At 74.5% G+C, this 56,591-nt stretch carries 54 protein-coding genes and 1 pseudogene (2 of these 55 running past the window's edge); 10 read left to right on the top strand and 45 right to left on the bottom strand.

Features of this window, described 5'->3' with window-relative positions; all coding sequences use genetic code 11:
- Nucleotides 1-585, top strand: the 3' portion of a protein-coding gene (locus tag ACGFIR_RS23395) for an ABC transporter permease (RefSeq protein WP_393147101.1). Its footprint begins 171 nt before the window's first position; the window shows 585 of its 756 coding nt (coding positions 172-756); the start codon falls outside the window, past its left edge; it ends in the stop codon at nucleotides 583-585.
- Nucleotides 586-615: 30 nt separating this feature from the next.
- Nucleotides 616-1,224 (top strand): TetR family transcriptional regulator, encoded by a 609-nt coding sequence (locus tag ACGFIR_RS23390; RefSeq protein ID WP_393002296.1) that lies wholly within the window; start codon nucleotides 616-618, stop codon nucleotides 1,222-1,224.
- Nucleotides 1,225-1,233: 9 nt separating this feature from the next.
- Here ACGFIR_RS23390 and ACGFIR_RS23385 read toward each other — a convergent pair whose 3' ends face one another.
- Nucleotides 1,234-1,983 carry a DUF2470 domain-containing protein gene (locus ACGFIR_RS23385; protein ID WP_393147099.1) on the bottom strand — a complete coding sequence of 250 codons (750 nt, stop codon included), beginning with the start codon at nucleotides 1,981-1,983 and terminating at the stop codon, nucleotides 1,234-1,236.
- Nucleotides 1,984-2,051: 68 nt separating this feature from the next.
- Between ACGFIR_RS23385 and rpsD the strand changes: the two genes are divergently transcribed.
- Complete coding sequence (gene rpsD, locus ACGFIR_RS23380) at nucleotides 2,052-2,663, top strand: 30S ribosomal protein S4 (protein WP_393147097.1); 612 nt, start codon at nucleotides 2,052-2,054, stop codon at nucleotides 2,661-2,663.
- A 138-nt stretch (nucleotides 2,664-2,801) separates the two neighbouring features.
- On the opposite strand, the gene ACGFIR_RS23375 is transcribed toward rpsD, so the two are convergent.
- Together ACGFIR_RS23375 and ACGFIR_RS23370 are read right to left on the bottom strand one after the other, a co-directional pair.
- The gene (locus tag ACGFIR_RS23375) at nucleotides 2,802-4,529 is read right to left on the bottom strand and encodes an ABC transporter ATP-binding protein (RefSeq protein ID WP_393002915.1); all 1,728 of its coding nucleotides are present in this window, start codon (nucleotides 4,527-4,529) and stop codon (nucleotides 2,802-2,804) included.
- Nucleotides 4,530-4,727: 198 nt separating this feature from the next.
- Complete coding sequence (locus ACGFIR_RS23370; RefSeq protein ID WP_393147095.1) at nucleotides 4,728-6,608, bottom strand: ABC transporter ATP-binding protein; 1,881 nt, start codon at nucleotides 6,606-6,608, stop codon at nucleotides 4,728-4,730.
- 180 nt (nucleotides 6,609-6,788) lie between these two features.
- Between ACGFIR_RS23370 and ACGFIR_RS23365 the strand changes: the two genes are divergently transcribed.
- The 3 genes from ACGFIR_RS23365 to ACGFIR_RS23355 all read left to right on the top strand — a co-directional run bounded on the left by ACGFIR_RS23365 (nucleotide 6,789) and on the right by ACGFIR_RS23355 (nucleotide 10,464).
- Complete coding sequence (locus tag ACGFIR_RS23365) at nucleotides 6,789-7,418, top strand: TIGR03085 family metal-binding protein (RefSeq protein WP_393147093.1); 630 nt, start codon at nucleotides 6,789-6,791, stop codon at nucleotides 7,416-7,418.
- A 125-nt stretch (nucleotides 7,419-7,543) separates the two neighbouring features.
- Nucleotides 7,544-8,497 carry a terpene synthase gene (locus ACGFIR_RS23360; protein ID WP_393147091.1) on the top strand — a complete coding sequence of 318 codons (954 nt, stop codon included), beginning with the start codon at nucleotides 7,544-7,546 and terminating at the stop codon, nucleotides 8,495-8,497.
- Between the two features lie 140 nt (nucleotides 8,498-8,637).
- On the top strand, nucleotides 8,638-10,464 hold the full coding sequence (locus tag ACGFIR_RS23355; protein WP_393147089.1) for an AMP-dependent synthetase/ligase: 1,827 nt from the start codon (nucleotides 8,638-8,640) through the stop codon (nucleotides 10,462-10,464).
- A gap of 169 nt (nucleotides 10,465-10,633) precedes the next feature.
- Here the strand turns inward: ACGFIR_RS23355 and ACGFIR_RS23350 are convergent, their stop codons facing one another.
- Both ACGFIR_RS23350 and ACGFIR_RS23345 read right to left on the bottom strand, forming a co-directional pair.
- Nucleotides 10,634-11,944 carry a low temperature requirement protein A gene (locus ACGFIR_RS23350; protein WP_393147087.1) on the bottom strand — a complete coding sequence of 437 codons (1,311 nt, stop codon included), beginning with the start codon at nucleotides 11,942-11,944 and terminating at the stop codon, nucleotides 10,634-10,636.
- Nucleotides 11,945-12,029: 85 nt separating this feature from the next.
- On the bottom strand, nucleotides 12,030-13,487 hold the full coding sequence (locus ACGFIR_RS23345) for a PLP-dependent aminotransferase family protein (RefSeq protein WP_393147085.1): 1,458 nt from the start codon (nucleotides 13,485-13,487) through the stop codon (nucleotides 12,030-12,032).
- Nucleotides 13,488-13,545: 58 nt separating this feature from the next.
- On the opposite strand from ACGFIR_RS23345, the gene ACGFIR_RS23340 reads away from it, so the two are divergent.
- Nucleotides 13,546-14,199, top strand: a complete 654-nt coding sequence (locus ACGFIR_RS23340) for a YitT family protein (protein ID WP_393147083.1) — start codon at nucleotides 13,546-13,548, stop codon at nucleotides 14,197-14,199.
- Nucleotides 14,200-14,372: 173 nt separating this feature from the next.
- A complete protein-coding gene (locus tag ACGFIR_RS23335) occupies nucleotides 14,373-14,834 on the top strand; it encodes a hypothetical protein (protein WP_393002279.1) in 462 nt (153 codons plus the stop codon).
- Between the two features lie 13 nt (nucleotides 14,835-14,847).
- Here ACGFIR_RS23335 and hisF read toward each other — a convergent pair whose 3' ends face one another.
- The 16 genes from hisF to hisD form a co-directional block, all read right to left on the bottom strand.
- A complete protein-coding gene (hisF, locus tag ACGFIR_RS23330; RefSeq protein WP_393002277.1) occupies nucleotides 14,848-15,615 on the bottom strand; it encodes an imidazole glycerol phosphate synthase subunit HisF in 768 nt (255 codons plus the stop codon).
- Nucleotides 15,616-15,724: 109 nt separating this feature from the next.
- On the bottom strand, nucleotides 15,725-16,726 hold the full coding sequence (locus tag ACGFIR_RS23325; RefSeq protein WP_393147081.1) for an NADP-dependent oxidoreductase: 1,002 nt from the start codon (nucleotides 16,724-16,726) through the stop codon (nucleotides 15,725-15,727).
- A complete protein-coding gene (locus tag ACGFIR_RS23320) occupies nucleotides 16,723-17,148 on the bottom strand; it encodes an organic hydroperoxide resistance protein (protein ID WP_393147291.1) in 426 nt (141 codons plus the stop codon). Before ACGFIR_RS23320 ends, ACGFIR_RS23325 begins: the two co-directional genes overlap by 4 nt.
- Nucleotides 17,149-17,153: 5 nt before the next feature.
- Entirely contained in the window at nucleotides 17,154-17,597 is a 444-nt protein-coding gene (locus tag ACGFIR_RS23315) for a MarR family winged helix-turn-helix transcriptional regulator (protein ID WP_393147079.1), read from the bottom strand.
- 39 nt (nucleotides 17,598-17,636) lie between these two features.
- Nucleotides 17,637-19,154 carry a hypothetical protein gene (locus ACGFIR_RS23310; RefSeq protein WP_393147077.1) on the bottom strand — a complete coding sequence of 506 codons (1,518 nt, stop codon included), beginning with the start codon at nucleotides 19,152-19,154 and terminating at the stop codon, nucleotides 17,637-17,639.
- Nucleotides 19,155-19,164: 10 nt separating this feature from the next.
- Complete coding sequence (locus ACGFIR_RS23305) at nucleotides 19,165-19,716, bottom strand: hypothetical protein (RefSeq protein ID WP_393147075.1); 552 nt, start codon at nucleotides 19,714-19,716, stop codon at nucleotides 19,165-19,167.
- A gap of 59 nt (nucleotides 19,717-19,775) precedes the next feature.
- Entirely contained in the window at nucleotides 19,776-20,054 is a 279-nt protein-coding gene (locus ACGFIR_RS23300) for a hypothetical protein (RefSeq protein WP_393147073.1), read from the bottom strand.
- A gap of 46 nt (nucleotides 20,055-20,100) precedes the next feature.
- Nucleotides 20,101-22,986 carry a LuxR C-terminal-related transcriptional regulator gene (locus tag ACGFIR_RS23295; RefSeq protein ID WP_393147071.1) on the bottom strand — a complete coding sequence of 962 codons (2,886 nt, stop codon included), beginning with the start codon at nucleotides 22,984-22,986 and terminating at the stop codon, nucleotides 20,101-20,103.
- Nucleotides 22,987-23,075: 89 nt separating this feature from the next.
- The gene (locus tag ACGFIR_RS23290; protein ID WP_393002263.1) at nucleotides 23,076-23,465 is read right to left on the bottom strand and encodes a RidA family protein; all 390 of its coding nucleotides are present in this window, start codon (nucleotides 23,463-23,465) and stop codon (nucleotides 23,076-23,078) included.
- Nucleotides 23,462-24,187, bottom strand: coding sequence for a bifunctional 1-(5-phosphoribosyl)-5-((5-phosphoribosylamino)methylideneamino)imidazole-4-carboxamide isomerase/phosphoribosylanthranilate isomerase PriA (gene priA / locus ACGFIR_RS23285; protein WP_393002261.1), 726 nt, complete (start codon nucleotides 24,185-24,187; stop codon nucleotides 23,462-23,464). The genes ACGFIR_RS23290 and priA overlap by 4 nt, the downstream gene beginning before the upstream one ends.
- Nucleotides 24,188-24,204: 17 nt before the next feature.
- Nucleotides 24,205-24,528 (bottom strand): hypothetical protein, encoded by a 324-nt coding sequence (locus ACGFIR_RS23280; RefSeq protein ID WP_393002259.1) that lies wholly within the window; start codon nucleotides 24,526-24,528, stop codon nucleotides 24,205-24,207.
- Between the two features lie 60 nt (nucleotides 24,529-24,588).
- Entirely contained in the window at nucleotides 24,589-25,221 is a 633-nt protein-coding gene (gene hisH, locus ACGFIR_RS23275) for an imidazole glycerol phosphate synthase subunit HisH (protein ID WP_393002257.1), read from the bottom strand.
- A 55-nt stretch (nucleotides 25,222-25,276) separates the two neighbouring features.
- Nucleotides 25,277-25,450, bottom strand: coding sequence for a hypothetical protein (locus ACGFIR_RS23270; RefSeq protein ID WP_393002255.1), 174 nt, complete (start codon nucleotides 25,448-25,450; stop codon nucleotides 25,277-25,279).
- Entirely contained in the window at nucleotides 25,451-26,062 is a 612-nt protein-coding gene (gene hisB / locus ACGFIR_RS23265; RefSeq protein ID WP_393002253.1) for an imidazoleglycerol-phosphate dehydratase HisB, read from the bottom strand.
- A gap of 112 nt (nucleotides 26,063-26,174) precedes the next feature.
- Nucleotides 26,175-27,245, bottom strand: a complete 1,071-nt coding sequence (locus ACGFIR_RS23260; RefSeq protein ID WP_393002251.1) for a histidinol-phosphate transaminase — start codon at nucleotides 27,243-27,245, stop codon at nucleotides 26,175-26,177.
- A gap of 55 nt (nucleotides 27,246-27,300) precedes the next feature.
- Nucleotides 27,301-28,623 (bottom strand): histidinol dehydrogenase, encoded by a 1,323-nt coding sequence (gene hisD / locus ACGFIR_RS23255; protein WP_393002249.1) that lies wholly within the window; start codon nucleotides 28,621-28,623, stop codon nucleotides 27,301-27,303.
- A gap of 107 nt (nucleotides 28,624-28,730) precedes the next feature.
- On the opposite strand from hisD, the gene ACGFIR_RS23250 reads away from it, so the two are divergent.
- Nucleotides 28,731-29,432, top strand: coding sequence for an LON peptidase substrate-binding domain-containing protein (locus ACGFIR_RS23250; protein ID WP_393002247.1), 702 nt, complete (start codon nucleotides 28,731-28,733; stop codon nucleotides 29,430-29,432).
- Here the strand turns inward: ACGFIR_RS23250 and ACGFIR_RS23245 are convergent.
- The 24 genes and pseudogenes from ACGFIR_RS23245 to mraZ all read right to left on the bottom strand — a co-directional run bounded on the left by ACGFIR_RS23245 (nucleotide 29,347) and on the right by mraZ (nucleotide 55,550).
- On the bottom strand, nucleotides 29,347-30,339 hold the full coding sequence (locus tag ACGFIR_RS23245; protein WP_393147069.1) for a DUF2567 domain-containing protein: 993 nt from the start codon (nucleotides 30,337-30,339) through the stop codon (nucleotides 29,347-29,349). The genes ACGFIR_RS23250 and ACGFIR_RS23245 overlap by 86 nt on opposite strands.
- A gap of 56 nt (nucleotides 30,340-30,395) precedes the next feature.
- Nucleotides 30,396-32,099 (bottom strand): AAA family ATPase, encoded by a 1,704-nt coding sequence (locus ACGFIR_RS23240; RefSeq protein WP_393147067.1) that lies wholly within the window; start codon nucleotides 32,097-32,099, stop codon nucleotides 30,396-30,398.
- Nucleotides 32,100-32,410: 311 nt separating this feature from the next.
- Nucleotides 32,411-33,355: an RluA family pseudouridine synthase gene (locus tag ACGFIR_RS23235; RefSeq protein ID WP_393147065.1), complete on the bottom strand. Its 945-nt coding sequence runs from the start codon at nucleotides 33,353-33,355 to the stop codon at nucleotides 32,411-32,413.
- A complete protein-coding gene (lspA, locus tag ACGFIR_RS23230; RefSeq protein WP_393147063.1) occupies nucleotides 33,352-33,984 on the bottom strand; it encodes a signal peptidase II in 633 nt (210 codons plus the stop codon). Before lspA ends, ACGFIR_RS23235 begins: the two co-directional genes overlap by 4 nt.
- A gap of 66 nt (nucleotides 33,985-34,050) precedes the next feature.
- Complete coding sequence (locus ACGFIR_RS23225; RefSeq protein WP_121400566.1) at nucleotides 34,051-34,470, bottom strand: TraR/DksA C4-type zinc finger protein; 420 nt, start codon at nucleotides 34,468-34,470, stop codon at nucleotides 34,051-34,053.
- Between the two features lie 221 nt (nucleotides 34,471-34,691).
- Nucleotides 34,692-36,191 carry a potassium/proton antiporter gene (locus ACGFIR_RS23220; RefSeq protein WP_393002237.1) on the bottom strand — a complete coding sequence of 500 codons (1,500 nt, stop codon included), beginning with the start codon at nucleotides 36,189-36,191 and terminating at the stop codon, nucleotides 34,692-34,694.
- 22 nt (nucleotides 36,192-36,213) lie between these two features.
- Complete coding sequence (locus tag ACGFIR_RS23215; RefSeq protein ID WP_393002235.1) at nucleotides 36,214-36,513, bottom strand: DUF167 domain-containing protein; 300 nt, start codon at nucleotides 36,511-36,513, stop codon at nucleotides 36,214-36,216.
- A gap of 17 nt (nucleotides 36,514-36,530) precedes the next feature.
- Nucleotides 36,531-37,280, bottom strand: a complete 750-nt coding sequence (locus tag ACGFIR_RS23210) for a hypothetical protein (RefSeq protein WP_393147060.1) — start codon at nucleotides 37,278-37,280, stop codon at nucleotides 36,531-36,533.
- A gap of 76 nt (nucleotides 37,281-37,356) precedes the next feature.
- A complete protein-coding gene (locus tag ACGFIR_RS23205) occupies nucleotides 37,357-38,160 on the bottom strand; it encodes a DivIVA domain-containing protein (protein ID WP_393002231.1) in 804 nt (267 codons plus the stop codon).
- A 44-nt stretch (nucleotides 38,161-38,204) separates the two neighbouring features.
- Nucleotides 38,205-38,510 carry a YggT family protein gene (locus tag ACGFIR_RS23200; protein ID WP_088999245.1) on the bottom strand — a complete coding sequence of 102 codons (306 nt, stop codon included), beginning with the start codon at nucleotides 38,508-38,510 and terminating at the stop codon, nucleotides 38,205-38,207.
- A gap of 30 nt (nucleotides 38,511-38,540) precedes the next feature.
- On the bottom strand, nucleotides 38,541-39,236 hold the full coding sequence (locus ACGFIR_RS23195; RefSeq protein ID WP_393002229.1) for a cell division protein SepF: 696 nt from the start codon (nucleotides 39,234-39,236) through the stop codon (nucleotides 38,541-38,543).
- Between the two features lie 194 nt (nucleotides 39,237-39,430).
- Nucleotides 39,431-40,177 carry a YggS family pyridoxal phosphate-dependent enzyme gene (locus ACGFIR_RS23190; RefSeq protein ID WP_393002227.1) on the bottom strand — a complete coding sequence of 249 codons (747 nt, stop codon included), beginning with the start codon at nucleotides 40,175-40,177 and terminating at the stop codon, nucleotides 39,431-39,433.
- An 8-nt stretch (nucleotides 40,178-40,185) separates the two neighbouring features.
- Nucleotides 40,186-41,301: a cell division protein FtsZ gene (gene ftsZ, locus ACGFIR_RS23185; RefSeq protein ID WP_393002225.1), complete on the bottom strand. Its 1,116-nt coding sequence runs from the start codon at nucleotides 41,299-41,301 to the stop codon at nucleotides 40,186-40,188.
- Nucleotides 41,302-41,546: 245 nt separating this feature from the next.
- Nucleotides 41,547-42,362, bottom strand: a complete 816-nt coding sequence (locus ACGFIR_RS23180; RefSeq protein WP_393147058.1) for a cell division protein FtsQ/DivIB — start codon at nucleotides 42,360-42,362, stop codon at nucleotides 41,547-41,549.
- Nucleotides 42,359-43,912, bottom strand: a complete 1,554-nt coding sequence (gene murC, locus ACGFIR_RS23175) for a UDP-N-acetylmuramate--L-alanine ligase (RefSeq protein WP_393147056.1) — start codon at nucleotides 43,910-43,912, stop codon at nucleotides 42,359-42,361. The genes ACGFIR_RS23180 and murC overlap by 4 nt, the downstream gene beginning before the upstream one ends.
- Nucleotides 43,913-44,003: 91 nt before the next feature.
- The gene (gene murG, locus ACGFIR_RS23170) at nucleotides 44,004-45,110 is read right to left on the bottom strand and encodes an undecaprenyldiphospho-muramoylpentapeptide beta-N-acetylglucosaminyltransferase (RefSeq protein ID WP_393002219.1); all 1,107 of its coding nucleotides are present in this window, start codon (nucleotides 45,108-45,110) and stop codon (nucleotides 44,004-44,006) included.
- Nucleotides 45,110-46,519: an FtsW/RodA/SpoVE family cell cycle protein gene (locus ACGFIR_RS23165; protein WP_393002911.1), complete on the bottom strand. Its 1,410-nt coding sequence runs from the start codon at nucleotides 46,517-46,519 to the stop codon at nucleotides 45,110-45,112. Before ACGFIR_RS23165 ends, murG begins: the two co-directional genes overlap by 1 nt.
- A gap of 306 nt (nucleotides 46,520-46,825) precedes the next feature.
- Complete coding sequence (mraY, locus tag ACGFIR_RS23160; protein ID WP_393002217.1) at nucleotides 46,826-47,953, bottom strand: phospho-N-acetylmuramoyl-pentapeptide-transferase; 1,128 nt, start codon at nucleotides 47,951-47,953, stop codon at nucleotides 46,826-46,828.
- On the bottom strand, nucleotides 47,950-49,374 hold the full coding sequence (gene murF / locus ACGFIR_RS23155) for a UDP-N-acetylmuramoyl-tripeptide--D-alanyl-D-alanine ligase (RefSeq protein ID WP_393002215.1): 1,425 nt from the start codon (nucleotides 49,372-49,374) through the stop codon (nucleotides 47,950-47,952). Before murF ends, mraY begins: the two co-directional genes overlap by 4 nt.
- Nucleotides 49,371-50,933: a UDP-N-acetylmuramoyl-L-alanyl-D-glutamate--2,6-diaminopimelate ligase gene (locus tag ACGFIR_RS23150; RefSeq protein ID WP_393147054.1), complete on the bottom strand. Its 1,563-nt coding sequence runs from the start codon at nucleotides 50,931-50,933 to the stop codon at nucleotides 49,371-49,373. The genes murF and ACGFIR_RS23150 overlap by 4 nt, the downstream gene beginning before the upstream one ends.
- Nucleotides 50,934-50,985: 52 nt before the next feature.
- Entirely contained in the window at nucleotides 50,986-53,199 is a 2,214-nt protein-coding gene (locus ACGFIR_RS23145; protein WP_393002211.1) for a peptidoglycan D,D-transpeptidase FtsI family protein, read from the bottom strand.
- 5 nt (nucleotides 53,200-53,204) lie between these two features.
- Entirely contained in the window at nucleotides 53,205-53,810 is a 606-nt protein-coding gene (locus ACGFIR_RS23140; protein ID WP_393002209.1) for a septum formation initiator family protein, read from the bottom strand.
- Nucleotides 53,800-54,913 (bottom strand): annotated as a pseudogene (gene rsmH / locus ACGFIR_RS23135) (16S rRNA (cytosine(1402)-N(4))-methyltransferase RsmH). Before rsmH ends, ACGFIR_RS23140 begins: the two are co-directional and overlap by 11 nt.
- 205 nt (nucleotides 54,914-55,118) lie before the next feature.
- Nucleotides 55,119-55,550 (bottom strand): division/cell wall cluster transcriptional repressor MraZ, encoded by a 432-nt coding sequence (mraZ, locus tag ACGFIR_RS23130; protein WP_088999233.1) that lies wholly within the window; start codon nucleotides 55,548-55,550, stop codon nucleotides 55,119-55,121.
- Between the two features lie 354 nt (nucleotides 55,551-55,904).
- Between mraZ and ACGFIR_RS23125 the strand changes: the two genes are divergently transcribed.
- Nucleotides 55,905-56,591: the 5' portion of a MurT ligase domain-containing protein gene (locus ACGFIR_RS23125; protein WP_393002909.1), read on the top strand. The gene runs 561 nt beyond the window's last position; the window shows 687 of its 1,248 coding nt (coding positions 1-687); its start codon is at nucleotides 55,905-55,907; its stop codon lies off the right edge, out of view.

Genomic DNA, 56,591 nt, shown 5'->3' with positions numbered 1-56,591 from the left:
GTCGCCCTGGTGATGCTCGGCTTCTTCCCCTTCGTGGTCATGTTCCTGGTCACCAGCATCGCCATGCTGCGCGAGCGCACCACGGGCACGCTGGAGCGGCTGCTCACCACCCCGCTGGGCAAGCTCGACCTGCTCTTCGGCTACGGCATCGCGTTCGGGCTCGCCGGAGTGCTCCAGGCGGCCGTCGCGTCCGTGGTCGCGTACGGGGTCTTCGGGCTGGACACCGCCGGTCACAGCGAACTGGTGGTCATGATCGCCGCGCTGAACGCCGTACTCGCCGTCGCGCTCGGGCTGTTCTGCAGCGCCTTCGCCCGCACCGAGTTCCAGGCCGTGCAGTTCATGCCGGTCGTGGTGGTGCCGCAGTTGCTGCTCTGCGGGCTCTTCGTGCCCCGGGGCGAGATGGCCGGCTGGTTGCAGGCGGTCAGCGACGCGCTGCCCCTGTCGTACGCCGTCGAGGCCCTCCAGGAGGTCGGCGCGCACGCCGAACCGACCGGCACGATGTGGCGGGACGTGGCGGTGGTCGCCGGCGCGGCGGCGCTGGCGCTGGTGCTCGCGGCGGCCACCCTGCGGCGGCGCAGCGGCTGAGCGGCTCCCTGGACGCGGCGAGGAGCGGCGATGGCACGGCGGACCGGACGGCGACCCGGCAACCCGGACACCCGGCGGGCCATCCTCGACGCGGCCCGCGCCGCCTTCGCCGAGCGGGGCTTCGACGGGGCCTCGATGCGGGCCGTCGCCGCCGCCGCAGGGGTGGACCCGGCGCTGGTGCACCACTACTTCGGCGGCAAGGACCAGCTCTTCCTGGCCGCGATGCACGTGCCGGTCGACCCGGCCGAGCTGCTGCCGGGGGTGCTCGCGGGAGACCGCGCGGGTCTCGGGGAGCGGCTGGTGCGCGCCTTTCTCGGCGTCTGGGACTCCCCGGCCGGCACCGCCGGCGTGGCCCTGCTGCGCTCGGCGGTGAGCAACGAGTGGACCGCCCGGCTGCTGCGGGAGTTCCTGGTCACCCAGGTGCTGCGCAGGATCCTCGACCAGCTCGACGTCGATCCGGTCGAGCTGCCGCTGCGCGGCTCGCTGGTGGCCAGCCAGCTGATCGGGGCGGCCATGATGCGGCACGTGGTCCGGTTGGAGCCGTTCGCCTCGGCCGCCCCGGAGACGCTCGTGGCGGCGATCGGCCCCACCGTGCAGCGCTACCTGACGGGGGACCTCACCGAGGGCCTCGCCGGCTGACCGTACGGCTCAGGACTGGTCGGCGTGCCGGGGTGCGGCGTGGCGGCAGACCATCGGGTGCAGGATCCGGGTCAGCTCCGCCTGGCAGTCGAGCGGACGCGGGAACGCCAGGCGGACGCGGCGGCGGGCACCCGGTCGGCCGTGGCTGACCAGCAGGCCGTACCGGTCGATCCGGACCACCCGGGGCGCGACGTCGTCGGTGAGGCCCAGCTGGCGGCGCAGATAGCCGGACACCTCGGCGGAGTGGTGGTCGGCGAGGTCGGCCAGCAGGTCCGCCTCGACGGCGTGCAGCGGGTCGGGCTCCGCCTCGGCGTACGCCTCGGGGTCGACGCGGTGGACGCTGTCGCCGTGCTCCCAGCGGGCCTCGACCACCTCGAAGCGGTGCAGCCGGAACCGGGTGCCGACGTCGAGCAGGTCACCGGCCGGCTCGACGGCCGCGAAGTCGAGCGCGGCGCGGCGTTCCTCGTCGCCGTCCAGCCGTGCCGCCCAGCCGGAGACCCAGGCCCGGCCGAGGCTGGGCGCACCGGCGGCGGGCGGCAGGTCGAGCACGTCCAGCACCAGCGCGATCTCGGTCTCGCCGTCGACGGGGCGCAGCGCGGCGGCGAGGTCACTGACCACCGGCACCAGCAGCAGCACCCGGCCGTCCGGGTCGGTCACGTGCCGGACCTGGTGCGGGCCGGGCCGGTGCGCGACGTGGGCGAGGCCGGGCAGCCGGCCCGCGACGAGGGTGCGGACGATCTCCGCCGGGCTGGGCCGCATTGACGCCTCCTTAGTAGGTTAGCCTTACCTAACTTGGAGACTAGAGCAACGGATCGGAGACGTCCAGCGTGAACCACCCCAGGCCCAAGGCCCGCCTCTCCCGCGCCCTCGGCATCCCACTGACCCGCAAGTGCGTGCGGTACGTCGAGCGGCGCCCCTACCCGCCCGGAGTGCACGGCCGGCAGCGCCGCAAGACCTCGGACTACCAGGTGCGGCTGCTGGAGAAGCAGCGCCTGCGCCACCAGTACAACGTCAGCGAGACCCAGCTGCGGCGCGTCTTCGACGAGGCCGCCCGGGGCGCGGGCAAGACCGGCGACAGCCTGGTCACCCTCCTCGAACGACGGCTCGACGCGGTGGTGCACCGGGCCGGCCTGGCCCGCAGCATCTACCAGGCCCGGCAGCTGGTCGCGCACGGCCACTTCACCGTCGACGGGCGCAAGGTCGACCGGCCGTCGTACCGGCTGCGGCCGGGACAGGTGGTGGCCGTCCGCGAACGCAGCCGCGCGTCCGTGCCGTTCCAGCTCGCCGCCGCGGGCGCCAACGCCACCGAGGGCCCCGGCCAGCCCTACCTGTCGGTGGAGCTGGCCGAGCTGCGCACCACGTTGCTGCGCGAGCCCGCCCGGCACGAGGTGCCGGTGATCTGCGACGAGCAGTTGGTGGTGGAGTTCTACTCCCGCTGAGCGCCGCACGTCCCGCTGAGCGCCGCACGCGGCCCGGCGCACGGCCGGGCCGCGCCGGGCCGGGTCCGCTCAGCGCGGGCCCGGCCAACGGGCCGACTCAGCGGGCCGGCTCAGCGGGGCCGCTCAGCCGGGTCCCGCTCAGCGGGTCTGCTCCAGCCAGGAGGCGTAGAGCAGGCCGTAGACGGACTCCGGGTCGCGGACCAGCTCGTCGTGCGGACCGCGCTGCACGATCCGGCCCCGGTCCACCACGATCACCTCGTCGGCGGCCTGCGCGGTGGAGAGCCGGTGCGCGATCGCGAGGGTGGTACGCCCCCGGGTCACCGCGTCCAAGGTGCGTTGCAGCCGCACCTCCGTGGCCGGGTCGACGGCGCTGGTCGCCTCGTCCAGCACCAGCAGGTCCGGATCGGCCACGTACGCGCGCGCCAACGCGACAAGCTGCCGCTCGCCCACGCTCAACGCCTCGCCGCGCTCCCCCACCGGGGTGTGCAGGCCCGACGGGAGCCCGTCCAGCCAGTCCGCCAGCCCCAGCTCGGTGAAGGCCACCGCGAGCTGCTCGTCGGTCAGCTCCGGACGCGCGAAGCGGACGTTCTCCGCCACGGTGGCGTCGAAGAGGAAGCCGTCCTGCGGCACCATCACCACCCGCGAGCGCAGCGAGGCGAACCGGACCTGCTCCAACGGCACACCCGAGAGCAGCACCTGGCCGGCGGTCGGATCCATCAGGCGGGTGAGCAGCTTGGCGAAGGTGGTCTTTCCGCTGCCGGTCTCCCCGACGACCGCCACCCGGCTCTTCGCCGGGATCTCCAGGCTGACATCGTGCAGCACGGGCGGGCCCCCCGGATACGCGAACCGCACCCCCGCGAAGCGGATGTCCAGCGGACCGGACGGCAGCTCACGCCCCTGCTCCCCCGGGTCGGCGACATCGGGCTCGACGTCCAGCACGTCCAGCACCCGGCGCCAGCCCGCGATGGCGTTCTGCGCCTCGTTGAGCACCTCGGTGGCGATCTGCACCGGCTGGATGAAGAGCGTGACCAGGAAGAGGAAGGCGGTCACCTCACCGATGCTCAGGGTGCGGTCGGCGCCGAGAGTCACTCCGAGCACCACCACGCCGGCCAGCGCCAGCCCGGCCGCCAGCTCGCCGACCGAGCTGCCCATGATGCTGATCCTGATCGCCCGCTGCTGGGCCCGCCGCTGGCCGTCGATCGCCGCGTCCAGCCGGCGGGCCGTCCGGCCGGCGATCCCGTACGCCCGGATGACCGGCGCCCCGACCACGCTCTCCCCGATCGCGCCCAGCAGCGTGCCGGTGCGCTGCCGGACCACCCCGTACGCCCCGGCGAGGCGGCGCTGGAGCAACCGGATCACGAACACGGCGGGCAGGAAGGCGGCGAAGACCACCAGCGTCAGCTGCCAGGAGTACACGAACATGACCAGTGTGGTGATCACCAGCTGACCGAGGTTGATCACCAGGATCACGCCGCCCCACTGGAGGAACTGCGTGATCTGGTCGACGTCGCTCGTCACCCGGGAGACCAGTGAACCGCGCCGCTCCGACTGCTGGTGCAGCATCGACAGGTCGTGCACGTGCCGGAAGGCCCGGATCCGCACGTTGGCCAGGGCGGTCTCGCTGACCGTGAAGAGCCGCCGCATCATCAGGTAGCCGCAGAGCGTGGTCACCACCAGCACCGCGGCGGTCGCGGCGACCACCGTCCAGACCACGCCCAGGTCCAGCCCGCCGACGATGCCGTTGTCGATGCCCTGCTGCACCGCCACCGGGACCGCCGCCCGGCCGACCATGTAGACCAGGGCCAGCCCGAGCGTGCCGGCGAGGCCCACCCGCAGCTCAGGGGAGAGCGCCAGGCCGCGACGCAGCGTCTGCCAGGTCGTCTCGGACGTCTCCGGGACGTCGGCGGTCTCGGCCTCACGTGCCGCGTCCGTGGTGGTAGTAACGCTCACCGGGCTGGCCTTTCGTTCGCGACTGCGGGGCTCCGCTGCGCTGCACTCCTCGCGCTCACCGGGCTGGCCTTTCGTTCGCGACTGCGGGGCTCCGCTGCGCTGCACTCCTCGCGCTCACCGGTCCACCTCGATTTCCAGGCCCGACGTCAGCGGGGCGACCTCGTCGTACGTCTCGGCCTTGCTGTGGTCGACCTCGGCCTGCTCGTAGGCGGTGACCAGGTCGGCGTAGCCCGGCACGGTGGCCAGCAGCTCGGTGTGCGGGCCACGGGCGAGCACCCGGCCCTGTTCCAGGTAGACCACCTCGTCGGCCAGCGCGATCGTGGCCCGCCGGTAGGCGACCACCAGGATCGACGCGGCCGGCGCACCGGCCTCCCCCGCCGAGGCGCGCAGCCCCGCCAGGATGGCCGCCTCCACGCGGGGGTCGACGGCGCTGGTCGCGTCGTCGAGGACCAGCAGGCGCGGCCGGCCGGCGAGCGCGCGGGCCAGGGTGAGCCGCTGCCGCTGGCCGCCGGAGAGCGAGGTGCCCCGCTCGCCGACCTTCGTGTCGAGCCCCTCGGGCAGGGCCGCGACGAAGCCGTCCGCCTCCGCCAACCGCAGCGCGGCCCAGACGTCGTCGTCGCCGATGCCCGGCCGGTCCAGGGTCACGTTCGCCCGCACCGTGTCGTCGAAGACGAACGGCACCTGGGCGACCAGCGCGGCGGTGCCCGCCAGCGACGCGGCGCTGAGCCGGCGCAGGTCCACCCCGTCCAGGCACACCGTGCCGGCCAGGGGGTCGACCAGTCGTACGGCCAGCGAGGCGATCGTCGACTTGCCGGAGCCGGTCGGCCCGACCAGGGCGACGGTCCTGCCGGCGGGCACGGTGAAGGTGACGTCGCCGAGCACCTCCGTGCCGGGCAGGTGCGCCTCGGCCGGCTCGTAGCCGAACCGCACGTCGGCGAACGTGAGGGTGGCCGGGCGGGGCTCCGTCACGTCGAGCGTCGTGTCGCCGTACGTCATCTCGCCGGTGGCGTCGAGGACCCGCCGGACCCGGTCCCAGCCGGCGACGCTGCGCGGCAGCTCGGCCAGCACCCAGCCGATGGCCCGGACGGGGAACGCCAGCACCGTGAAGAGGAAGGCGATGCTGACCAGCTCGGCGACGCTGATCGCGCCCTGCCGCAGCCGGATCGACCCGACCACCAGCACCGCGAGGGTGCCCAGACTGGGCAGGGCCTCCAGCAGCGGGTCGAAGACGCCGCGCAGCCGCCCGACCGCCACCAGCGAGTCGCGCAGCTCGCCCGCGCGGGCGGCGAACCGGTCGGTCTCCTGCGCCTCGCGGCCCATCGTCTTGACGACCAGGGCGCCGTCGAAGCTCTCGTGCGCGATGCCGCTGACCTCGGCGCGCAGCCGCTGCGCGCGGGCCTGACGGGGTGCCATCCGGCGGGAGTAGGCGACGTTCAGCGCGAAGAGCGCCGGGAAGACCGCGAGGCCGACCAGGGCCAGCGCCCAGTCGGTGGCGAAGAGCGACGCCACCGCGCCGACCAGCATCACCAGGGTGCCGACCGCGAACGGCAGCGGGGCGATCGGGTACCAGGCCGCCTCGACGTCGGAGTTGGCGTTGGACAGCAACGTGCCGGTGGCGTTGCGGTGGTGCCAGGACAGCGGCAGCTCCAGGTAGCGGCGGGTGACCCGGCGCCGGTAGGCGGCCTGGAGGCGGTACTGCATGTAGCCCGCGCCGAGGCGGCGGCCGAAGATGCCGGCCACCCGGAGCACGCTGATGCCGAACAGCGCGACGGCCGCCAGGGCCAGCCCGCCGACCCCGACCGCGCCGCGCTCGATCGCGGGCACCACCACGTCGCCGACCACGGCACCCACCACGAAGGCGCTGGCCACCGTCATGGCGCCGAAGAGAACGCTGCCGCTGACCGCGACCGCGAAGATGCGCGGCTCTTCCCGGATCGCCCGCCCCAGGACGGCCAGCCCCCGAACCAGCACGTCCCGACTTGTCCTGCTCGCCACGCTCTCCCCCGCCGTAAGCCACAATTATCTTCCTCATCCTTACCGGTCGGGGCCAGCTCCGCCGCCCCGGCGCGCTATGTCCGCCGTCACGGCGGCGGCGTCCGCGTCGACGGCGAGTTCCACCGGCGGCCGGCCCCACTCGACGCGCCGAACAAGCCGTACGCGCCTACGATCGGAGCCATGCCGCGGTACGCCCGATCGGAGCGCGAGGCGCTCGTCGACCTGATGCAGACGCTGGGACCGGACGCGCCGACGGTCAACGAGGGCTGGTCCACCCGCGACCTCGCCGCCCACCTGGTGCTGCGCGAACGGCGGCCCGACGCCGCGGGTGGCATCCTGCTCCCGCCGCTGCGCGGCTACGGGGAGCGGGTGCGCCTGCGCATCGCGGCCCGCCCCTGGCCGCTCCTGCTCGACCAGGTGCGCCGGCCACCGGCGTGGAGCCCGGTCAGCAACCCGCTCACCGACGAGCTGGCCAACACGCTGGAGTTCTTCATCCACCACGAGGACGTACGCCGGGCCCGCCCCGGTTGGCTCCCCCGCGACCTGGCGGCGGGGCTGAACAAAGCCCTCTGGAAGCGTTGCGGCGGGCTCGCCCGGCTGGCGCTGCGCCGGTTCCCGGCGGACGTCTTCGTCCAGGCGCCCGGCTACGGGGAGCTCTCCGTCGGCCGGGGCGGCGAACCCGTGCGGGTGGTCGGGGCGCCCGGCGAGCTGGCCCTGTTCCTCAGTGGCCGGCAGCGGGTGTCCCGGGTGCAGATCGACGGGCCGCCGGCACAGGCGGAGCGGCTCCGGGGCAGCGACCTGGGCATGTGACCCAGTGTGCGGAAGCGGTCACAGAGGAGCAGGAGGCGGGGCCTCCCCAGTGACCGCAGCCGATCCCTGCTCACGTACGCTGTCCCCGCGCAGTCCCGTGGGGGGACAGCGCGACAGGGGGCACCATGCGGACCTTTGCGGTCTCGGCGCTACGGGAACCCCCCTTTCCCGCGCGCCAGCACGACGCCACCGACCGGGTGGCGCGGGAGAGCACCGAATGGGCGCTCGACCACGGGCTGATCAGTAACGGGCACCGGCTGCACCGACTGCGCCGGGCCGACGCCGCCGGGCTGGCCGGGCGGGCCTGCCCGGACGGCGGGTTCGACGGGCTGCGGCTGCTCGCCGACCTGATCTCCTGGCTGTTCGTCATGGACGACGCCTGCGACGAGGACGGCCTCGGCGACTCCCCCACCCGGCTGGCGCCCACCGTCGCCGCGCTGCTGGACGTGCTGGACGGCCCGGAGGGGCGGCCCGACGCACCGGCCACCACGGCCGGGCCGCTCGGCGAGGCGCTGGGCGACCTGTGCCGGCGGGCCCACGCCACCGGCGGACCCGCGGCACTGCTGCGCTTCCGCGGCGAGGTACGCGAGTACCTGCTGGCGCTGCTCTGGGAGGCGGCGAACCGGGAGCACGGGCGCGTGCCGGGGCTGGCCGAGTACGCCCAGATGCGCCGGCACACCGGCGCGGTCCACCCCAGCTTCACCCTCACCGAACTGGCCGCCGGGGCGCTGCCGGGTGCGGCGCAGCGCACCGAGCCGTCCCTGGTCACCCTCGACCTGCTCGCCGCCGACCTGGTCTGCTGGTGCAACGACGTCTTCTCGTACGGCAAGGAGCACCTCGCCCAGCCGGACGTGCACAACCTGGTCGTGGTGATCGCCGCGGGGCGCGCGGACGGCGACGAGCCGGCGGCCCTGCGGGCGGCGGCCGACCGGTTCAACGCGACCCTGTCGGCGTACCTGGGGACGGAGGCCGCGCTGCTGGCCGCCGGGGACGACGACCTGCGGCCGGCCCTCACGGCGCGGCGCAACTGGATCCGGGCCACCTACGACTGGTCGCTGCGGGCGGCCCGGTACGCCTGAGCCGGGCCGCCATCTTCCGAGACGTGGCCCAGCCGTGATCCACAGGGCTAGCCGATGTCCGGGGGCAGGCAATACTCTTCGGTAACGAACGCCGACGTGACCATGGTCACGTCATCCCACCCCCGAAGGCGGCTACAGCGATGGCTCTCGATGTACCGTACCGTTCCATCCCCGACATGTTCCTCAAGCGCGTGGCGGCGTCCCCCGACCGCGACGCCTTCGCCCACCCGGCTTCCGACGACTCCGGGCCGGTCTGGCTGAACTGGGAGCAGGTGGCCCGTCGCGCCAAGGCGGTCGCCGCCGGGCTGCACGGCCTCGGTGTCGGCCTGGAGGATCCGGTCGCGATCCTGGCGAACACCCGGCTCGACTGGGTGATCGCCGACCTCGGCATCATGTGCGCCGGCGGCGCCACCACCACCGTCTACCCGACCACCGAGCCGGAGGACGCGACCTACATCATCGCCGACTCCGGCTCCCGCGTGCTCTTCGCCGAGAACCCGGCGCAGGCCGCCAAGATCGCCGGCGCGGACCTGCCGGCGCTGACCCACGTCGTGCTCTTCGACGGTGCCGCCGACCCGGCCGCCGCCGTCCCCCAGCTCACCCTCGCCGAGCTGGAGGAGCAGGGCGCGAGCGCGCTGGCCGCCGAGCCGGACCTGGTCGACAGGCTGGTCGCCGGGATCGGCCCCGACCACCTGGCCACCCTGATCTACACCTCCGGCACCACCGGGCGCCCGAAGGGCGTCGAGCTGCTGCACGGCGGCTGGTGCTGGGAGGGCGTGGCCCAGGCCGACCTGGGGCTGCTGCGCGAGAACGACCTCCAGTACCTCTGGCTTCCCCTGTCGCACTCGTTCGGCAAGACCCTGCTCTGCGGGGCGATCCACGTGGGCCTGCCGACGTACGTCGACGGCCGGGTGGACAAGCTGGTCGACCTGCTCTCGGTGATCCGGCCGACGCTGATGTGCGGCGCGCCCCGGGTGTTCGAGAAGGTCTACAACAAGGCGGTCACCACCGCGCAGGCCGGTGGCGGCGCGAAGGCGAAGATCTTCGCCTGGGGCGTCCGGGTCGGCAAGGAGAAGGTCGCCCTGGAGCAGGCCGGCCGCCCCCTGCCGGGCGGGCTCAAGTTCAAGTACGCGCTGGCCGAGAAGCTGGTGTTCAGCAAGCTCCAGGCCCGCCTCGGCGGCCGGATCCGGGTGCTCGTCTCCGGCGCCGCCCCGCTCAGCCCGGAGATCGCCACCTTCTTCGCCGCGGCGAACCTGCCGATCTCCGAGGGCTACGGCCTCACCGAGACCAGCGCCGGCAACTTCGTCAACCCGCCGGACGGGCTGCGCATCGGCACCGTCGGCAAGGCGATGGGCGACCTGGAGTGCCGCATCGACACCGACGGCGAGATCCTGGTGCGCGGCCGGCCGGTGATGCGCGGCTACCACAACCTGCCCGAGGAGACGGCCGCCGCGTTCACCGAGGACGGCTTCTTCCGCACCGGCGACATCGGCACCCTCGACGCCGACGGCTACCTGAAGATCACCGACCGGAAGAAGGACCTGGTCAAGACCTCGGGCGGCAAGTACATCGCGCCGTCGCACATCGAGGGGATGTTCAAGGCCACCTGCCCGTACACCTCCCAGGCGGTGGTGATCGGCCAGGCCCGCAACTACTGCACGATGCTGGTCACGCTGGACCCGGACGCGATCAAGGGCTGGGCCGCCGGCACGCCGCTGGAGGGCCGCGACTACGCCGAGATCGTCTCCTCGCCCGAGGCGAAGGCGATGGTCGAGGGGTACGTGGCCGAGCTCAACGCCAAGCTCAACCGCTGGGAGACGATCAAGAAGGTCGCCATCCTGCCACGCGACCTGACCATCGAGGACGGCGAGATCACCCCGTCGCTCAAGATCAAGCGCCGCGGCGTGGAGAGCAACTTCGCCGGCGAGATCGAGAAGATGTACGCGGGCACGCTGGCCGAACTCTGAGCACGCGACGTCGGCGGCCCCGTGTTCCGGCGCGGGCCCGCCGACGTCGGGGCCGGCCGTCGGCGTCGGGCCCGGGTCCGTTGTCGGGGCCGGGCCGTCAGGGCCGGGCCGTCGGCGTCGGGGCGGGGCGGTCGGGCTCCGGGCCGGGCCCGGGGCGGGTGCGCCGGGCTCAGAGGTAGTCGCCCCGCCAGCGCGTCTGCTCGGCCTCGGCGGCGCGCTGTTCCTCCAGTGCCACCTGCCGCACGTGCCGCCGCCACGGGGCGTCGACGGTCGTCTGCAGCGTGACCACCAGGACGGTGGCCACCGCCAACACGCCCAGGGCGGCCAGTTCCGGCACCCGCGCCGCCGCCGGGACCAACGCGACGAGCAGCACCACCCCGCCGATCGACGGCCAGCGCGTCGCCCCCAGCATCCGCTTCGCCAGCAGGACCAACGTGAGCAGGTAGAGCGCGACGCCGCCGTGGAGGACCAGCAGGTCGAAGCCGGGCAGCGGCACCCCCCACTGCGGGGTCCCCGGGGCGGCGCCCTCGTGGATCAGCCCCTTGAGCCCCAGCGCGAACAGGATCACGCCCGTGATCAGCGGCAGGTGCAGGAAGGTGTACACGTCCCGGGCCAGCCCCGCGCGGGTACGCGGATCCCGGGTGCGGTGCATCACCTGTTCCATGGCCAGTGCGAGGGTGTCGAAGTACGCCCACCACAGCGCCGCGACCACGCCGATGCCGAGGATCGCCGCGACGATCACCGGCCAGGTCAGCGGCACGGCGGCGGGGCCGGGCCCGAGCCCCAACGCGATGATCGACTCGCCGAGCGCCACCATGATGATCAGCGCGTGCCGTTCCGCCCAGTGCCCGGCCGAGAGCACCGTCCAGCCGGCGCGGTGCTGGGCCACGCCGGCGCCGTACTCGATGCCGAGCGCGGCGATCCACAACGTCGCCCGCACACCGCTCTCGGCGCCGTCTTCGAAGAACCGCTGCGGCACCAGCGCGGCGGTCAGGATGAGCCCCGTGGCGATCAACAACGGCAGGATCAGTACGGGCATCCGCCGGCGCACCTCCCGGTCGGTGCGCACGGCCCAGAGGAAGACCGCCACCTGGGTCGCGCGGACCACGAAGTAGCAGCAGGCGAAGACCACCGGGCCGGGCAGCCCGCCGGGGTGGTCGACGAACGCCTTCGGCAGGCTCAGCGCGAGCACGAACACGGCGGCGGCGAGGGCGAACCCGATCAGTGGCGTCAGGCCCTGGTCGGTCCGGATCACGTTGCCCAGCGCCGCGAAGCCACTCCAGCACCACCACAGCAGGGCGAGCACCACCAGGAACCGGACCAGCCCGCGGAGGTCCAGGCTGCCGGCCGTCACCGTGGTCACGTTGAGAAAGGCGAAGACGAAGACAAGGTCGTAGAAGAGTTCGAGGCGGGTGGTGCGGGACCCCGGGGCGCTCGGCAGGATGCCGCGCGGCCACCGGATCTCCCCCGCGTCCCCCACCTGGGCAGTCTCCCAGGCGGCCAGTCGGGCGCAGGCACGATTGGCCGACCCGGTCAGGGCCGCGCGGCCCCGGTCCGGTGCCGGCTCAGGCGATGACCGCCGGTTCCCGCCACTGGGACCGACCGCCCCGGTCCAGGTCGTACCGGACGGCGGCGATGCGGCCCACCGCCTCGACCAGGTCGGCGGCCGGCAGGGTGAACGGCAGCCGCAGGAAGCGCTCCAGCGTGCCGTCCAGGCCGAAGCGGGGACCGGGCGCCAGGCGTACGCCGACCTCCTCGGCGGCCCGGGCCAACGCGCTGGAGATCGGCCCGTCCAGTTCCGCCCAGAGGGTCACCCCGCCGTGCGGGACGGTGACCCGCCACTCGGGCAGGCGCTGCGCGAGCGCCGTCAGCAGCGCGTCGCGTTGGGCGGTGAGCTGGGCCCGGCGCGCCGCGACGATGGCCGGCGCGTCGGCGAGCAGGTGGACCGCGACCAGCTGGTCCAGGACCGGGCTGGCCATGTCGACGCCGACCCGGGCGGCGGCGAGCCGCTGCACCTGCGGGGCGGAGGCGCGCACCCAGCCGATGCGCAGGCCACCCCAGAACGGCTTGCTCATCCCGCCGATGGTGACCACCCGTGAGTGCCGGTCGAAGCTGGCGGTCGGTGGGGGCAGCACCGTCCCGTCCAGCGGCAGGTCCACGAAGGACTCGTCGACGACCAGGTCGGTGCCGACGGCGTGGGCCGTGGCCACCACCCGTTCCCGCAGCGCCGCCGGCATCAGGTGCCCGGTCGGGTTCTGGAAGTCCGGGATCAGGTACGCCAGCTTGGGCCGGGTCTGCCGGAGGCCACCGAGCAGCAGGTCGGCGTCCCACCCGGGCTCCTCCAGGGCCAGGCCGTGGGTGGTGATCCGGGCCCGGCGCGCGGCCAGCGCGGCCAGGGCGTTCGGGTAGCTGGGCGCCTCGACGAGCACGTTGCCGCCGGGGGCGAGCGCCAACCGGAGCACCAGGTCGAGGGCGTGCTGGGTGCCGTTGGTGACCATGATCTGGTCGGGCGAGGTGGGCAGGCCCCGGTCGGTGTAGGCGTCGGCCACCGCCTCGCGCAGCTCGATGATCCCGGTCGGGTGGTAGCCGGCGCCGCCCAGGTAGCGGGGCAGGTCCTCGGCCGCCGCGCGGGCGGCCGGCAGCAGCTCGGGCGGCGCGGCGAGCGCGGCGACCCCGAGATCGATCATGTCCCGGTCGTCCAGCGGGGTCCAGAGCCCGGTGCTCGCCACCCGGTGGGTGCCCGGGAGCATGGTCCAGCTGCCGGCACCCCGTCGGCTGGCCAGGTGCCCGGTTTCGCGCAGCTCCCGGTACGCGGCCGTGACGGTGGTCCGGCTGATCTTCAGCGCCTCGGCCAGCTCCCGTTCGGCGGGCAGCCGTACGCCCAGCGGCAGCCGACCGTCGGCGAGCAGGCCGCGTACGGCACCCGCCAGGGCGGCGTAGTCGGGGCTGCGACGGCGGCCGGGAAGTGCGTGCCACTGACCGAGGAGCCGGGCCAATTGAGCACCCCGAACCTGACTCGTCATGGCCACTCCTCCTGGATTGGCTCTTACGCTGCGCAAATTGGCCTCTAGCGTGGCATGGGTGACACCGATTGGCAATCTCCGACATCGTCCCGCGCGGCGACTCAGCCAGCTCTACGCGGGACTCGTCCTCTACGGCGTGAGCATGGCCCTGATGATCAACTCGGAGCTGGGCCTGGACCCGTGGAACGTGTTCCACCAGGGCCTGTCCGAGCTGACCGGCCTCTCCATCGGCACCGTCACCATCGCGGTGGGCGTGCTGGTGCTGCTGCTCTGGATCCCGCTGCGCCAGCGTCCCGGCCTCGGCACCGTCAGCAACGCCCTGGTGGTCGGGTTGGTGGTGGACGCGACGCTCCCGCTGCTGCCGGCGGGCGGGTCGCTGGGCGTACGGGCCGGGATGCTCGTCGCCGGCGTCGTGGCCAACGGGGTGGCGACGGGGCTCTACCTCGGCGCCCGCCTCGGGCCGGGTCCCCGCGACGGCCTGATGACCGGCTACGTCGCCCGCCGGCCCGGCCGCTCCGTCCGGCTCGTCCGCACCGTCATCGAGGTCACGGTGCTGGCACTGGGCTGGCTGCTCGGCGGGGTGGCGGGCGTCGGAACGGTCGTCTACGCGCTGGCCATCGGGCCGCTGACCCAGGTCTTCCTGCCGCTGTTCACCGTCCCCGGCCCGCAGAACCCCGCCCCGGACCCGGTCACGCCGCTCCCCACGGCCTGATCCGCCCCGGTGGCGCCGGACGCCTGCGAAGTGACGCTGCTCGACGTGCCGCCGGGCCTCGGGCACCGGCCTACCGCGCCCGTCCCGCGCCGCGTCCGCGACGATCCCCGTCCCCGGCAGACGGGCCCGACGCCGGTGTTCCCTTCGGACGCCACGCCCGGCAGAATCCTCGCATGGGGGAGAACGGATGGCGCTGGAGCGATGCCTGGATCTTCGTCTCGGTGGTGATCGCCAGCGGAGCGGGAAGGCACCGCCGGGCGGCGTCCAGCCGCCGTCCCGAGGGCGTACGCCTCGCCGACGTGCTCTCCACCGCCGACCATCTCAACCAGGCGATCCCCGAGCGGCACGAGGTGGAGGCGGCGGTCCGTCGCCTCGTCGGGGCCGGGCTGGTCAGCGTCACCGACGGCTGGTTCCGGATCACCGCTGACGGTGAGCGCCTCTGGCGCACCCGGCCGAGCGCCGGGCTGGCCACCACCGTGGACACCGTCCAGGGCGTGCTGACCCGGCGGCACGCCCCGGTCAGCGCCGAGTGGCACCTGGACGAGGCCGACCACGCCGCCGCCGTCCAGGAGTACGTGGTGCGGTCGATCCCCGCACCCCGGCGCTCGCCCGAGAACCGGGGCCGCCGGGACTGAGCCGCGCGGGCCGTCAGCGGACCGGGTGCCCGGCCACGCGCAGCGCGTCCTTGACCTCGCCGACGGTCAGCTCCCCGAAGTGGAAGACGCTGGCGGCGAGCACCGCGTCGGCGCCGGCGCCGATCGCCGGCGCGAAGTGCGCCACCTGGCCCGCACCGCCGCTGGCCACCACCGGCACGTCGACCACCCGGCGCACCGCGCCGATGAGTTCGAGGTCGAAGCCGGCCTTGGTGCCGTCGGCGTCCATCGAGTTCAGCAGGATCTCCCCCGCGCCCAGCTCGGCGCCGCGGCGGGCCCACTCGACCGCGTCCAGCCCGGTGCCGCGCCGGCCGCCGTGGGTGGTCACCTCGAAACCGCTGGGCGTGCCGCCCGCGGGAGCCCTCCGCACGTCGAGCGAGAGCACCAGCACCTGCCTGCCGAAGCGGTCGGCGATCTCGGCGATCAGCTCGGGGCGGGCGATCGCGGCGGTGTTCACCCCGACCTTGTCCGCGCCGGCGCGCAGCAGGGTGTCGACGTCGGCGACCCGCCGGATGCCACCGCCGACGGTCAGCGGGATGAAGACCGACTCCGCCGTGCGGCGGACCACGTCGAGCATGGTGCCCCGGTCGCTGGAGGAGGCGGTGACGTCGAGGAAGGTCAACTCGTCCGCGCCGGCCCGGTCGTACGCCGCCGCCAGCTCCACCGGGTCACCCGCGTCGCGCAGGTCGAGGAAGTTGACCCCCTTGACCACGCGACCGGCGTCCACGTCGAGACACGGGATGACCCGTACCGCCACCGTCATGCCGCGAGCCTATCCTTCCCCGCTGGCGGCGGCGATCGGCCTGTGAGCCCGACCACCGCCGTCAGCAGCGGATCCCTGCTCCACCGGAGATGTCAGGGAGGTGCCTTCCTCACACCCGGACGAGCATCTTGCCGAGGTTCTCGCCGCGGAGCAGGCCGAGGAACGCCTCGGGGGCGTTCTCGATGCCGTCGACGACCGTCTCGTCGTACGAGACCTTGCCGTCCCGCAGCCAGCCGGCCATCTCGCGGACGAACTCGTCGCGCAGGTGCCCGTGGTCGCCGACCAGGAAGCCGCGCAGGGTGAGCCGCTTGCCGATGAGCAGCGCCAGGTTGCGCGGCGCGGCCGGGGGCTCGGTGTCGTTGTACTGCGCGATCATTCCGCAGATCGCGGCACGGCCGTGCATCTTCATCGCGGAGATCGCCGCCTCCAGGTGGTCCCCGCCGACGTTGTCGAAGTAGACGTCGACGCCGTCGGGGGCGGCGGCCTTCAACGAGTCGCGTACCGGGCCGTCGTGGTAGTCGAACGCCGCGTCGAAGCCGAGTTTCCGCAGCCGCTCGACCTTCGCCGCCGAGCCGGCGCTGCCGACCACGCGCCCCGCGCCCCTGATCTTGGCGATCTGCCCGACCAGGCTGCCCACCGCGCCGGCGGCGGCCGAGACGAAGACGGTCTCCCCCGGCTTCATCCCGGCGACCTCCAGCAGCCCGGCGTACGCGGTCAGGCCGGTCATGCCGAGCACGCTCAGGTAGGCGCTGACCGGGGCGAGATCGGGATCGACCTTCCGGGCGCCCCTCGCGTCGAGCAGCGCGTACTCGCGCCAGCCGAGGCCGTGCAGCACGGTGTCGCCGGGCCGGACGCCCTCGGCCTCGCTGGCCACGACCTCGCCGACGGCCCCGCCGTCGAGCGGCGCGTCGAGCGCGAACGGCGGCACGTACGACCTGACGTCGTTCATCCGGCCCCGCATGTACGGGTCGACCGAGACGTACCGGTTGCGGACCACGACCTGCCCCGGCCCGGGGGTGGGCACCTCGGTCTCGACGAGCCGGAAGTTGTCGGCGGTCGGCCAGCCCTGCGGGCGGGAGGCCAGGTGGATCTCCCGGTTGCGGGTGCTCACCGCGCCTCGCGCACGGTGAGGGCGACCTCGACGTTGCCGCGGGTGGCGTTCGAGTAGGGGCAGACCTGGTGCGCCTGTGCGAGCAGCTCCTCGGCGGTGGCCCGGTCGACGGCCGGGAGGTCGACCGCGAGGGCGACGGTCAGCCCGAAGCCGCCGCTGCCGTTGGCGCCGATGCCCACCTCGGCCTCCACGACCGAGCCGGAGACGTCGGCCTTCGCCTTGCGGGCGACCAGGCGCAGCGCCGAGTGGAAGCAGGCGGCGTAGCCGGCCGCGAAGAGCTGCTCGGGGTTGGCGGCGCCGCCGGCGCCACCCATCTCCTTCGGCACGGCCAGCCCCAGGTCGAGGGTGCCGTCGGAGGTACGGACGTGGCCGTCCCGACCGTCCCCGGTGGCCCGGGCGGACGCGGTGTAGAGCACCTGCATGGTGGTCACTGCTCCTTCTGTCGGTGGATCGTCTCGGTGACCCGGGTGAGGGTGTCGCGCAGGGCGACCAGCTCCGCCTCGGTGAGGCCCGTGGCGCTGGCGACCCGCAGCGGCACCTCGCACATCCGGTGCCGCAGGGCCCGCCCGTCGTCGGTCAGGCCCACCTCCACCCGCCGCTCGTCGCGCGCCGACCGGGTCCGGACGACCAGCCCCGCCCCCTCCAGCCGCTTGAGCAGCGGGGAGAGCGTGCCGGAGTCCAGCCGCAGGGCGGCGCCGAGCTCGGAGACCGTGGGGGCGTCGTCGCGCTCCCAGAGCACCAGCAGCACCAGGTACTGCGGGTAGGTCAGGCCGAACTCGTCGAGGACGGGCCGGTAGACGTCGGTGAGGGCGCGCGACGCGGCATAGAGCGCGAAGCACACCTGCCGGCGCAGTACCAGATGGTCGGTCACCGGGAAACCGTAGCGCGCAATTTGGTTGTGCACAACCGATCAGTTGACGCACAGCGGCACGTTGGGCGGCACCGTCTCGCCGCGCTTCACCACAGTGGTCTGCGAGCCGAGCGTGCCGGAGTTCTCGATCGGTTCGGTCCGGAAGACCTTCAGGAAGAAGTTGACCACGTCGGCCACCACCTTCGGGATCGAGTAGCCGATGCCGTACCGCATGGTGACGTTGATCCCCGCGCCCCGGCAGACGATGAGACCGGCGCCCGAGCCCAGGGTCGCCCCGACAGTCGTACGCAGCCCCACGTAGAGACCGGCGCTGAACCCGAGCGCCCCGATCCCGACGGTGAACTTCACGTCGTAGCTGAGCAGCATGCCGTTCACGCCGATCGACACCCCGGTGATGGAGTTGGTCAGGCTGTCGCGGACCGTGAATCCGGCGGGCACCACGGGCCCGAAGAACGGGCGGTGGTACCCGTAGCCGACCGCGCCGGTCAGGGCGTACTCGCCGGCCGCCCGGAACGACCCGTCCTTGGCGGTGAAGACGGTCCGGACCTCCAGCAACTGGTCCACGGTGGCGGAGAACGGCACCCCGAGGATGGTGCCGATCGGCACGCTGAACTGCACCGGCACCACGACGGACTTCGCCAGGTTGCGCTGGTTGCCGACCTGGGTGGCGGCGTCGATCGAGACCCGGAGGCCGGCGCCCCCGGTGACGCTGAACTCGGCCCGGGTCACGGCGCCACCGCTGATGGCCACGTCGAAGCTCGCCGTCGGGCGCCGCATCACGAAGGTGACCGAGCCCCTCATCCGGATGTCGCCGTCGTCGTAGGCGAAACTCAGGCCGACGCCGTCGGCACAGCACTGCGGGGTCAGCTGGATCCCGCCCGCCTTCGCGGCGGACGACCCGCCCGGCCGGGCCGGCGGCTGCGGCGGCCGGGGCGCCTGACCCGCGCGGACCGGCACGGCCCGGCCGGGCAGGCGCGAGCCGCCCGACGCCCCGGCCCCGTCCGCACGGTCGGCCCCGGCGGGCCCCGGGACCAGCCCTCCGCCCGTTCCGCCCTCCTCGGGCAGGTCGGCCGCCGCCCAGGCCGGCTCACCGGCGGCGTACGCGACGGGCCGGTCCAGCGGCACGGGCCGGTCGGTGCGGAAGGTGCCGTCCCGCACGACCTCGGTCAGGGTCACCGGGCCGATGGTCACCGCGAGGTCGTCCCCCTCCGGACGCACGTCCACCACCCGGCCGACCGCCCGTCCCGTCAGGAACATCACCCGGCCCGGGGCCAGTTCGTCCGCCCGCTCCGCGTCCGGGTCGATCCGCCAGGTCAGGCCGTCGTCGGTCACCGACCGCACCGCCCGCCCGCCGCCGCCGACCAGCACCACGTCCGGCTGGTACGTCACGTCGGGATGCGGCTGCGGCGCCAGGCCGTGACGGATCGCGTCGGCGTGGTACGGGTCGGACGGGTCCCCGCCCGGCGGATCGTCGCGCTGGCAGGCCGCCGTCACGACCACCAACAGGACCAGCACGGTCGCCGCCGCGAGCGCCCGGACGACGGGGTTCGTCCTCATCGCGACCCGCTCAGAGCCGTCCGGCCACGGTACGGGCCACGCGTTCCAGGGGCGCCCGGTTCTCGGCCGGGTCGTTGAGCCGGACCAACCGCACCGACACCCACTGGCCGGCCCGGTGGACGAAGACGGCCTCGTGGCTCGCGTACGCCTCGTCGCCGACCCCCGGCAGCGGTCGCAGCTCGTGGCCGAGGTCCCGCTCGATGTCCAGGAACTTCTTGGCCCCGTCGCCGACGAAGACCTCCACCTGGGCGGTCGGCCCGGTCACCGGCCCGGTGTAGGTACAGGTCTCCCGCACGGGCTTGGCGTCGTCCAGTCCGGTGCCGGCGAGCTGCTCGGCCTCCTTCCTGGACACCAGCGCGCAGGGGTCCGGCGCCGCCGCTGCCGACGGTGTCGGCTCCGGCTCGGCCTCGGTGCTTTCGACGACCACCTCCGACGGCGCCACGACGTCGGGCGCGGGCGGCTGGCCCCCTTCGGCCCCGCCACATCCGGCCAGCGGCACGGCCGCCAGGCCGAGCAGCCCGGCCAGCAACGCGTACCGGCCCGGACGACGAATCTGCTGCACGATGTCCCTCCTTCGTGGCTGGCGGCCGGGGCCGGGCGCGGGCCGGAACGGCGGCACGGTCACGGCCGGTCACCCCCGGTCAGCGGCGCCGGCTCGTCCGGCGCCGAGATCCACTCGGCCGGGCCCAGCCGGTCGACCCGCCAGCCCACGGCGCTGGCCACCGCGGCCACCGTCTCCGCGTCCGGTCCCTCGACCAGGGCGAGCACCACCTCGTCGGCCACGATCCGCACGGCTGCCCGCAGCCGGGTGGCGTCGGTGGTCAGCGCACCGACCGGCTCGTCGGCGCACTCCTGAGCGACGCCGTCGTAGCGTTCGAGGACGAAGAGTCGAGTGGCCATACGCCAACGCTAGGTCGGCACGGCGCCGGGGTAATCGGGTGTTTCCCTATCCTTCGCCGTCGGCCCGGGCCATCACGGCGCCCAGCTCGGCGCGGCTGGCGATCCCGAGCTTGCGGTAGATCCGCGCGAGGTTCGCCTCGACCGTCTTGGGGCTGATGAACAGCGTGTCGGCGATGACGCGGTTGGTCAGGCCGGTGGCGGCGAGCCGGGCCACCTCCCGCTCGGTGCCGGTCAGCTGGCGAGGCGCCGCCGGGCGGCCTCCCATGCGGTCCGCCTCCGCGCGGGCCCGGCCGGCGAGAGCCGCCGCGCCGAGCGCCTCGAACTCGAGGGCGGCCGTGGTCAGCGCCTCGCGCGCCTCGCGCCGGCGCCGGACCCGCCGGTACGCGACACCGGCCACCAGCAGACAGCGCGCCCGGTCCAGGGGCAGCACGTCGGCGGGCACCTCGGCCCTGGCGGCAGCCAGCTCCGCCAGGGCGTCCGACGGGTCCCGGCCCAGTGCGCCCGCGAGCAGCACCCGGCTGCGGGCCAGCCCCAGGGTGGTCCACGGCCGTGGCAACCGCCGGTGCCGCACGGTCAGCCGGTCCAGCGCCTCCGCCGCCGTGGCCAGGTCGCCCGTGCCGACGCAGGCCTCCAGCCAGTCCGGCTCGAACCGCTGGGCGATGGGCTCCACCAGCCCCAGCGCGTCGACGGTGGCGGCCAGCTCGCCGTAGTACCGCGCGGCCTCGGGCAGCCGGCCACCGGTCAGCGCGGCGAACCCGGCCAGCTGGGCGAAGATCCGGCGGCGCCAGCGGTCGTCCAGCTCGGCGGCCCGGCGCAGCCCGTCCTCGGCGATCCGGCTGGCGTGCGCCACCTGCCCCCGGTACGCCCGCAGCAGCCCGTCCAGCCAGTGTTCGCCGGCCGAGTCGCTGCCGTACTGCTCCCCCAGCTCGCGGGCGGCGGCGATGTGCGCCGCGGCGGCCGAGTACCGCCCGGCGAGCAGCTCGCTCTCGCCCAGGTGGCAGAGGAGTTCGTGCTGGGACGGCTCGTCACCGCGGGCGACGGCCCGCGCCAGCATCCGACTGAGCCGGTCGCGGGCCCGCCCGTGCTCGTCGACCGCCTTCCACCAGGCCGCCGGCACGATGCCCGCCAGCCACGACGGGTCCTCCCCCTCCAGCACGAGCGCCCGTTCCAGGAGGTCCGTCCGGGCCGGCAACCCGGCCCGGACCTCGTTGAAGAACAGCAGCAGCAACGCCGCCGCGTGCACCGGACGGTCCTGCGGGCTGGCGGCCAGCAGCGCCACCGCCGCCTGGGCGTCCCGGCACGCCGGCTCCGGGGCATCGCGGAACAGGCTGAGATGGGCGTGGATGCGTCCCGCCAGCGTCGAGGAGGCCGGGGCCGCTTCCAGCGCCCGTTCGGCCGCCAACCGGGCGGCCTCCGGCGGTTCGTCGGAACTCCAGGCGACGACGGCCCGCAGCAGCAGCGCCTCCGCCCGTGCCGGCCCGGTCAACTCCTCGGCGGCGAGGTCGGCGGCCACCTTCGCGGCGGGGTAGTCGCCGCTGTCGAACCGGCACTCCGCGGCGGCCAACCGCCACCGCGCGAACTCCTCGGGCGTGCCCGGCGGGAGGAGCCGCGCCGCGGTGTCGTACAGCCCGGCCGCCGTCTCCGGCGCCCCCCGGGCCCGTTGCCGGACGGCGGCCGCCGCGATCTCCGCCGCCGCCCGCGGATCGGGTGCGCTGACGCAGCGGGCGAGCTGCCGCGCCCGCTCGTCCGGGTCGTACGCGGTGTCGGCGAGCAACCGGTGCAAGCGGCGACGCACACCCGGTGGCACGTCGTCGCGCACCGCCGCGGCGTAGACCGGGTGGGTGAACGCGACGGCCTCCCCGGCGACGGCCACCAGGCCGGCCTCCTCCGCCGCGTCGAAGGCCGTCGGCGACACCCCGGCCCGGACCAGCGCGGCCAGCGCGGGTACGCCGGAGAGGGCGGCGAGCCGGATCGCGTGCCGGGTGTCGGGCGGCAGGGCGGCCACCCGGTCGGCGACCAGCCGCCGCAGCGACGGCGCGGCCGGCAGGTCGGCGCCCGGGGCCGGCAGCTGCGGCATCCGCAGCACCGCGCGGGCGAGTTCGATGGCGAGCAGCGGGTTGCCCCCGGCCTCCTCGGCGATGCGCACCAGCAGGGGGCGGGGCAGCGCCGTGCCGGTCTCGGTACGCAGCACGTGGTGCAGCGCGCCGACGCCGAGCGGGCCGAGGGCGATCCGGTCGAGCCGCCCGCCGGTGGCGCCGTGGTCGATGCCCAGCGGGGCGGGGTCCACGCCCGCCCGTTCCGCGCGGGCGGTGACCAGGACGGCGACGCCCGGCGTCAGCCGGCGCACCGCGAAGCGCAACGCGCGCTCACTCGGCGGGTCGAGCCACGGGGCGTCGTCCACGGCCACCAGCAACCGGGGCACGGACGGGCCCGCACCGTCGCCCGCGACACCGGTGGCAGCAGCGAGGCCTGCGGCGGTGGCAGCGCCTGCGACGCCGGTCGTGGCGGCCGTACCGGTGGCGGTGGTGGCGGCCGTACCGGTGGCGGCCGTGGCGGTCGTGCTGGTGGCGGCGGTGGCCAGCAGCGACGCGGTGGCGACGCCGACCGTGCGCTCGTCGACCGGCTGCGTCACCTCGCCGGCGAGCAGCACCCCGGCCAACGCCGCGCGCTGCGGGGCGGGCAACTCGGGCACCCGGCCGGCGAGCGGGGCCAGCAGGTCCGCCAGCGCCGCGAACGGCAGTGCCGACTCCGACTCGGTCGGCGCGCAGGCCAGCACCAGCCAGCCGGCCCGGCCGGCCGTGGCCAGCAACGACCGGTGCACGGCCGTCTTGCCGATCCCGGCGGGACCCTCCACGAGGACCGGCCGTCCCTCGGCCAGGCTCCGCCAGGCATGGTCGACCACCAAGTCCCGACCGACGGCCGCCCCGCTCACCGGCTCAGTCTGGCACCGGCCCGCGACGGCGGTCGAGAACCGGACGGCGGGTCGCGCGAGACCGCCGATCCGGGCCGTCCCGCCAGGGCTCAGCGATCGCCGAGGTACGCCTCCAACTCCACCTCGACCAGGTGGTCCGGGTCGAGCAGACCGGCCACCACCACCAGCGTGGCCACCGGGCGGACCGCGCCGAAGACCGCGTTGTGCGCCCGCCCCACCTCGTCGGCGTACGTGCGGTCGGTGACGTACATCCGGGTCCGCACCACGTCCCCGGGCTCCGCGCCCACCTCGGCCAGCGCGGCCAGCCCGATCCGCAGGGCCTGCGCGGTCTGCGCCGCCGCGTCGCCCACGTGGGTGACCACGCCGTCCACCGTGGAGGTGCAGCCGGCCGTCCAGGCCAGGTCGCCGGCCCGGACCACCCGGCAGTAGCCGTACACCGACTCCCACGGGCCGCCCGACCCGAGCCGGGTGACGGTCACGCCGCGGCCAGGGTTTCCAGCGCCTGCGCCACCGTGAAGGCGCCCGCGTACAGCGCCTTGCCGGCGATCACGCCCTCCACACCCAACGGCTCCAGGGTGGCCAGCGCCCGCAGGTCGTCCAGGGTGGAGACGCCGCCCGAGGCGATGACCGGGGCATCGGTACGGGCGCAGACCTCGCGCAGCAGGTCCAGGTTCGGCCCGCGCATGGTGCCGTCCTTGGTGATGTCCGTGACGACGTAGCGCGCCGCACCCGCCTTGTCCAGCCGCTCCAGCACCTCGAACAGGTCGCCGCCGTCGCGCGTCCAGCCCCGGGCGGAGAGGGTACGGCCCCGCACGTCCAGCCCGATCGCCACCCGGTCGCCGAACTCGCCGCACACCCGGTCGCACCAGACGGGATCCTCCAGTGCGGCGGTGCCGATGTTCACCCGGGCCGCCCCGGTGCCCAGCGCGGCCCGCAGCGACTCGTCGTCGCGGATGCCGCCGGACAGCTCCACCTTCACGTCGAGCTGCCGCACCACCTCGGCCAGCAGGTGCGCGTTGGAGCCACGGCCGAACGCGGCGTCGAGGTCGACCAGGTGGATCCACTCGGCACCGTCGCGCTGCCACGCCAGCGCCGCCTCCAACGGGTCGCCGTACGTCGTCTCGCTGCCGGCGGCGCCCTGCACGAGTCGGACGGCCTGGCCGTCGGCGACGTCCACGGCGGGCAACAGGGTGAGGCTCACGGTATTTCTCCTCGAAGTCAGGTGCGACGGTCCAGGGCGATCACCACGATCGCCGGCAGTACGAGCAGCAACAGCACGACCAGCGCGATCCGCAGCGCCAGATCGTCGACGAACGTCCAGATCAGCGTCATCGCCGCCAGGGTCAGCAGCACGATGGCGGCGCGTTCGCCGCGGCTGTGCCGGGGCAGCCGGCCCGTCCGCCCCCGGCGCAGCGACGGCGTCAACCGGCGGACCAGCGCCCGGCGGCGCGACCGTCGGGCCGCCCGCCGCTCGCGGACGACCCGGGCCCGGGCAGCCTCGGCCTCCCGGGCGGCCCGACGCCGGGCCCGCTCCTTGCTCACGACGTACCCCTTCGCGGGCTGGCTGCCGACGGGATCGGCCCCGCCGCACCGGGCCGGCGCTCAGTCACCGGTGGAGAGCGTGGCGAGCCAGTTGCGCAGCAGCGCGGCACCGGTGTCGGCGGACTTCTCCGGGTGGAACTGCGCGGCGCACAGCGGACCCCGCTCGACGGCCGCCACGAAGTCCGTTCCGTGGTGGGCGGTGGTGACCAGGGCGCCGGCCTCCGCCAGGGCGCCCGGCTCCCGGACCCCGTACGAGTGCACGAAGTAGAACCGGCTGCCGGCCGGCAGGCCGGCGAAGAGCACCGAACCCGCCGGCGCGGTGACCGTGTTCCAGCCCATGTGCGGCAGCCGGGGGGCGGCCAGGCTGGTCACCCCGCCCGGGAGCAGCCCGAGGCCCTTGGTCACCACGCCGTGCTCGTCGCCGTGCTCGAAGAGCACCTGCATGCCCACGCAGATGCCCAGCACGGGACGGCCGGCGGCGACGCGCTCGGCGATCACCGGGCCGGCCCCGAGGGCCTCGATCCCCGCCATGCAGGCGGCGAACGCGCCCACGCCCGGCACCACCAGCCCGTCCGCCTCGGCGGCGGCGGTCAGGTCGTCGGTCACCGTCACGTCCGCGCCGGCCCGGGCCAGGGCCCGCTCAGCCGAACGCAGGTTGCCCGACCCGTAGTCGAGCACCACCACGCGGCTCATGCCGTCACCACCCTCCGGTCGGCGGCGCCGCGACGCGGCGGCCTGGTCCGCCCGCTCACGCGCCCTCCCCCGGCAGCAACCAGAGCGCACCGGCGACCGTGGCCAGGACGGCGAGCAGCGCGGTGACGATCACCGCGCCGCGCGGCGCACCCTGCCGGTGCAACGACCACGCCCCGCCGACCAGCACGCCGGCCAGGATCAACACCAACGACGGCAGCGCCCCGCCCATTCAGAGCGCCCCCTTCGTGCTGGGGATCGCGCCCGCCGCGCGCGGGTCGATCGCCGTGGCCTCGCGCAGCGCGCGGGAGACCGCCTTGAACTGGGCCTCCACCACGTGGTGGGCGTCCGGGTGCCCGCCGGGGCGGGCCGCCCGCAGCACGTCCACGTGCAGGGTGATCCGGGCCGCCTGGCCGAAGGACTCCCAGATGTGCCGGGTCATGCTGGTCGGGTAGACCGGCCCGATGTACGGCGCCAGCACCGGCTCGTCGTGCACCACGTAGGGACGGCCGGAGAGATCGACGGCGGCCCGGACCAGCACCTCGTCCATCGGGACGGTGGCCGAGCCGTACCGCCGGATGCCGGCCTTGTCCCCCAGCGCCTGGTCGAACGCGGCGCCCAGCGCGAGGGCCGTGTCCTCCATCGTGTGGTGGGCGTCGATCTCCAGGTCACCCACGGTCTGCACGGTCAGGTCGAAGCCGCCGTGCCGGGCGATCTGGTGCAGCATGTGGTCGTAGAAGCCGACGCCGGTGCCGATCTCGGCCCGGCCGGTGCCGTCGAGGTCGATCTCGACGAGGACCCTCGTCTCCTTGGTGATCCGCTCCACGCGGGCGGCCCTGCTCATTGCTTGCCTTTCGGTCGCGGCTGCGGGGCTCGCAAGCTCACTCCTCGCGCTCCCAACTGCTTGCCTTTCGGTCGCGGCTGCGGGGCTCGCAAGCTCACTCCTCGCGCTCCCACTAGATCTTCTCCATGGCGGTGAGGAAGGCGTCGGTCTCGGCCGGGGTGCCGGCGGTGACGCGCAGCCAGCCCGGCAGGCCCACGTCGCGGACCAGCACGCCGTGCTCCAGCAGGGCGCGCCAGGCGGCGGACTGGTCGCCCCCCACCTCGAACAGCACGAAGTTGGCGTCGCTGTCGGCCACCCGCACGCCCCGCTCGCGCAGCCGCGCCACGATCCGGTCGCGCTGCCCGCAGATCGCGGCCACCGTGCCGAGCAGGGCGTCGCGGTGCGCCAGCGCCGCCCGGGCCGCGGCCTGGGTGAGGGCCGAGAGGTGGTACGGCAGCCGGACCAGCTGCACCGCCGCCACCACCGCCGGGTCGGCCGCCAGGTAGCCCAGCCGGCCGCCGGCGAAGCCGAACGCCTTGCTCATCGTCCGGGTCACCACCAGCCGCGGGTGCCCGGGCAGCACCGCCAGGGCGCTGACCGTGCCGGGGCGGGCGAACTCGGCGTACGCCTCGTCGACGACCACCATGCCGGGCGCGGCGTCCAGCACCGCGGCGACCACCGCCGGGTCGAGGGCGGTGCCCGTCGGGTTGTTCGGCGAGCAGAGGAAGACCACGTCCGGGGCGTGCTCGCGGACCTGGGTGACCGCCTCGTCCGCCGTCAGCCCGTAGTCGACGCCCCGGCGGGCCGGTACCCACCGGGTGCCGGTGCCGAGCGCCAGCAGCGGGTGCATCGAGTACGCCGGGACGAAGCCGAGCGCGCTGCGCCCCGGGCCACCGAACGCCTGGAGCAGCTGCTGCTGGATCTCGTTGGAGCCGTTGGCCGCCCACACGTGGTCGACGGTGAGCCCGTGGCCGAGGTAGCCGGCCAGGTCGGCGCGCAGCGCCAGCGCGTCGCGGTCCGGGTAGCGGTTGAGGTCGCGCAGCTCCGCCGCCAGGGCCTTGCCGAGCGCGTCCACCACCGCCTCGGGCACCGGGTAGGAGTTCTCGTTGGTGTTCAGCCGCACGGGCACGTCGAGCTGCGGCGCCCCGTACGGCGACAGCCCGCGCAGGTCGTCGCGGATCGGCAGGTCGTCGAGGGTGGTCACGCGGCCACCCCGCTCCGGCGCGCGACGGCCCGGGGCCGACGGGGTCCGGGCCCGCTCACGACGCGGCCCCCGGGAAACGCACGCTGACCGCCTGCCCGTGCGCCGGCAGGTCCTCGACGCCGGCCAGGGTGACCACGTGCGGGGCCACCTCACGCAGCGCCTCCTGCGTGTATTCGACCAGGTGGATGCCGCGCAGGAAGGACTGCACCGACAGCCCCGAGGAGTGCCGGGCGCAGCCGCCGGTGGGCAGCACGTGGTTGGAGCCGGCGCAGTAGTCGCCGAGCGACACCGGCGACCAGGCGCCGACGAAGATCGCCCCGGCGTTGCGCACCCGTAGCGCCCACTCGCGGGCGTCCCGGGTCTGGATCTCCAGGTGCTCGGCCGCGTACGCGTCGACCACCCGCAGCCCGGCGTCGAGGTCGTCGACCAGGACGACGCCGCTCTGCTCGCCGGTCAGCGCGGTGGTGACCCGCTCGGCGTGCTTGGTGGCCGGCACCTGCCGGGCCAGTTCCCGCTCGACCGCCTCGACCAGCTCGACCGAGGGGGTCACCAGCACGCTGGCCGCGAGGGGGTCGTGCTCGGCCTGGCTGACCAGGTCGGCGGCGACGTGCGCCGGGTCGGCGGTGTCGTCGGCCAGGATGGCGATCTCGGTCGGGCCGGCCTCGGCGTCGATGCCGACGACGCCCCGCAGCAGCCGCTTGGCGGCGGTGACCCAGATGTTGCCCGGGCCGGTGATCATGTCGACCGGGTCGCAGTACGCGCTGCCCTCGGCGTCGACGGCCGCGCCGTACGCCAGCATCGCCACGGCCTGGGCGCCACCGACGGCGTAGACCTCGTCGACGCCGAGCAGGGCGCAGGCGGCCAGCACCCGGGCGTCGGGCAGCCCGCCGTTGTCCTTCTGCGGCGGGCTCGCCACGACCAGCGAGCGCACCCCGGCCGCCTGGGCCGGCACCACGTTCATCACCACGGTCGACGGGTACATCGCCAGGCCGCCGGGGACGTAGAGGCCGACCCGGTCGACCGGCACCCAGCGCTCGGTCACCGTGCCGCCCGGCACCACCTGGGTGGTGTGGTCGGTGCGGCGCTGGTCGGCGTGCACCTTCCGGGCCCGCGCGATCGACTCCAGCAGCGCCGCGCGCACCTCGGGAGCGAGGGTGCCCTCCGCCTCGGCGATCGCCTCGGCGGGCACCCGCAGCACCTCGGGCGAGATCCCGTCGAAGCGCTCGCTGGCCTCCCGGATCGCCGGGTAACCATGCTCCCGGACCGCCTCCACGAGGGGGCGGATCCGCTCGACGGCCACGGAGACGTCGAGTTGGGCACGGGGCAGCAGACGGCGCGGGTCGCGCACGCCGCCGCGCAGGTCGATCCGGTTCAACACCCTTGCGAGTCTAGGCGGCCCGGCCGGACGGCGACCGGCGCCGCCCGTACGCCGGGACGGTGAGCCGGGACACGCCGCCGCGGCGGGATCGGGCTACGCTCGGACGCGTGACTGCGCGGCTGCCGGTGTTTCCGCTCGGAATGGTCCTCTTTCCCGGTCTGGTGCTGCCGCTGCACATATTCGAGGAGCGCTACCGCGCCCTCGTCCGGCACCTGGTCGCGCTGCCGGAGGACGCCCCGCGCGAGTTCGGGGTGGTGGCCATCCGGGCCGGCTGGGAGGTCGCCCCGACCGGGCCGGACGGGCAGCCGCTGCCCGGCGGCGACGTCACCCTGCACGAGGTGGGCTGCACCGCCGAGCTGCGGCAGGTCACCGAGCGCCCCGACGGCGGCTTCGACATCGTCACGGTGGGCAAGCGCCGGTTCCGCATCGCCGACGTCGACCGCGACGCCGAGCCCTACCTCACGGCCGACGTGGAGTGGCTGCCCGAGCCGGGCGGGCCCGACGAGGTCGCCGACCTGCTCGCCGCCCGGGTGATCTCGGTCTTCCGGCAGTACCTGGGCCTGATCCGCGCCGACCCCGAGGAGCTCTCCGAGCAGCTGCCGGAGGACCCGACGGTGCTGTCGCACCTGGTGGCCGCGACGGCCGTGCTGACCGTGGCCGACCGGCAGCGGCTGCTCGCCATCGACGACACCGCCGCGCGGCTCCGCGCCGAGCTGCGCCTGCTCAACCGCGAGGCGGCGCTGCTGCGCCAGGTGCGGGCGGTTCCGGTGCCGCTGGCGGAGCTGGCGTCCCCGCCGACCCCCAACTGAGCCCGGGCGCTCGATCGGCACCTTCGGCACCGTATTCAGGGGCGCCGAAGCCCCCGCCGTCGGGCTCCCGCTCCGGGCGCAGCGACGGCCAGCGGGACCAGCCGGCCAGCAGGGTGTACGCCACGGCGGCGCCGAACGCGGGCAGCAGCAGGTTGCCGTGCGGCACCGGCAGCACGCCGAGCACCCAGTCGATGCCGCCGGCCCGCAGGTCGGCCGGCTTGTCGAAGGCCCGCCCGACGGGCGCGCTCTCCAGCAGCCGCTCGTAGTCGGCCAGCCCCACCCGACGGCCGACCTGCCAGGCGACCACGGCCGCGCCGAAGGCGCCGAACACGGCGGCGAGCAGGCCGACCGGCCCCCGTACCCGGCGCAGCACGAACCACAGCGCCAGCGCGACGAGCACCCCGAAGCCCAGCCCCAGCAGGCTGAACCAGCCGTCGGCCGCGACCGGCTGCTCCGGCTGCGGCTCGGCGTAGATCGCCCCGTCGGCGACCTTGAGCACGGGCGTGTCCGGCGCGAGCGCGGCCCAGAGCAGCCCGAGCGGCACCCCCAGCACGCTCGCCACGAGCACCGCCAGCAGGGCGAGCCGCACCGCCCGGCCGCGCGGCAGGTCCGGCTCGACCGGCGACGCGAGCGGGTAGCCGGCGGCGTACCCGAGGTCGGCGCCGCCGGGGAGGTACTCCACCGTCCCGCCGTGCGGCGGCACGCCGGTCGGCGGGTGCCACGGGGCGTCGGTCGTGCCGTGCGGCGGCACGCCGGGGGTGGGGTACGGCGGGACGGGTTCCCGGGCGGGGTACGGGTCGGCGGGGCCGACGCGGGCCGGCGGGCCGGGTTCCGCCCGGGCGGCCGGCGCCCCCGGCTCGTCGGGCCGGCGGTGGGGCCGGTCGGGTTCGGGGGTGTCCGCGCTCACCCGATGATCCTCTCAGGCCCGTGGGCGGCGTGGGTGGCCGGTGGCGGCACACCCGCTCACCGGGCGAACGGCTCCAGCATCATCGCGGCGGCCTTCAACCACGCCTGCCGGGTCTCCTGCTGGAGCTGGTGATATTCGATCGAGGAACCGGTCTCCAGCGCCGGGTCGTACGGCACCACGGCGACGCCCCGGGTCCGGGTCGCGAAGTGCCGCTCCAGGTCGTCCTGCAACGGCGAGCGGCCCGGCGTCGGGCAGGAGATCAGGGTGACAGCGTTGTCGGCCAGCTCCCCCATCCCCACCTCGTGCAGCAGGTCCAGCATCCAGTCGGCGCTGAACGCGGCGTCCTCCCGTGGCACGGTGGTCACCACGAGTTGGTCGGCGGCCTGCATGACGGTGCGCCAGTTGGCGCTCTCCACGTTGTTGCCGGTGTCCACGCAGACCACGTCGTGGGTGCGCCGCAGCAGCTCCAACACCCGCCGGACGGTGAACTGGTCCAGCCGCTGGGCGAACCGCGGACTCTCCTCGCCGGCCAGCACGTCGTACGAGCCGTCGGAGGCGTGCCGCAGGTAGTCGTCCAGGTGCTCCAGCAACTCGGCGCCCTCCTTGATCTCGACGTGCGCGAGATCGCTGACCAGGTGCCGGATGGTGCGGGCGTGCCGGGCGCTGCCGGCGCGTAGCCCGAGGGTGCCGCGCAGTTCGTTGTCGTCCCAGGCCAGTACGCCCCGCCCGCGTACGCTGCCGACGGTCGCCGCGGCCAGCACGGTGGCGGTGGTCTTGTGCACGCCGCCCTTCGGGTTGGCGAACGCGAGCACCCGGGGGGTGCCCAGCTCGCGGCGGAGCACCCCGGCGGCGCGCTCCACCTCGCTCTCCGCGTCGCGGGGCCGCCACTCCACCCGGGGCGGGTAGCTCCGCTCGGCGGCCACCGGCGCGGCTGGCGGGGCTGGCGGGGGCGACGGAGCCGGCGGCGGCTGTGCCTGGTGGGCGGGCCGGTTGCGGTAGCCGTTGTCGAGCACCGCGTAGCGGGACTCGACCGGGGGCGGCTCCTGACGGTAGCCGTTGTCCAGCAGGGCGTAGCGTGACTCGATCGGCCCCGGGCCACGGCGTGGTTCGGACTCGACGCGGGGTGGCGGGGGCTGGGCCGGAACCCGGTACGCCGGCTCGACCGGATACTCGGGATCTGCCCGGTAGGTCGGCTCGGCGGGATCGGAGCGGTACGTCGGCTCGATGGGGCCGGAGCGGTAGGTCGGCTCGATCGGATCGGAACGATAGGTCGGCTCTATCGGATCGGAACGGTAGGTCGGCTCGATGGGATCGGAGCGGTAGGTCGGCTCTATCGGATCGGAACGGTAGGTCGGCTCGATGGGATCGGAGCGGTAGGCGGGCTCGGGCGGGTACTCGGGTTCCCGCCGGTAGCCGGGCTCGGGCGGTTCCAGCCGGTAGGCGGGCTCCACCCGGTAGGTGGCCTCGGCCCGGTAGCCCGCGTCGACCGGCCGGCCGTACTCCGCGCCGTACGGTGGCGGGCCGGGCTCCGGCACGTACGGCGGCTCGGGCGACCGCCCGATGGCCGGCACCCGCGCGGCGAAGCCGTTGCCCGACGAGCGGCGGGGCAGCGGCTCGGGCGGGAGCGGCGGCGGATCGGCGTGCCGGTCGGCCTCGGCCTGCTCGGCCGTGCGGCCGCCGTGGCGGGCCCGGTCGAGCAGCGCCCGCCACCGCGGTGCTGGTTCGGCCGGCCGCCCCCAGCCGGTCTCGCTGCCCTCCACGGCTCGCCCTCCCAGCACCATCGATGTCCGTCTGACAGGCTACGAACGAAACCCTATTCGGACCACACCCGTCTACGCACCTCCGGTTCTTCCTCCCGTCCCCGGGCGGGCGCCGGGGTGCCACCGGCACCGGCGTCCGCCGAGGTCGACAGGGCCACCGCCGGCGGGCCGCAGCGCGTCGGTCCGGCCGACCCCGGTGACGGACCGGTCACGTCCCGTGCGGGTTCCGACGTTTCGCCCACGGGCGGAGACAACGGGCTGCCGGACAGCCGGCGGACCTGCTCGTCGGGGTGTCACGGGTGGGACGGCACTCAGTCGCGCAGGATCTCGAGCGCGCGGCCCAGGTCGTCAGGGTAGTCGCTGACGAAGCGCACCTCGTCGCCCGTGCGGGGGTGCAGGAAGCTCAGCGACCGGGCGTGCAGCCACTGCCTGCTCAGGCCGAGCCGGGCGGAGAGGGTCGGGTCCGCGCCGTACGTCAGGTCGCCCACGCACGGGTGCCGCAGCGTGGAGAAGTGCACCCGGATCTGGTGGGTGCGCCCGGTCTCCAGCCGGACGTCGACCAGGCTCGCCGCCGGGAACGCCTCGACGGTGTCGTAGTGGGTGATGCTCGGCTTGCCGCCGGAGACCACCGCCCAGCGGTAGTCGTGGGTGGGGTGCCGGTCGATCGGGGCGTCGACGGTGCCGCGCAGCGGGTCGAGGTGCCCCTGCACGACCGCGTGGTAGCGCTTCTCCACCTCGCGGTACTTGAACGCCCGCTTCAACGCGGTGTACGCCTGCTCGCTCTTGGCCACCACCATGACGCCCGTGGTGCCCACGTCGAGCCGGTGCACCACGCCCTGCCGCTCGGCTGCGCCGCTGGTCGAGATGCGGTGCCCGATGGCGGCCAGCGCGCCGATCACCGTCGGGCCGGTCCACCCGGGGCTCGGGTGCGCCGCCACGCCGACCGGCTTGTCCACCACCACGATGTCGTCGTCCGCGTACACCACCCGCAGGCCCGGCACCGCCTGCGGCACCACCGTGGGCGGGGCGACCGGCGCGGGCAGGGTCACCTCCAGCCAGGCGCCGGCCTTGACTCGGTGGGAGTTGGGCCGGGCGATCCCGTCGACCCGCGCATCGCCGGCGTCGACCAGGGCCGCGGCAGCGGTGCGGGACAGCCCGAACAGCCGCGAGACGGCCTGGTCGAGCCGCGTGCCGTCGAGGCCGTCGGGAACCGGCAGGGAACGGTGGTCGCCGCCGGCGGCGAAGGTGGCCGTCATGCCCGCTCCCGCTGCCCGGCGTCGGCCTGCGCCGCCTCGTCGGTGGACTCCTCGCGGCCGATCCGGCTGCCGTCGCGCTGCCGACCGGTCAACTCCAGCACCAGCGCGAGCAGCACGCCGCAGACGAGGGCGCTGTCGGCCAGGTTGAACACCGGGAACACCCGGCCGTACGGGGCGAAGACGCTGACCATGTCCACCACGTGGCCCACGAACCAGCCCGGGGCGCGGAAGACCCGGTCGGCGAAGTTGCCCAGCGCCCCGCCCAGCACCAGGCCCAGCGAGATCGCCCAGGGCAGCGAGCGCAGCTTCAGCGCCATCCAGACGATCCACCCGACCACCCCGAGGGTGATCAGCGGGAAGACCCAGGTGTGATCGGCGCCGATGCTCCACGCCGCGCCGCTGTTGCGGGTGAGGCTGAGGTAGACCGCGCCGCCGAGCAGCCTGACCGGTTCCCGGTCCTCCAGGGCCGCCAGGGCGAGGTGCTTGGTGGCGGCGTCGGCGGCGAGCACGGTCAGCGCGAGGCCGAACAGGATGGCGGCGGCCCGTCGGTGGGGCGTGCCGGCCCTCGGCTCGGCGCTGCCGGCGACCGGCTCAGCGCTGCCGGGCCCGGCGGGCGGTGCTTCGGACATCTGCTCCCCATCGACGCTCGCGGCGACGCGTCCGCGCCGCCTCCCATGGCGGCCGGGGAGCGGGCCTCAGCGCCGCTCCTCCAGCTGCTTGCACGTCACGCAGAGGGTGGCTGACGGGAAGGCGGCGAGCCGCTCCACCGGGATCGGGTTGCCGCACCGCTCGCACCACCCGTAGCCACCCTCGTCGAGCCGCTCCAGCGCGCGCTCGACCTGCGTGATCCGTTCCAGGATGCTGTTGGCGAGGGAGATCTCCTGCTCCCGCTCGAACGTCTTGGTCCCGGTGTCGGCCTGGTCGTCCCCGGCCGAGTCGGTCAGCCGGTCGCGCTGCAGCTCGGTGATCTCGCTCAGCGTCCGATCGTACTCGGCGCGCAACTCGTCACGCCGCGCCGCCAGGGCCGCCCGGATCTTCTCGGTCTCCGCAGCGCTGCGGGTGGCCTTCGCCACCGGCTTCCGGCCGGCGGTCCTGGTGTCGGCTGGCTTCGCCATCGTCGCTCCCTCGGCCGCGGAACCGCGGCGGTCCGCGGCACCTGGACGGGGCCGCCGGCATCGGCGCCCCCAGGTACAAAAGGGGCGCGCGGCGACCAGGCCGCGCACTCCGGAGATTCGCAAGAATACGGAACGTACAGGCGCACGACAACGTGCCGCTCCGACGCACCGACGTTCGGCCCCTAATCACATTCAATCGGGGCAAAAGGAACGCTAGCAGATCACCTGTCGGGGTCCTGGCCGTACTCGCCAAACCAGCGGGCCAGCCGGCCCCGCCGGCTGACCGCCCGCAGCCGTCGCTCCGTCTCGTCGCGCACCCCGGCGGTGGCCACGATCAACATGCTGTCGCCGGTCTTGAGCCGGAAGTCCGGACCGGGCACGACGCCCGCCCCGTCGCGCAGCACCAGGGTCACCGAGGCGCCCAGCGGCAGCCGCAACTCGTCGACGTGCACCCCGGCCAGCCGGGAACCGGGCGGCACCTCCAGCTGGAGCAGGTCCGCGCCCACCCGCTCCAGCGGCGCCGTCTCCACCCGGATCTCCGCCGGCTCCGCGGGCGCGGTCACCCGCAGCCGGCGGGCCACCGGGCCCAACGTCCCGGTCTGCACCAGCGTGAAGATCACCACCAGTACGAAGACCGCGTCGAAGAGCCGGTCGGCGCCGGGCACCCGTTCCGACAGCGGAATGGTGGCGAGCACGATCGGCACCGCCCCGCGCAGCCCCGCCCAGGACAGGAACGCCTGCTCGCGCAGGTCGAACCGGAACGGCAGCGCGGACGCCGCCACCGACAGCGGCCGGGCCAGCAGCACCAGCGCCAGCCCGGCGACCACGGCCGGCAGCACGGCCGAGCCCAGCCGGCCCGGCGAGACGAGCAGCCCGAGCAGCACGAAGAGCCCGATCTGGGCCAGCCACGCCAGGCCGTCGGCGAAGCCGAGGATCGCCTGTCGGTGCGGCAGTCGCGCGTTGCCGAGGACGACGCCCGCCACGTAGACGGCGAGGAAGCCCGAGGCGTGCAGCACCGCGGCGGCGGCGTAGGCGAACACCGTCAGCCCGACCGCAGCGATCGGGTAGAGCCCCGCCGACGGCAGCGCCGCCCGGCGCAGCGCCCACCGACCGCCGAGACCGGCCGCGAAGCCGACCCCCGCACCGACGCCCAGCTCGTAGCTCACCAGGGAGATCTCGTACCACCACGGGTGGGTGATCCCCTCCCGGGACAGCAGCACCACCAGCAGCACGACCGGCGCGTCGTTCATCCCCGACTCCGCCTCGAGGGTGGCCACCAGGCGGGGCGGCAGCCGCAGCCGGCGCAGCGTGGCGAAGATCGCCGCCGCGTCGGTGGAGGAGAGCACCGCGCCGTAGAGCAGCGCCAACCGCCAGTCCAGTCCCAGCAGCAGGTGTACGACGAGGCCGACGACCAGGATGCTGACCACCACGCCGACCGTGGAGAGCAGGGCGGCCAGCCCGAGCACCGGGCGCAGGGCGCTCCACCGGGCGGTCAGCCCGCCCTCGGCGATGATCACGATGAGCGCGCAGAAGCCCAGGGTCCGGGTCAGTTCCGCGTCGTCGAAGCGGATGCCCAGCCCCGCCTTCCCGATCGCCACCCCGAGGGCCAGGTAGAACAGCAGGCTCGGCACCCCGAGCCGGGTGGAGAGCCGGACCGCGCCCACCGCCACGAGCAGGACAGCCGCACCGAGCAGAAGCGCGACATCCAGCCCGGACGTCACCGCCGCCCGGTCCCGGCCTCGGTCACCCGGCGGCTCCGTCGCGCAGCCGGCGCAGTGTCTCCGCCAGTTCGGTGGCGGGGCCCTCGACCAGGAAGAGCTTGTCGCGGCTGGCCGCGCCGACCCGCAACGACACCACGGCCGGCCGTACGCCGAGCGCGCCGGCCAGCGCCCGCCGGGCGGCCTCGGTCGCCCGCCCGTCCACGGCCGGCGCGTTCACCGCGATCACGAGCGCGGGCCCGTGCGGCCCGTCGAAGCGACCCCCGACCCGGGCCCGGGCGGAGCCGGGCTTCACCCGGACCGCGACGGTCAGCGTGGCATCCACGGGAGGCAGCCAGCCGCTCAGAGCCGACCGGCGTCGGCGAGCAGGGCGGTGTCGGGCGCGCAGCGGGCGCACGGGGTGAAGCCGAGGTCGACGGCCTCGGCGACCGGAAGCGGCTCGTGCCGCCGTCCCGCGAGGTACGCGCAGTCGGCGAGGTGGTAGCGGGGTCGCCCGTCGACCACCCGGACCTCGGCGTCGAGGCGGGCCACCCGGGCGGCCTCGATCGGCGTGACGTCCTGCGCGGGCGGCTCGTCGTCCGGCGCGGCCGGATGGGCGTGGACGTCGTCGTCCGGTGCGGCCGGATGGGCGCGGACGTCGTCATCCGGTGCGGCCGGATAGGCGCGGACCTCGTCGTGGCGCATGGCGGGGTCGGCGCGGACGTCGTCGTCCGGCGCGACCGGTCGGGCCCACGACGGGGCGGCTCGGACGTGGTCCTCGGTCGCCGGCGGCTCGGGCGGTTGCCGCCACCCGGTGCCGTCGGCGTCGACCGTGGAAGGAACGTGCTGGACGGGGATCTCCGGCTCCGCCGGCGGCGCGGCGGCGAAGGCGGGCCCAGTCGGGCGCGTCGCCCGACGGGGCCGCCACCCCGGCCGGCCCGGATCCGCCGTCGCCCGGTGCACGGCCGCCTGGCGGGCGCCCGCGACCAACGCGACGGCGGCCAGCAGGCTGGCCGCGATGGAGAGGGTCAGGAAAACGCTGGAGCCACCGGCCAGGCCGAGCACCAGCAGCACCACCGCGACGAGGATGAGCAGGAGACTGGCGACTATCACGGCTCACCCCCGCCGCGTCGTGCTGATGAGGCGAGGTCGGCGACCGTCATGGTGGCGACGGTCGCCGACCGATGGTTCAGCGGCCGGCTTCGAGAGCGCCGGAGCGACCGCCGCCGTAGGAACCGGCGAGACCTGCTGCGGCCAGCCCGTTGCCGCTGCCGGCGGCCCGGGTGCCCTCGCGGGTCATCTCGACCTCCAGGCCCTGGCCGCGACCGTCGAGGTCGCGCAGCTGGCTCTCCAGGTAGGCCTTGAGGCGGGTGCGGTACTCGCGCTCGAACTGCTTGAGCTCCTCGATGTGCTTCTGCAGGGCGGTGCGCTTGGCGTCCAGGCCGCCCATGGCCTCCTGGTGCCGCTGGCGGGCGTCGCGCTCCAGGGCGTCGGCCTTGGCGCGGGCCTCGCGGGTGACCTCCTCGGCCTTGGAACGGGCCTCGGAGAGCAGCTGGTCGGCCTCGCGACGGGCGTCGGAGACGTGGTCGTCGGCGGTCCGCTGGGCCATCATCAGCACCCGCAGCGCCTGCTGCTCGCCGTCGGCGCCACCGACGGCCGGGCCGCCGGCGGAGCGGGTCTGCTCCAGCTCGGCCTGCATCGCGCGGGCGGCCTGCTCGGCCGCCGCCTTGTCGCGCTGCACCCGGTCGAGCTGGGCCTTGACGTCGTTGAGCTCCGCCGCGAGACGGGCGTCGCCGCCGGGGCCGGCGGGGGCGCCACCACGGCCGCCACGCTCCACCTGGGCGCGCAGCTCGTTGTTCTCCTCGATGAGCCGGGCAAGCTCACGCTCGACCTCGTCGAGGAAAGCGTCGACCTCCTCCTCGTCGTAGCCCCGCTTGCCGATCGGCGGCTTTTTGAAGGCGACGTTGTGGACGTCGGCCGGGGTCAGCGGCATCGAAACTCCTCGGGTCAGTTGCGGCCGCGAAAGCGCGTCGCTCATCAGACGGTGCCGATGATCGACCGCCTCAACACGAACTCCATCAGCACGAACAGGATAACCAGGAGCACAAGTGAGGCCAGGTCGATGCTCACGGTACCAATTCGCAACGGAGGGATCACACGCCTCAACGCGTTGAGAGGGGGATCAGTGACGCTCCACACGATTTCCAAGCCCACCGATGCCCCACGTCCCGGCTGCCAGCGGCGGCCGTACTGCAGGACGGCGCTCAGGACGAACCGGGCCAGCAGGACGAGCAGGAAGAAGTAGAGCACCAGATACAGCACTTGCAGCACGATCGACAACACGGCAGGCGACGTCCCTCGGGTCGGGCGGGGCTAGCTCAGGCTGAAGAAGCCGCCCTCGGCGATCTTGGCCTTGTCCTCCGCGGTGACCTGGACATTGGCCGGTGAGAGCAGGAACACCCGATTGGTCACGCGCTCGATCGTACCCCGCAGCCCGAACGCGAGGCCGGCGGCGAAGTCGACAAGTCGACGCGCATCGGCCTCGTCCATCTCGGTGAGGTTGATGATCACCGGAACGCCGTCGCGGAAGTGCTCGCCGATGGTGCGCGCCTCCCGGTACGTGGTGGGGTGCAGCGTGGTGATCTGGTAGCGCTGCTCCTCCTCGGCGAGCACCGTGCGCTCCCGGGGCTGCGCCTGCGGCGCCAGGGCCAGGTTGTCGCGGGTGTGGTAGGTCAGCGCGCCCGAGGTCTCCGCGGCCGACGGACGGGTGATGGAGCGGACGCTGGAACGCTCGGCCCGCTCCGGCCGGTCGGTGTCGCCCCGCTCGACGTCGGCCGCCCGGGCGGCGGCACGCTCGGAGAGCCGGCCACGGTCGCCGAGGCGGGACCGGGGCGCCGGCGGCTCCTCGGAGTCGTCCTCCTCGTCGTCGCCGAACTCCTCCGAGTACCGGCTCTGCCGGTAACGCGAATCGCGGTAGCCACCCTTGTCGTAGCCACCGTCGTCGTAGGCCCGCTCGTCGTCCTCTTCGACCAGACCGAGCCAGACCCCCGCCTTGCGCAGTGCACCCATCCCGCGCCCTTCCCGTCCGCCGTGCGGCACGCGCCCCCGTAGCCGTGTCGCTTCTCGCGAGTGGACCACTACTCTGCCCACCGGAGCGGACCGGCAATCCCCTGGCGCGCGATTCGCGTCGCACGCCACGACCCCCGACCGCGGGACGCCGCTCCCTCAAACAACACAGATGTAATTTGCTTCCCGCGGTCAGGCTACCGCAGCGTGGGACGCATTCCGAGCAACGCGCTACCGACGCGGACATGTGTCGCGCCGTACCGGATCGCGATTTCCAGGTCGCCGCTCATCCCGGCGGAAAGTGCGACGGCTCCCGGATGGACCGCCCTGAACTTGGCGGCCACCTCGGCCAACCGCGCGAACGCCCGCTCCGGCTCCCAACCCAGCGGCGCCACCGCCATCAGGCCGGCCAACCGCAGCGCCTCCGCGCCGGCCACGGCCTCGGCCACCGCGTCGAGCCCGGCGTCCTGGTCGGCCGAATCCGGCAGCGCTCCACCCCGGGCCACGTCACCGTCGATGCTCACCTGGAGCAGCACCTCCAGCGGCCGGTCCCGGACCGCGACCGACGCCGTGTCCAGCGCCCGCGCCAACCGGACACTGTCGACCGAGTGCACGACGTCCGCGTAGCGGACCACCGACCGGGCCTTGTTGCGCTGCAGTTGCCCGATGAAGTGCCACCGGGGCGTGACCCCGGCCGCCGCCACCTCGGCCGCCTTGGCGGACGCCTCCTGGTCGCGGTTCTCCCCCACGTCGAGGACGCCGAGCCCGGCCAGCGCCACCACGTCGCCGGCCGGGTAGGTCTTGGTCACCGCGATCATGGTGACCTCGGAGTCGTCGCGCCCCGCGGCCGCACAGGCGCCCGCGATCCGGGACCGTACGTGGTCCACACCGGCTGCGATCTCGGCGCGCCGGTCTGGGCGCACGGTGTCTGGGCTGTCGGTCATCGGTGTACTCAGGAACCGTTCTTGAGGAAGTCGGGCACGTCGACGTCGTCGAAGAGCACCCGGCGGGGCGACTGCTGCGGGGCCGGCATGGTGGCCGGTGGCGCGACCGGGGTGCTCGGCTGCGTCGGCTGGTTCTGGTTGCTCTTGCGGGACGACTCGGCCGCCTTGTACGCGGGCGCACCCCCGTCGAAGCCCGCCGCGATGACGGTGACCCGCACCTCGTCGCCGAGGGCGTCGTCGATGACGGCGCCGAAGATGATGTTGGCGTCGGGGTGGGCCGCGTCGGTGACGAGCTGGGCGGCGTCGTTGATCTCGAACAGGCCCAGGTCCGACCCGCCGGCGATGGAGAGCAGCACGCCGCGCGCGCCGTCCATGCTCTGCTCCAGCAGCGGGCTGGAGATCGCCGCCTCGGCCGCCTCGACGGCACGGTTCTCGCCGCGCGCGCTGCCGATGCCCATGAGCGCGCTGCCGGCGCCGCTCATCACGCTCTTGACGTCGGCGAAGTCCAGGTTGATCAGACCCGGCGTGGTGATCAGGTCGGTGATGCCCTGGACGCCGGAGAGCAGCACCTGGTCGGCGGTGCGGAACGCGTCCATCATGCTGATGTTGCGGTCGCCGAGCGCCAACAGCCGGTCGTTGGGGATGACGATCAGCGTGTCGCACTGGTTGCGCAGCTCGTCTATTCCGGACTCCGCCTGCACCTGGCGGCGCTTGCCCTCGAACGAGAACGGCCGGGTGACCACGCCGATGGTCAGCGCGCCGAGCTTGCGGGCGATGTTCGCCACGACGGGCGCCCCGCCGGTGCCGGTGCCGCCGCCCTCGCCGCAGGTCACGAAGACCATGTCGGCGCCCTTGAGCACCTCCTCGATCTCGTCGCGGTGGTCCTCGGCGGCGTTCTTGCCGACGTCGGGGTTGGCGCCGGCACCGAGGCCACGGGTCAGCTCACGGCCGACGTCGAGCTTCACGTCGGCGTCGCTCATGAGCAACGCCTGCGCGTCGGTGTTGATCGCGATGAACTCGACGCCCTTGAGCCCAACCTCGATCATCCGGTTGACGGCGTTGACGCCGCCGCCACCGATGCCGACGACCTTGATGACCGCCAGGTAGTTGTGCGGAGGTGTCATCTCCGGTCCTTTCCCTTCGAGATTGGCATGGGCCGACCGGGTGGGGCCTGGCCAGACCAGCGGTCGACGAGAGCTGTCTCCAGCGCGGATCAGGGTCAAACCCTCACCCTCTACTAGAGGCTTACAGTTATGTCAACCACTGATCCCCTTCGGGGCAACGTAAGCGCCCTCACGCGATGAGCCAAGGACCCGCTCGGCGTGTCGCCCCCGGAGCGGGGCGGGTCACGTCGCGGCTGAGCGGCCGGTCACCGCAGCGTAACCACGTCCGGCGCGCTGACGTCGATGGTGTCGGCCTTGCGGTCGAGCAGCGCGCTGGCCACCCGGGCCTTGTCGGCGCCCCGGGTCGCGTCCCCCCAGACCACCACCCGGCCACCGCGCAGCCGCAGCGTGATCCGGGCCAGCCCCTCGACGGTCACGTCCACCAGCTCGGCGCGCAGCTGCGGGGTGAGCGCGCCGAGCACCTCCAGCGCCGCCCGGGTCGGCCCGTCGTCCGGCCCCGGCTCGGCGAGCCGGACCACCGGCAGGCCGTCCGGCGGTCGTGGCGCGCTGCGGAAGACCACGCCCGCGCGGTCGATCACCACGAACTGCTGCCCGCGCGGCACCACCGCCACCGGTGTGCGCTCCGTCACCCGCACCACCAGCGCGTCCGGCCAGTCCCGGGTCACCACCGCCCGCTCCACCGCCGGCAGCCCGCCGACCCGCCGCGCGGTGGCGGCCAGGTCCACCCGGGCCAGCGGGGCCCCGTCGGGCACCGCGGCCGCGTCGCGGACCTGCACCGTCGTGACCAGCTCGGCGCCCTCGACACGAACCTCGCGCACCCCGAACAGGCCGGTGCCGAGCACGGTCCAGGCGAGCATCCCGGCGAGCGCGAGCACGCCCGCGGTGACCGCCCACGGCAGCGCCGCGCGCATCCGACGCTGCCGGGCCCGGGCCATGAACCGGCGGGTCGAGGCGGGCACCGCGTCGCTGCCTGCCCGGACCAGCTGCCACCGACGCACCGAGGCGCGCCGGCCCCCGCCGTCCGCGCCAGTGGTGCGCCCCCGCGCCGGGCCGGAACTCATCCGGCCGCGGGCGCCGCGCCGTCCGGGACCGCGCCGCCGGCCCCGCCGACGCCGGGGACGGTGCCGCCGATGGTCGTGCTCCCGCCCGCGTCGCCACCGGGCGTCGTGCCCGCCGGCGCCGCCGGATCGGCGGTACGCGCGGACAGCGCCGCCAACAGTTGGTCGCCCATCAGGGAGATCGGCGGGGCGCCCATGGTCACCACGACGTCGCCGGGGCGGGCCCGCCGGGCCACCTCCACCGGCGCGTCCTCCCACGAGTCCACGAAGACCTTCCGCTCCGCCGGCAACGCCACCGCCTCGATCAGGGCCGCCGACCCCTCCCCCGGCTCACGCAGCTCGCCCGGGCCGAAGACCTCCAGCAGCACCAGCTCGTCGGCGATGGCCAGTGCTTCGGCGATCTCCGCCTGGAGCTCCCGGGTCCGGTAGAGCCGGTAGGGCTGGAAGACGACGATCAGCCGGCCGTCCCCGGCCACCTCGCGCAGCGTCTGCAACGCCAGCGTCATCGAGGTCGGGTGGTAGGCGTACTCGTCGTAGACCAGCACGTCGTCCGCCACGCCCTTGCGCTCGAAGCGCCGCCGTACGCCGGGGAACGCCGCGAGCGCGCCCTCCGCCGCCTCCAGCGACAGCCCCAGCAGGTACGCCGTCAGCACGGCCGAGGCGCTGTTGAGCCCCATGTGCCGCCCGGGCACCGGCAGCCGGAACTCGCCGAGCGACCGCCCCTCGATGCTGGCGATGTAGCGCACCCCCCGGGCCGACGAGGCCATGTCGGTCAGCCGCAGGTCGGCGTCGACCGCCTCGCCGTAGGTGTGCACCCGGCGGCCCTCCGCGCGCAGCGTCTCCGCCAGCCGCCGGCCGCCCGGGTCGTCGGCGCAGGTGATGATGAAGCCGTCCGGGTCGGTGAGCCGGGCGAACTCGGCGAAGGTCGCCTCCAGCGTGGCGAGGTCGCCGTAGGTGTTCAGGTGGTCGGCCTCGATGTTGGTGATGATCGAGACGTACGGGCGGTAGATCAGGAAGGAACGGTCGCTCTCGTCCGCCTCGACCACGAAGTGCTCGCCCGTGCCGTGGTGCGCGCCCGAGCCGACCTCGGAGATCTCCCCACCGATCACGAAGGACGGGTCCTGCCCGGCCTGCTGGAGCACCATGGTGACCATCGAGGTGGTGGTGGTCTTGCCGTGGGTGCCCGCGACCGCCACCGTCCGGCGGCCCGTCATCGCGGCGGCCAGCGCCTCGGAGCGGTGCATTACGCGCAGCCCGCGCCGGCGCGCCTCCACCATCTCCAGGTGGTCCTGCGGGATCGCCGAGGAGTAGACGACCGTGTCGACGCCGTCGAGGTTGGACGCCTCGTGACTCATGTGGATCGTGCCGCCGAGAGCGCGCATGCCGGCCAGCGAGGGCCACTCCCGCAGTTCGCTGCCGGAGACCCGGATGCCCCGGGTCAGGAAGAGCCGGGCCAACCCGCTCATGCCGACCCCGCCGACCCCGATCAGGTGGATCGTGCCCAGGTCCTCGGCGGTCAGCGTGCCGGCCGGGGTGAACTGTGCGGTATTCATGCCGGGTACCTTCCCGTCGCGGCGGCCACACTCACGGATACCAGCCTTTCGTTCGCGACTGCGGGGCTCCGCTGCGCTGCACTCCTCGCGCTCACCGGGCCACCGCCTCGTAGACGAAGTTGAGCAGCGCCTCGTCGCCGTCCCGGCGGCCGTAGCCGGCAGCGGCGGCGCCCATCGCGTGCAGCCGGTGCGGGTCGCGGATCAGCGGGATGACGGTCCGCTCGACCCAGTCCGGGGTCAGCTCGGCGTCGTCGACGAGCAGCCCGCCGCCGGCCTCCACGACGGGCAGCGCGTTGCGCTTCTGCTCCTGGTTGCTGTGCGGGTACGGCACGTAGATGGTGGGCAGCCCGATCGCGGCCACCTCCGCGCAGGTCATCGCCCCGCCCCGGCCGAGCATCAGGTCCGCCGCGGCGTAGCCGGCCTCCATCTCGGACAGGTAGGGCAGCGTCACGTACGGCACCGGCAGGTCGGTGGGGATCGGCACCGGCTCGTTGCGGGCGCCGATCACGTGCAGCACCTGCACGCCGTTGCGGGCGAGTTCCTTGGCCGCCCCGGCGACGGCGAGGTTGATCGAGCGGGCGCCCTGCGAGCCGCCGGCGACGAAGAGCACCGGCAGGTCCGGACGGAGCCCGAAGTGCGCCCGGGCCGCGTTGCGCATGGCGAACCGGTCCAGCCCGGCGATGCCCCGGCGCAGCGGCACGCCCACCACCCGGGCGCCGCGCAGGGACTCGGCCTGGGCGGGCTGGTGCGGGAAGCCGACCGCGACGTGGTCGGTGAACCGCATCCCCAGCCGGTTGGCCACCCCCGGCGGCACGTTGACCTCGTGGATGACGATCGGCAGCTCGCGCCGCCAGGCGGCGAGGTAGGCCGGCACGGAGACGTACCCGCCGAAGCCGACCACCACGTCGGCGCGCACCTCGTCGATTACCTTGCCCGCGGCGCGCGCCGCGGTCCACATCCGCCCGGGGGTCTTGACCAGGTTCATGTTCACCGACCGGGGCAGCTGGTAGGCCGGGATCTGCCGCAGGTCGTAGCCCTGCGGCGGGATCAGCTCGTTCTCCAGCCCCTTGGGTGTGCCCAGGCAGGTGATCCGGACGCCGGGGTCGTGTCGGCGCAGGCAGTCGGCGAAGGCGAGCAGCGGGTAGATGTGCCCCCCGGTGCCACCTCCCGCGAGCACCACCGAACGCAGCGGACCCATCAACGTCTCCTCTCGTCCGCCGACCCGCGGCGGGTCCGGGCCAGCCGGACACCGCGCGGTGCGGCCTGTTCGTCTTCTCGCCGCTCCCGCGACCGGGGTACGGACCCTCGGGCAGCCGGGGGCGCCGCCGGGCGGCGGCGTCGCCCGGGAAGCGGCGGCAACGGGGCCCAGAGTAGTCGGACCCATCGGGCCGGCGGACGGGCATGCAGCGCTCTGGCGGCGTCGGGTTCGGCGCGGGCGAAGGAGGCGAGCATCCCGATCGCGGCGAGGGTCACGACCAGGGCGCTGCCGCCGTCGGAGATGAACGGCAGCGGCACACCGGTGAGCGGCAGCAGGCCGACCACCCCGCCGATGTTGATCACGGCCTGGCCGACCAGCCAGGCGGTCGCCGCCGCGGCCGCGAGCCGGCGGAACGGGTCCTCGACCCTTCGGGCGATCCGCAGCCCGGTGTACGCCAGCACGGCGAAGAGCACCACCACCACCACGCACCCGACGACGCCCAGCTCCTCGGCGACCACGGCGAAGATGAAGTCGTTCTCCGCCGCCGGCAGCCACTGCCACTTGGCGATGCTCTTGCCCAGGCCGACGCCGAACCACCCGCCGTTCTCGATGGCGTAGCGCGCCTGGGCGATCTGGTAGCAGTCGGCCAGCTTGCACTCGTCCGGCGGCGGCGGGTTGATGAAGGCGGTCAGCCGGGCCAGCCGGTAGTTCTTCTCGCCCGTCTCGCCGGAGCCGGCGCCGAGCGAGGCCACCGCGACCAGCAGGCCGATGCCGAGCAGGCCCGCCGCCGAGAGCGCGGCGAAGACCCGCTTGCGTACGCCGGCCGCCCAGAGCAGGCCCACCACCAGGGCGAGCAGGCAGAGCATGGTGCCCAGGTCGTTGTAGCCGACGAGGACGAAGAGCAGGCCCACCACCGGGAAGAGGGGGGTGGCCAGCTCGCGCCACCAGCCCAGCGCGGCGCCCTTGCGGGCGATCACGTGGGCGCCCCAGAGCACCAGGGCGAACTTGGCCAGCTCGGAGGGTTGCAGCTGGATGCCGCCGACGAAGAGCCAGAGCAGCCGGGCCTCGACGGGCCCGATGCGGGCGGGGCTGTCGGTCAGCCGGGCGTACGCGAGCAGCAGGTTGAGCACCAGCAGCAGGCCGATGGCGGTGAACAGCATCGGGCGGCCCAGGGACCGGTAGGTCGTCGCGGGCAGCCGCTGGCAGGCCCAGAACGCGACGATGCCGATCACGGCGAAGATCGCCTGCTTGACCAGGGACGTGGAGGCATTGCCGTTCGCCGCGTAGTCCCGGACGCTGGTGGCCGAGAAGACCATGGTGAGGCCGATCAGCAGCAGCAGCCCGGCGCTGGACAGCAGCAGGTAGTAGGAGGCCAGTGGCCGGTCCAGCAACCCGCGCAGCGCGGCCAGCCCGCCGGCGGCGTCCAGCCCGTGCGGCACCTGGGGCCCCGGGGCGTCCGACCCCCGGGTCGCGGCCGGCGCGTCGCGCGTACGCCTGCCTCCCGGCGACCGCCCGGGTGTCCCCTCTGCCGTCACCTCGATGCCTCTTCCCTCCCCCACCCGACCATCATGGCGGTTTCCCGGGGTCGCCACCGGCGCAACCGGCCGGTCGGCGTGTCGGGCTTGCGTCGCGCCCCGGGGACGGTCCCGGGATCGGACGCGCCGTGGGGCCCGGGCGGACCGTGCCCGGGCCCCACGGCGGCGGTTGCCGACGGATCAGGCCATGTTGGCGAGGAACTCGCTGTAGAACAGGCCCAGCGCGATGGCCACGCCGATGCCGGCGATGATCCAGAAGCGGACCACGATGTTGACCTCGCTCCACCCGGCGAGTTCGAAGTGGTGCTGCAACGGCGACATCCGGAACACCCGCTTGCCGGTGGTACGGAACGAGATGATCTGGATCACCACGGACATGGTGATGATCACGAAGAGGCCACCGATGATCGGCAGCAGCAGGATCGTCCGGGTGGACATCGCCATGCCGGCGATCAGGCCGCCGAGGCCCAGCGCGCCCGTGTCACCCATGAAGATCCGCGCCGGCGAGGTGTTCCACCACAGGAAGCCGACGCAGGCCCCGGCAGCCGCGCCGGCGATCAGCGCGATCTCCAGCGGGTCCCGCACCGCGTAGCAGTAGTCCTGGGTGTAGTTCGGGTCGGCGCACCAGTGCCGGTACTGCCAGAAGGCGATCAGCGCGTACGCGGCGAGGACCATCACCGAGGCGCCGGTGGCCAGGCCGTCGAGGCCGTCGGTGAGGTTGACGCCGTTGGTCGCGGCCATCACCACGAAGATGAAGATGATCACCGCGCCGATCTTGGTGACGTCCAGCGCCGGGATGTCCCGGATGAAGCTGAGCGTCGTGCTGCCCACGGTCTCGGTGTTGGTCTCGGCCCCCGAGGCGTCGGTCATGGTGCTCGGGAAGTAGAGCGCCACGACGCCGAAGACCGCGCCGACCAGGATCTGACCGAGCAGCTTGCCGCGCTTGTTGAGCCCGCCGCTGTGCCGCTTGCGCACCTTGAGGAAGTCGTCGATGAAGCCGACGGCGCCGGAAAAGACCATCAGCCCCAGCAGCACCAGCGCGGTGATGGTCGGCTCGACCTGGGCGATCTGCGCGTCCGGCAGGGTCGTCAGCGCCAGGTGGCCGGCCACGTACGCGATGACCGTGGCGAGGATGAACACCACGCCGCCCATCGTCGGCGTGCCCTTCTTGCCCTCGTTGCTGGCGAGCCCGAGGTTCGATCGGATCGGCTGGCCGGCCTTCAGCCGGGCGAACACCTTGATCGCGATCGGGGTGCAGAGCAGCGACACCAGGAAGGCCACCCCGATGGCGACGATGACCGCCCTCATGCGGCGCCGCCCCCCGTCCCCGGCGGGTTGGTCCCGCTGCCGGCGGCGTCCGCGCGCAGCGCGTCGGCCACCTCCCAGGTGCGGTACCGGGAGCCCTTCACCAGGACGACGTCGCCCGGTCGTAACTCGCTCCGCAGCACCTCGACGGCCGCCGCCTGATCGGTGAGCAGCACCGACTCTCCTCCCCAGTCCCCTACCGATGTCGCGCCTTCGTGGATCGGCGCGGCCGGCTCGCCCACCACGAGCAGCCGGTCGACGCCCAGTTCGGCCGCGAGCCGGCCGACCTCGGCGTGCCCGTCGCGTTCGAACGGACCGAGCTCGGCCATGTAGCCGAGCACCGCGACGGTGCGCCGCTCCCGCCCGATGCCGGTCAGCGCGCGCAGCGCGACCGCCATCGAGGCGGGATTGGCGTTGTACGAGTCGTCGATCACGGTCACCCCGTCGACGCGCTCGAAGACGTCCATCCGGCGGGTGGAGACCAGCCCCAGCGCGCCCAGGGCGGTGGCCAGCTCGGCCAGCGGCATGCCCAGCTCACGGGCCACCGCGGCGGCGGCGAGGGAGTTGGACACCTGGTGCCGGCCGGTCAGCCCGAGCCGCACCGGCGCGGTCCCCTCCGGCGTGACGAGGGTGTACGCGGGCCGCCCGCGCTCGTCCAGCGTCACGTCCTCGGCCCGCACGTCGGCGTGCGCCGCCTCGCCGTAGCGGACGACCCGGGCGACCGTACGCGCGGCCATCGCGTCCACCAGCGGGTCGTCGGCGTTGAGCACGGCCAGCCCGTCGGCGGGCAGCGCCTCGACCAGCTCGCCCTTGGCCAGCGCGATCGTCTCCACCGAGCCGAACTCGCCGATGTGCGCCACCCCGACGTTGAGCACCACGGAGATCCGGGGCGGCACCACGTCGCAGAGGTAGCGCACGTGCCCCACCCCGCGGGCGCCCTTCTCCATCACCAGGTAGCGGGTCTCCGGCCCGGCCTGCAACGCCGTGTACGGGTGCCCCAGCTCGTTGTTGAACGAGCCGGGCGGCGCGACGGTCGGGCCGAGCCGCGCGGTCAGCTGGGCGATGAGGTCCTTGGTGGTGGTCTTGCCCGACGAGCCGGTCAGCCCGACGACGGTGAGCCCGGGCAGCCGGTCGACCACCGCGCGGGCCAGCCGTCCCATCGCGGCCAGCGCGTCGTCGACCAGCACCATCGGCACGCCGGGCACCTCCCGGGTGCCGAGCACGGCCACGGCCCCGGCGGCCACCGCGCCGGCGGCGTAGTCGTGCCCGTCCACCTTCTCGCCGGGGAAGGCGACGAAGAGCGCGCCCGGGCACACCTTGCGCGAGTCGAACTCCACCGGACCGGTGACCTGTGCCTGCGGGTCGGCGCCGGCGAGCCGCCCCTCGACCGCCGACGCGACCTCGGCCAGGCTGAGCGGGATCACCGCTGACCCGCCGGGTCGGCGAAGCGTACGCGCAGCGCGTCGGCCAGCTCGGTGCGGTCGTCGAACGGGAGCACCTCGCCGCCGATCTCCTGCCCGCGTTCGTGGCCCTTGCCGAGCACCGCGACCACGTCGCCCGGCCCGGCCAGCCGGACCGCCGCGTCGATCGCCGCCCGGCGGTCGGCCACCTCCTCGATCCGGGCCGTCGTGCCGGCGCTCCGGGCACCGGCGAGCACCTCGGCGCGGATCGCCGCCGGGTCCTCCGTACGCGGGTTGTCGTCGGTCACCAGCACCACGTCGGCTCCCTCCGCCGCGGCGGCGCCCATCACCGGCCGCTTGCCCCGGTCCCGGTCCCCGCCGGCACCGATCACGCAGATCAACCGGCCGGCGCCGTACTCGCGCAGCGCCGCCAGCGCGGCAACGATCGCGTCCGCCTTGTGCGCGTAGTCCACCACGCCCCGGACCGGGCCGGGGGCGCTCACCAGCTCCAGCCGGCCGGGTACCCCGCCGCAGGCGGCGACCCCGGCGGCGGCGGTGCGCGGGTCCACGCCGGCGGCGACCAGCGCGGCGATCGCCAGCAGGGCGTTGGCCACGTTGTGCCGCCCCGGCAGCGCCACCCCGGCCGCCACGACCAGCCCGTCGGGGCCGTGCGCCGTGAACCGCTGCGCGTAGCCCTCGCCGCCGACCTCGTCGGCCCACCAGGTGGCGGTCGGGTCGCCGGCCGCCGAGTAGGTGAGCGTCGCCGGCCCGTACAGCGGCTTCAGCGCCGGGTCGTCGTGGTTGAGCACCTCCACCGCGCAGCGCCCGTCGAACAGCTGCGCCTTCGCGGCGAAGTAGTCCGCCGAGTCGGCGTGGAAGTCCAGGTGGTCGGAGCCGAAGTTCGTGTAGCCGCCGACCGTGAAGCGGACCCCGCCGACCCGGCCCATCGCCAGGGCGTGGCTGGAGACCTCCATGACCACGGCCGTGACGCCGCGCTCCCGGGCGGCGGCCAGCATGGCGTGCAGGTCGGTGGCCTCGGGCGTGGTGCGCACGCTGTCGATCGCCAGGTCGCCGAGGCGGGTCTCGACGGTGCCGATCAGGCCGGTGGTGTGCCCGGCGGCGCGCAGCCCCGACTCGACCAGGTAGGCCGTCGAGGTCTTGCCGGCCGTGCCGGTCACCCCGATCACCGTCAGGTGCTCGGTCGGGTCGCCGTAGACGGCCGCGGCGAGGTCGCCCAGCACCGCGCGCGGGTCGGGCACCACCAGCGCCGGCAGGCCCGCCTCGGCCACCGCCGCGGCGCCCGCCGGGTCGGTCAGCGCCGCCACCGCGCCCGCGGCCGCCGCACCGGCGACGAACTCCGCCCCGTGCCGGTTCGCGCCCGGCAGGGCGGCGTACAGGTCGCCGGGCCGGACCTCCTGGCTGGCGTGGGTCACCCCGGTCGCCACCCGCTCGGCGGCGCCCTCCGGGGGCTCGACGGCGAGCCGGGCGGCGAGGTCGCCGAGCCGGACACCGATCACGGTACGGGGACGAGGATTGCCGGGCACGGCGTCAGACCCTACCCGGTCGTCCGGTTCCGGCCGCACAGCCGCCCCGGTGGTTCGTCGGCACTCACCGATGATGTCGCGGCGCGGCCGCTCAGCGCGGATAGACCGTGAACTTCGGGGCCTTCTCCCCACTCGGCGGCACCCCGTAGTGACGCAGGGTGAACTGCATCATGTCCCGGAACGCGGGGGCCGCGATGTCCCCACCCCCGCCGGAGGGGGTGTGCGCGAAGACCGCGATCACGTAGCGCGGGTTCTCGGCCGGGGCCATGCCGATGAACGAGGCCACCTCGCCGGGCTGCTTGCGCCCGTCGACCAGCCGCCACCCGGTGCCGGTCTTTCCGGCGACCCGCCACTCGGGGATCGCCGCGGCCCTGCCGGTGGCGCCCTCGACGGTGGTGACCGCCTCCAGGATGTGCCGCAGCGCGGCGGCGTTCTCCGGGCTGAGCACCGACCGGGTCACCGGGGCCTCGGTCGGCGTACGCTTCCCGTCCGGCCCGATCACCTCCCTGACCAGGCGCGGCTGCACGTACGTGCCGTTGTTGGCGATCGTGGCGTAGACGGCCGCCATCTGCAGCGGCGTGGCGTCGACGCTGTGCCCGATCGGCACCGACCCGGCCGACGACCCGCTCCACTCGTCGGCCGGCAGCAGGCGCCCGGCGGCCTCGCCGGGCATGCCCACCCGCGTCGGCTCCCCGAGTCCGAAGCGCTTCTGGTAGTCGATCAGGCGTTCCGGGCCGAGCTTGTCGGCGATCTGGATGGTGCCGACGTTCGACGAGTACGCCATCATGCCGGGCAGGCTCATCCGCCGCCCGTCGGCCCGGTGGGTGTCGGCGAACCAGGTGTCGCCCTTCTTGATCGCGTTGGCGATCGGCAGCGTCGTGTCGGGGGTGATCACCCGCTCCTGGAGCGCGGCGCCGAACGTGATCGCCTTGTGCACCGAGCCGGGATCGACCACGAAACTGGTGGCCGCGTCCTCCCGGTCGGTCGGCTCGCTCGGTACCGGCTTGGCCGCGTTGTAGGTGGGGTGGCTGGCCTGCGCCAGCACCTCGCCGGAGGGGATCTCGATCACCACGGCCGCGCCGGTGCTGCCCTTGCTCCGCGCCATGTGCCGGCTGAGCATCCGCTGCGTCATGAACTGCAGGTCGCGGTCGATGGTGAGCTGGAGCGAGCTGCCCGGCTTGGCCTTCGTCGTCTCGCTGTAGCCGCCGGGAATCGGGGCGGCCAGGTCGCCGAGGCCGACCTCGTAGACCCGCTTGCCGTCCGTACCGCGCAGCACGTCGTCGTAGCGGGCCTCCAGCCCCTCCAACCCGAGCATGTCCTGGCTGGTGAAGCCGAGCAGATTGGCCGCGAGGTCGCCGCCGGGCACCTCGCGCCGCTCGTCGCGGTGGGTGTAGATGCCGGGCCGCTCCAGCGCCGTGATCTGCCGGGCGCGGTCGATGTCCACCCCCCGGGCCAGGTACTCGAACTGCGAGTCCTTGCCGTTGTCCCGTTTGCGGGGCTTCATCTTCTCGGCCAGCTCGGAGGCGGGGATGCCGAGCAGCGGGGAGAGCGCCCGGGCGGTGCCCAGCAGATCCTCGATCTGGGTGGGGTCGGCGTAGACGTAGCGGGCCTCGACGCTGTGCGCCAGCGGAGCCCCGAACCGGTCGTAGATGGCGCCGCGCGCCGCCGGCAGGGTGACGGTACGCAGCCGGTCGGCGACGCCGCCGCCCGCGTACGCCGGGGTCTCCACGGTCTGGAGGACGACCAGCCGGATGCCGATGACGGCGAAGAGGGTCAGGGTGAGCACGGTGCCCAGCCGCAGCCGGCGCCGGGGATCGGCCAGCCGGGGCGGCTTCGGCGGCTTGCGCGACGGCCGCCGGGCGGCCGGGCGGTCCGGCCGGCGCGCGGGACGCGGAGTGGTGCGGCGGCGCGGCGGCGGTGGTTCCTCCTCGCGGCGGGGCGTACGCGGCGTGACGGTGCGCACGACGCCGGAGCGGCCGGCCGCCTCCCGCCTGCCCGCCCGGCCGGCGCCCGTGCGCCCGCCGTCGAGCACCTGCAGCGCGGGACGGAACGGGTCGCCGGAGCGGGTGCTGCGCGGCGTGCGGCGCTGCTCGGCGGGGCCGGCGTCGACGTCGCGCTCGGCGCGACCCCCGGCGCGCTGCTCGCGCACCGTGCGCCCGCGCGGGGTGTACGCCCGGGCGTCGGAGATGCCACCGACCCCCGGCTCGCCGGAGCGCGGCTCGGTGCCCCGGCCGCCCGCGTTACGTGACGAACCGCGCCGGGAGCCTGTGGCGTCCCGGCGCGGTTCCTCCGATCTGGGCGGCACTGTCGTCAGCCTCCCGTGCCCTGCTGGCTGGTGATCGAGGGCCGGCCCTCGGCCGGCTGCGGTACGCCGATCACCTTGCCGTCGGGCAGCCGGATGTAGGCCGGCTCGCCGGCCTCCACCAGACCGAGCCTGCGCGCCTGTGCCTCCAGGTTGCCCGGGGCCGACGCGTCGGCGATCTGCTTGTTCAGCTGCTGCTGCTCCACGTCGAGCTTGGCCTGCTGCTCCTGGAGCTTCTCCAGCCGGAAGGCGTTCTCGTTGATCTTCGTGTTGACCAGCAGGATGCCGAGCACCCCGCCGACCACGAGCACCACCACCAGCGCGGCGAAGGGCGCCCGCGGCACCTTCACGGGCGGCGGCGGCGCCACCCGCAGCCGGGGCGGACGCGCCGCACGGGCGCCTTCCCGCTCGGCCGGCCGCAGCGCGGCGCTGCCCTGCGTCGGGAACTCGCGCGCCCCCCGGGCGCGAGTCTCCCCCTGCCGGGTCGCGCGGTCCGCCCGCGGCGCGCCGGTCCCGATGCGCGTGGCCCGCTCCGCCGTGGTCCGGCCCCCCGACCGCGGTGCGCGCTGCCCGCCGCCGGTCACGTCCCGGCGGTCGCGCTTGTCAATCGTCATGTCCCTCCCCCTCTTCGTCCGTCCCTGTCCCGTCCCCCGGGGTCCGCCGGATCCGTGTCGGATCCGCCGGATCCCGCCCCTGGCTGGTGCATCGCCTTCACCCGCCGGCGGTACCGTTCGCGGTCGGTACGCCCCTGCTGTGCCGCGTCCGGGTCGAGTCGCTCCGCGGCCCGCAACCGCACCGAGGCGGCTCGCGGGTTCGCGGCGACCTCCGCCTCCCCGGGCAGTTCGGCGCCCCGGCTGAGCAGCCGGAACGTCGGACCGGACCCGGGCAGTTCGACCGGGAGGTCGACCGGGCCCTTGCTGCGGACCCGGTCACTGAGCGCCGCCTTGGTGAGCCGGTCCTCCAGCGAGTGGTAGGACAGGACCACCATGCGGCCGCCCACGTTGAGCTTGTCGAGCGCGGCCGGCAGCGCCGTCTCCAGCGCTGCCAGCTCCTTGTTTACCTCGATCCGTAAAGCCTGAAACGTTCTCTTGGCCGGGTGTCCACCGGTTCGTCGGGCAGGTGCCGGAATGGACTCCCTGACCAGTTCGGCCAGTCGCGCCGACGAGGTGATCCGGGCCCGCTCGCGCTCCCGGATGATCGCCGAGGCGATCCGGCCCGCGAACTTCTCCTCGCCGTAGACCCGCAGCACGCGGGCCAGGTCCGGGTGGGCGTAGGTGTTGACCACCTCCTCGGCGGTCACCCCCCGGGTCTGGTCCATCCGCATGTCCAGCGGGGCGTCCTGCGCGTAGGCGAACCCGCGGTCGGGCGCGTCGAGTTGCAGGGAGGAGACCCCCAGGTCGAACAGGATCCCGTCGATCCCCGGATAGCCCAGCCGGTCGAGCACCTCGGGCAGCTCGTCGTAGACGGCGTGCTCCAGGTGGACCCGGTCGGTGAAGCGGGCCAACCGGACGCGTGCGTGGGCGAGCGCCTCGGTGTCCCGGTCGAGCCCGATCAGCACCGTCTCCGGATGCGCCTCGAGCACCGCCTCGGCATGCCCGGCCAGCCCCAGTGTCGCGTCGACGTGGACCGTCCGGCCGCCTCGGCCCAGCGCGGGGGCCAGCAACTCGAGACACCGCTCGAGTAGCACCGGCACGTGCGTGCCGCGTAGCTCCCCCATGTCGACCCCCACTGGTGTGAAACCTTCGTCCTTCATGCGTCCGTCGTCGGACGACGCCGTGCCGTCGTACCGCCAGATCCCCATCCGCTCCCGCCCGTCGGAGGCCGCGGCCCTCCGATCGGATCGTGCGCCTGGCACCGGGGAAGGGGTGCCAGGAACTCGAAAGCGGGTGGAGATCTCGCAGTACGTCGGGCGTCGTCACGCCCTACAGACCGCTGGGCAGCACCCCCTCCTCGATGTCGGCGAAGTCGTCTTCGCTCTCCGCGAGGTAGCTCTCCCACGCAGCCTTGTCCCAGATCTCCACCCGGGTGCTCGCGCCGATCACGACCAGGTCCCGGTCGAGAGCGGCGTAGGCCCGCAGGTGGGCCGGGATCGTCACCCGGCCCTGTTTGTCGGGCACCTCGTCGTGCGCGCTGGCGAAGAAGACCCGGCTGTAGGCCCGGGCTGCCTTGTTCGTCATCGGCTGCGCGCGCAACTGCTCCGCGATCCGCTGGAACTCGGGCATCGGGAACGCGTAGAGGCAGCGGTCCTGCCCTTTGGTGATCACGACACCCCCCGCCAGCTCATCCCGGAACTTCGCCGGAAGGATCAACCGGCCTTTGTCGTCCAGGCGTGGGGTGTGGGTGCCGAGAAACATCGGCCCAACCCCCTCGCCCTTGAGCGGCGTTCGCGGCGCCGCTGACCCCCCGGGCCGGTGGGCCCTCCCGGCCTCACCATCGGGCTCCACTCTACTCCACTTCCCTCCACCCGCAACCAGAATCGCGCCCTCGGCGCGGCGTTTCGGCGCGCAAAACAGCACGTCAATCGGGGTGGAGCGGAGTGGAGGGCCGGACGGGCCCCGGGGCCCGTCCGCTTTCCGACATAGATCGACTCCGTACGGCCGAGCACGTCCCGGCCACCCGCCGGGTCATCCCGGCCGAACGGTTCGCCGTCGGCGGCGATCTGGCGGGGTCCCCGGTCCGGTAACCTCGCTCGGGTGACGGACGCGAAGATGCCCCTGCGGGCAAAGGTGGCCAGCTCGGTGTCGCGGACCGCCGCGGCGCTGTCGCGGGCCGCGGGGCGCGGTGACGGTTCGGTCATCGGTGGCTGGATCGGCCTGAAGATCGACCCGGACCTGCTGGCCCACCTGTCGGCCGGGCGCGCCATCGCCCTGATCTCCGGCACCAACGGCAAGACCACCACCACCCGGCTCGCCGCGGCGGCGGTCGGGGTGCTCGGGCGCGTCGCCACCAACTCCTTCGGCGCCAACATGCCGACCGGTCACACCTCGGCGCTCGCCAAGGCCGGCAGCACGCCCTACGCCGTGCTGGAGGTGGACGAGCACTACCTCGCCCAGGTGCTGGAGGCCACCGAGCCGCACGTGGTGGCGCTGCTCAACCTCTCCCGCGACCAGCTCGACCGGGCCAAGGAGGTCGCCATGATGGCGCAGCTCTGGCGCGCCGCCCTGGTCCGGCACACCGACGTCCACATCGTCGCCAACGCCGACGACCCGATGGTGGTGTGGGCCGCGACGCCGCCGCCCAACCACGACCACCGCATCGCCCCGCCGCAGGTCACCTGGTTCAGCGCCGGGCAGCGCTGGCACGACGACTCCTGGGTCTGCCCCGAGTGCGGCTCCACCATCCAGCGCTCCGGCGACCAGTGGTGGTGCAGCGGCTGCCCCCTGCGCCGGCCCCAG

The organism is Micromonospora sp. NPDC049051 (assembly GCF_043197575.1).
Lineage (GTDB): Bacteria > Actinomycetota > Actinomycetes > Mycobacteriales > Micromonosporaceae > Micromonospora.
This window is presented reverse-complemented; position numbering and strand designations above follow the sequence as displayed.

Bases quoted from the DNA above. Each gene is read 5' to 3' on its own strand.
- ACGFIR_RS23225 (WP_121400566.1), bottom strand. From the start codon at position 34,470: ATGGCGAAGCCAGCCGACACCAGGACCGCCGGCCGGAAGCCGGTGGCG.
- mraZ (WP_088999233.1), bottom strand. From the start codon at position 55,550: ATGTTTCTCGGCACCCACACCCCACGCCTGGACGACAAAGGCCGGTTG.
- ACGFIR_RS23390 (WP_393002296.1), top strand. From the start codon at position 616: ATGGCACGGCGGACCGGACGGCGACCCGGCAACCCGGACACCCGGCGG.
- ACGFIR_RS23320 (WP_393147291.1), bottom strand. From the start codon at position 17,148: ATGCAGGTGCTCTACACCGCGTCCGCCCGGGCCACCGGGGACGGTCGG.
- ACGFIR_RS23235 (WP_393147065.1), bottom strand. From the start codon at position 33,355: ATGACGGCCACCTTCGCCGCCGGCGGCGACCACCGTTCCCTGCCGGTT.
- ACGFIR_RS23335 (WP_393002279.1), top strand. From the start codon at position 14,373: ATGGGGGAGAACGGATGGCGCTGGAGCGATGCCTGGATCTTCGTCTCG.
- ACGFIR_RS23195 (WP_393002229.1), bottom strand. From the start codon at position 39,236: ATGGGTGCACTGCGCAAGGCGGGGGTCTGGCTCGGTCTGGTCGAAGAG.
- ACGFIR_RS23205 (WP_393002231.1), bottom strand. From the start codon at position 38,160: ATGCCGCTGACCCCGGCCGACGTCCACAACGTCGCCTTCAAAAAGCCG.
- lspA (WP_393147063.1), bottom strand. From the start codon at position 33,984: ATGTCCGAAGCACCGCCCGCCGGGCCCGGCAGCGCTGAGCCGGTCGCC.
- ACGFIR_RS23345 (WP_393147085.1), bottom strand. From the start codon at position 13,487: ATGACGAGTCAGGTTCGGGGTGCTCAATTGGCCCGGCTCCTCGGTCAG.
- ACGFIR_RS23300 (WP_393147073.1), bottom strand. From the start codon at position 20,054: ATGGCCACTCGACTCTTCGTCCTCGAACGCTACGACGGCGTCGCTCAG.
- ftsZ (WP_393002225.1), bottom strand. From the start codon at position 41,301: ATGACACCTCCGCACAACTACCTGGCGGTCATCAAGGTCGTCGGCATC.
- ACGFIR_RS23385 (WP_393147099.1), bottom strand. From the start codon at position 1,983: ATGCGGCCCAGCCCGGCGGAGATCGTCCGCACCCTCGTCGCGGGCCGG.
- murG (WP_393002219.1), bottom strand. From the start codon at position 45,110: ATGGGTCCGCTGCGTTCGGTGGTGCTCGCGGGAGGTGGCACCGGGGGG.
- ACGFIR_RS23140 (WP_393002209.1), bottom strand. From the start codon at position 53,810: ATGACGATTGACAAGCGCGACCGCCGGGACGTGACCGGCGGCGGGCAG.
- ACGFIR_RS23360 (WP_393147091.1), top strand. From the start codon at position 7,544: ATGCGGACCTTTGCGGTCTCGGCGCTACGGGAACCCCCCTTTCCCGCG.
- hisF (WP_393002277.1), bottom strand. From the start codon at position 15,615: ATGACGGTGGCGGTACGGGTCATCCCGTGTCTCGACGTGGACGCCGGT.
- hisH (WP_393002257.1), bottom strand. From the start codon at position 25,221: ATGAGCCGCGTGGTGGTGCTCGACTACGGGTCGGGCAACCTGCGTTCG.
- ACGFIR_RS23190 (WP_393002227.1), bottom strand. From the start codon at position 40,177: ATGACCGACAGCCCAGACACCGTGCGCCCAGACCGGCGCGCCGAGATC.
- ACGFIR_RS23355 (WP_393147089.1), top strand. From the start codon at position 8,638: ATGGCTCTCGATGTACCGTACCGTTCCATCCCCGACATGTTCCTCAAG.
- hisB (WP_393002253.1), bottom strand. From the start codon at position 26,062: ATGAGCAGGGCCGCCCGCGTGGAGCGGATCACCAAGGAGACGAGGGTC.
- mraY (WP_393002217.1), bottom strand. From the start codon at position 47,953: ATGAGGGCGGTCATCGTCGCCATCGGGGTGGCCTTCCTGGTGTCGCTG.
- ACGFIR_RS23310 (WP_393147077.1), bottom strand. From the start codon at position 19,154: ATGAGGACGAACCCCGTCGTCCGGGCGCTCGCGGCGGCGACCGTGCTG.
- ACGFIR_RS23270 (WP_393002255.1), bottom strand. From the start codon at position 25,450: ATGGGCGGGGCGCTGCCGTCGTTGGTGTTGATCCTGGCCGGCGTGCTG.
- ACGFIR_RS23365 (WP_393147093.1), top strand. From the start codon at position 6,789: ATGCCGCGGTACGCCCGATCGGAGCGCGAGGCGCTCGTCGACCTGATG.
- murC (WP_393147056.1), bottom strand. From the start codon at position 43,912: ATGAATACCGCACAGTTCACCCCGGCCGGCACGCTGACCGCCGAGGAC.
- ACGFIR_RS23180 (WP_393147058.1), bottom strand. From the start codon at position 42,362: ATGAGTTCCGGCCCGGCGCGGGGGCGCACCACTGGCGCGGACGGCGGG.